Annotated in this window: 46 protein-coding genes and 1 other RNA gene (2 of these 47 only partly in view); 27 read left to right on the forward strand and 20 right to left on the reverse strand. The window is 61.8% G+C overall.

Going from position 1 to position 57671, the window contains the following annotated elements; translation table 11 throughout:
- A protein-coding gene (locus AB6O04_RS09325) for a type II toxin-antitoxin system RatA family toxin (protein ID WP_368563581.1) crosses the window boundary here: on the reverse strand, positions 1 to 132 show its start. It extends 297 nt beyond the left edge of the window; the window shows 132 of its 429 coding nt (coding positions 1–132); its start codon is at positions 130 to 132; its stop codon lies off the left edge, out of view.
- A gap of 40 nt (positions 133 to 172) precedes the next feature.
- Between AB6O04_RS09325 and smpB the strand changes: the two genes are divergently transcribed.
- Positions 173 to 661 (forward strand): SsrA-binding protein SmpB, encoded by a 489-nt coding sequence (smpB, locus tag AB6O04_RS09330; protein WP_368563582.1) that lies wholly within the window; start codon positions 173 to 175, stop codon positions 659 to 661.
- A gap of 165 nt (positions 662 to 826) precedes the next feature.
- Here the strand turns inward: smpB and AB6O04_RS09335 are convergent, their stop codons facing one another.
- Positions 827 to 3337, reverse strand: coding sequence for a S8 family serine peptidase (locus tag AB6O04_RS09335; protein ID WP_368563583.1), 2511 nt, complete (start codon positions 3335 to 3337; stop codon positions 827 to 829).
- A gap of 160 nt (positions 3338 to 3497) precedes the next feature.
- Between AB6O04_RS09335 and ssrA the strand changes: the two genes are divergently transcribed.
- Positions 3498 to 3850: a transfer-messenger RNA gene (ssrA, locus tag AB6O04_RS09340) on the forward strand.
- Positions 3851 to 4025: 175 nt separating this feature from the next.
- Here ssrA and AB6O04_RS09345 read toward each other — a convergent pair.
- Complete coding sequence (locus tag AB6O04_RS09345; protein ID WP_368563584.1) at positions 4026 to 4940, reverse strand: LysR family transcriptional regulator; 915 nt, start codon at positions 4938 to 4940, stop codon at positions 4026 to 4028.
- Positions 4941 to 5038: 98 nt separating this feature from the next.
- Here AB6O04_RS09345 and AB6O04_RS09350 point away from each other — a divergent pair, with 98 nt between their 5' ends.
- Positions 5039 to 5674 carry an NAD(P)-dependent oxidoreductase gene (locus tag AB6O04_RS09350; RefSeq protein WP_368563585.1) on the forward strand — a complete coding sequence of 212 codons (636 nt, stop codon included), beginning with the start codon at positions 5039 to 5041 and terminating at the stop codon, positions 5672 to 5674.
- Between the two features lie 49 nt (positions 5675 to 5723).
- The gene (locus tag AB6O04_RS09355) at positions 5724 to 6671 is read left to right on the forward strand and encodes an MBL fold metallo-hydrolase (RefSeq protein WP_368563586.1); all 948 of its coding nucleotides are present in this window, start codon (positions 5724 to 5726) and stop codon (positions 6669 to 6671) included.
- A gap of 174 nt (positions 6672 to 6845) precedes the next feature.
- Here AB6O04_RS09355 and AB6O04_RS09360 read toward each other — a convergent pair whose 3' ends face one another.
- The 5 genes from AB6O04_RS09360 to alr all read right to left on the reverse strand — a co-directional run bounded on the left by AB6O04_RS09360 (position 6846) and on the right by alr (position 14655).
- On the reverse strand, positions 6846 to 9227 hold the full coding sequence (locus AB6O04_RS09360; protein WP_368563587.1) for a Tex family protein: 2382 nt from the start codon (positions 9225 to 9227) through the stop codon (positions 6846 to 6848).
- A gap of 407 nt (positions 9228 to 9634) precedes the next feature.
- Positions 9635 to 10312 (reverse strand): OmpA family protein, encoded by a 678-nt coding sequence (locus AB6O04_RS09365; protein WP_368563588.1) that lies wholly within the window; start codon positions 10310 to 10312, stop codon positions 9635 to 9637.
- Positions 10313 to 10402: 90 nt separating this feature from the next.
- Entirely contained in the window at positions 10403 to 11872 is a 1470-nt protein-coding gene (locus tag AB6O04_RS09370; RefSeq protein ID WP_368563589.1) for a wax ester/triacylglycerol synthase family O-acyltransferase, read from the reverse strand.
- A gap of 59 nt (positions 11873 to 11931) precedes the next feature.
- The gene (locus AB6O04_RS09375; RefSeq protein WP_368563590.1) at positions 11932 to 13353 is read right to left on the reverse strand and encodes a deoxyribodipyrimidine photo-lyase; all 1422 of its coding nucleotides are present in this window, start codon (positions 13351 to 13353) and stop codon (positions 11932 to 11934) included.
- Between the two features lie 96 nt (positions 13354 to 13449).
- Entirely contained in the window at positions 13450 to 14655 is a 1206-nt protein-coding gene (alr, locus tag AB6O04_RS09380) for an alanine racemase (protein WP_368563591.1), read from the reverse strand.
- Positions 14656 to 14816: 161 nt separating this feature from the next.
- Here alr and AB6O04_RS09385 point away from each other — a divergent pair, with 161 nt between their 5' ends.
- Positions 14817 to 15521 carry a hypothetical protein gene (locus AB6O04_RS09385; protein ID WP_368563592.1) on the forward strand — a complete coding sequence of 235 codons (705 nt, stop codon included), beginning with the start codon at positions 14817 to 14819 and terminating at the stop codon, positions 15519 to 15521.
- Positions 15522 to 15585: 64 nt separating this feature from the next.
- Here AB6O04_RS09385 and AB6O04_RS09390 read toward each other — a convergent pair whose 3' ends face one another.
- The 6 genes from AB6O04_RS09390 to AB6O04_RS09415 form a co-directional block, all read right to left on the reverse strand.
- Positions 15586 to 16983 (reverse strand): replicative DNA helicase, encoded by a 1398-nt coding sequence (locus AB6O04_RS09390; protein WP_368563593.1) that lies wholly within the window; start codon positions 16981 to 16983, stop codon positions 15586 to 15588.
- 260 nt (positions 16984 to 17243) lie between these two features.
- Entirely contained in the window at positions 17244 to 17693 is a 450-nt protein-coding gene (gene rplI / locus AB6O04_RS09395; RefSeq protein ID WP_368563594.1) for a 50S ribosomal protein L9, read from the reverse strand.
- Between the two features lie 174 nt (positions 17694 to 17867).
- Positions 17868 to 18098, reverse strand: coding sequence for a 30S ribosomal protein S18 (rpsR, locus tag AB6O04_RS09400; protein WP_057657706.1), 231 nt, complete (start codon positions 18096 to 18098; stop codon positions 17868 to 17870).
- 25 nt (positions 18099 to 18123) lie between these two features.
- Positions 18124 to 18555 carry a 30S ribosomal protein S6 gene (gene rpsF, locus AB6O04_RS09405; RefSeq protein WP_368563595.1) on the reverse strand — a complete coding sequence of 144 codons (432 nt, stop codon included), beginning with the start codon at positions 18553 to 18555 and terminating at the stop codon, positions 18124 to 18126.
- 304 nt (positions 18556 to 18859) lie between these two features.
- Positions 18860 to 20653 (reverse strand): DUF885 family protein, encoded by a 1794-nt coding sequence (locus tag AB6O04_RS09410; protein ID WP_368563596.1) that lies wholly within the window; start codon positions 20651 to 20653, stop codon positions 18860 to 18862.
- Between the two features lie 114 nt (positions 20654 to 20767).
- Positions 20768 to 21103 carry a HesB/IscA family protein gene (locus AB6O04_RS09415; RefSeq protein ID WP_368563597.1) on the reverse strand — a complete coding sequence of 112 codons (336 nt, stop codon included), beginning with the start codon at positions 21101 to 21103 and terminating at the stop codon, positions 20768 to 20770.
- A 222-nt stretch (positions 21104 to 21325) separates the two neighbouring features.
- Between AB6O04_RS09415 and asnS the strand changes: the two genes are divergently transcribed.
- The 16 genes from asnS to AB6O04_RS09495 all read left to right on the forward strand — a co-directional run bounded on the left by asnS (position 21326) and on the right by AB6O04_RS09495 (position 35573).
- Positions 21326 to 22726: an asparagine--tRNA ligase gene (gene asnS, locus AB6O04_RS09420; RefSeq protein ID WP_368563598.1), complete on the forward strand. Its 1401-nt coding sequence runs from the start codon at positions 21326 to 21328 to the stop codon at positions 22724 to 22726.
- Positions 22727 to 22785: 59 nt separating this feature from the next.
- Positions 22786 to 23091: a hypothetical protein gene (locus AB6O04_RS09425; RefSeq protein WP_368563599.1), complete on the forward strand. Its 306-nt coding sequence runs from the start codon at positions 22786 to 22788 to the stop codon at positions 23089 to 23091.
- On the forward strand, positions 23088 to 23408 hold the full coding sequence (locus AB6O04_RS09430; RefSeq protein WP_368563600.1) for a hypothetical protein: 321 nt from the start codon (positions 23088 to 23090) through the stop codon (positions 23406 to 23408). The genes AB6O04_RS09425 and AB6O04_RS09430 overlap by 4 nt, the downstream gene beginning before the upstream one ends.
- Positions 23409 to 23414: 6 nt before the next feature.
- A complete protein-coding gene (locus AB6O04_RS09435) occupies positions 23415 to 24047 on the forward strand; it encodes an FMN-binding negative transcriptional regulator (RefSeq protein WP_368563601.1) in 633 nt (210 codons plus the stop codon).
- A gap of 94 nt (positions 24048 to 24141) precedes the next feature.
- Positions 24142 to 24930: an SDR family oxidoreductase gene (locus tag AB6O04_RS09440; RefSeq protein WP_368563602.1), complete on the forward strand. Its 789-nt coding sequence runs from the start codon at positions 24142 to 24144 to the stop codon at positions 24928 to 24930.
- A gap of 188 nt (positions 24931 to 25118) precedes the next feature.
- On the forward strand, positions 25119 to 26555 hold the full coding sequence (locus AB6O04_RS09445; protein WP_368563603.1) for an aldehyde dehydrogenase: 1437 nt from the start codon (positions 25119 to 25121) through the stop codon (positions 26553 to 26555).
- A gap of 99 nt (positions 26556 to 26654) precedes the next feature.
- Entirely contained in the window at positions 26655 to 27320 is a 666-nt protein-coding gene (gene can, locus AB6O04_RS09450; protein WP_368563605.1) for a carbonate dehydratase, read from the forward strand.
- Positions 27313 to 27744, forward strand: coding sequence for a RidA family protein (locus AB6O04_RS09455; protein WP_368563607.1), 432 nt, complete (start codon positions 27313 to 27315; stop codon positions 27742 to 27744). Before can ends, AB6O04_RS09455 begins: the two co-directional genes overlap by 8 nt.
- Position 27745: 1 nt before the next feature.
- Complete coding sequence (locus tag AB6O04_RS09460; protein ID WP_368563608.1) at positions 27746 to 28291, forward strand: 3-hydroxyanthranilate 3,4-dioxygenase; 546 nt, start codon at positions 27746 to 27748, stop codon at positions 28289 to 28291.
- A 158-nt stretch (positions 28292 to 28449) separates the two neighbouring features.
- Positions 28450 to 29460 carry an amidohydrolase family protein gene (locus AB6O04_RS09465; protein ID WP_368563609.1) on the forward strand — a complete coding sequence of 337 codons (1011 nt, stop codon included), beginning with the start codon at positions 28450 to 28452 and terminating at the stop codon, positions 29458 to 29460.
- A gap of 133 nt (positions 29461 to 29593) precedes the next feature.
- On the forward strand, positions 29594 to 30868 hold the full coding sequence (gene kynU / locus AB6O04_RS09470) for a kynureninase (protein WP_368563610.1): 1275 nt from the start codon (positions 29594 to 29596) through the stop codon (positions 30866 to 30868).
- Between the two features lie 84 nt (positions 30869 to 30952).
- On the forward strand, positions 30953 to 31246 hold the full coding sequence (locus tag AB6O04_RS09475) for a GIY-YIG nuclease family protein (RefSeq protein ID WP_368563611.1): 294 nt from the start codon (positions 30953 to 30955) through the stop codon (positions 31244 to 31246).
- 112 nt (positions 31247 to 31358) lie between these two features.
- Complete coding sequence (locus AB6O04_RS09480; RefSeq protein WP_368563612.1) at positions 31359 to 32726, forward strand: FAD-dependent oxidoreductase; 1368 nt, start codon at positions 31359 to 31361, stop codon at positions 32724 to 32726.
- The gene (gene sbcB / locus AB6O04_RS09485; RefSeq protein WP_368563613.1) at positions 32726 to 34186 is read left to right on the forward strand and encodes an exodeoxyribonuclease I; all 1461 of its coding nucleotides are present in this window, start codon (positions 32726 to 32728) and stop codon (positions 34184 to 34186) included. The genes AB6O04_RS09480 and sbcB overlap by 1 nt, the downstream gene beginning before the upstream one ends.
- Positions 34187 to 34238: 52 nt before the next feature.
- Entirely contained in the window at positions 34239 to 34925 is a 687-nt protein-coding gene (locus AB6O04_RS09490; protein ID WP_368563614.1) for a DUF2461 domain-containing protein, read from the forward strand.
- Positions 34926 to 35027: 102 nt separating this feature from the next.
- Positions 35028 to 35573: a DUF2939 domain-containing protein gene (locus tag AB6O04_RS09495; protein ID WP_368563616.1), complete on the forward strand. Its 546-nt coding sequence runs from the start codon at positions 35028 to 35030 to the stop codon at positions 35571 to 35573.
- Positions 35574 to 35627: 54 nt separating this feature from the next.
- Here AB6O04_RS09495 and AB6O04_RS09500 read toward each other — a convergent pair whose 3' ends face one another.
- From AB6O04_RS09500 to AB6O04_RS09515, 4 genes are all read right to left on the reverse strand, one after another.
- On the reverse strand, positions 35628 to 36542 hold the full coding sequence (locus tag AB6O04_RS09500) for a 5'-nucleotidase (RefSeq protein WP_368563694.1): 915 nt from the start codon (positions 36540 to 36542) through the stop codon (positions 35628 to 35630).
- A 286-nt stretch (positions 36543 to 36828) separates the two neighbouring features.
- Positions 36829 to 37326, reverse strand: coding sequence for a hypothetical protein (locus AB6O04_RS09505; RefSeq protein WP_368563617.1), 498 nt, complete (start codon positions 37324 to 37326; stop codon positions 36829 to 36831).
- Between the two features lie 151 nt (positions 37327 to 37477).
- Positions 37478 to 38248, reverse strand: a complete 771-nt coding sequence (locus tag AB6O04_RS09510) for an NAD kinase (protein WP_368563618.1) — start codon at positions 38246 to 38248, stop codon at positions 37478 to 37480.
- A 284-nt stretch (positions 38249 to 38532) separates the two neighbouring features.
- Positions 38533 to 43473: an NAD-glutamate dehydrogenase gene (locus AB6O04_RS09515; RefSeq protein ID WP_368563695.1), complete on the reverse strand. Its 4941-nt coding sequence runs from the start codon at positions 43471 to 43473 to the stop codon at positions 38533 to 38535.
- Positions 43474 to 44000: 527 nt separating this feature from the next.
- Here AB6O04_RS09515 and AB6O04_RS09520 point away from each other — a divergent pair.
- The 3 genes from AB6O04_RS09520 to AB6O04_RS09530 are packed head-to-tail and all read left to right on the forward strand — an operon-like array spanning position 44001 to position 49027.
- A complete protein-coding gene (locus tag AB6O04_RS09520) occupies positions 44001 to 44666 on the forward strand; it encodes a TetR/AcrR family transcriptional regulator (RefSeq protein WP_368563619.1) in 666 nt (221 codons plus the stop codon).
- A 35-nt stretch (positions 44667 to 44701) separates the two neighbouring features.
- Positions 44702 to 45874 (forward strand): efflux RND transporter periplasmic adaptor subunit, encoded by a 1173-nt coding sequence (locus AB6O04_RS09525; RefSeq protein ID WP_368563620.1) that lies wholly within the window; start codon positions 44702 to 44704, stop codon positions 45872 to 45874.
- A gap of 12 nt (positions 45875 to 45886) precedes the next feature.
- Entirely contained in the window at positions 45887 to 49027 is a 3141-nt protein-coding gene (locus AB6O04_RS09530; protein WP_368563621.1) for a multidrug efflux RND transporter permease subunit, read from the forward strand.
- Positions 49028 to 49317: 290 nt separating this feature from the next.
- Here the strand turns inward: AB6O04_RS09530 and AB6O04_RS09535 are convergent, their stop codons facing one another.
- Together AB6O04_RS09535 and AB6O04_RS09540 are read right to left on the reverse strand one after the other, a co-directional pair.
- Complete coding sequence (locus AB6O04_RS09535) at positions 49318 to 51192, reverse strand: DUF885 family protein (RefSeq protein WP_368563622.1); 1875 nt, start codon at positions 51190 to 51192, stop codon at positions 49318 to 49320.
- Between the two features lie 329 nt (positions 51193 to 51521).
- Positions 51522 to 52670, reverse strand: a complete 1149-nt coding sequence (locus tag AB6O04_RS09540; RefSeq protein ID WP_368563623.1) for an acyl-CoA dehydrogenase family protein — start codon at positions 52668 to 52670, stop codon at positions 51522 to 51524.
- A 123-nt stretch (positions 52671 to 52793) separates the two neighbouring features.
- Between AB6O04_RS09540 and AB6O04_RS09545 the strand changes: the two genes are divergently transcribed.
- The 3 genes from AB6O04_RS09545 to metH all read left to right on the forward strand — a co-directional run.
- On the forward strand, positions 52794 to 53723 hold the full coding sequence (locus tag AB6O04_RS09545; RefSeq protein ID WP_368563624.1) for an ArsR/SmtB family transcription factor: 930 nt from the start codon (positions 52794 to 52796) through the stop codon (positions 53721 to 53723).
- Entirely contained in the window at positions 53720 to 54862 is a 1143-nt protein-coding gene (locus tag AB6O04_RS09550) for a homocysteine S-methyltransferase family protein (protein WP_368563625.1), read from the forward strand. Before AB6O04_RS09545 ends, AB6O04_RS09550 begins: the two co-directional genes overlap by 4 nt.
- 78 nt (positions 54863 to 54940) lie before the next feature.
- Positions 54941 to 57671, forward strand: the 5' portion of a protein-coding gene (gene metH, locus AB6O04_RS09555; RefSeq protein ID WP_368563626.1) for a methionine synthase. The gene runs 5 nt beyond the window's last position; only the first 2731 of its 2736 coding nucleotides appear in the window; it begins with the start codon at positions 54941 to 54943; the stop codon falls past the right edge of the window.

The following is a 57671-nucleotide window of genomic DNA, read 5'->3' on the forward strand; positions in this document are numbered from 1 at the left end:
GTGCTCCGATTCGATCAGATCGGCACCACTGCACCAGTCGAAGCGGCGGGGATAGGCGGAAACGTCGTTGACGAGGTCGAACATGCGCGCGGCGGAGTGATCGACCAGGGCGCTGCGGCGGATGGTTTGCATTTGGCTCGCTTGTACTTCCGCCTTCGGCGACAATGGACAGATGGGCAAGAAACCGGACAAGAATAAAGCAACGGGCACGATCGCGTTGAATAAACGCGCTCGCCACGATTATCACCTCGAGGATCGCTACGAGGCGGGACTGGCGTTGCAGGGTTGGGAACTGAAGGCGATCCGCGCCGGCCGCGCCAATATCGGCGAGAGCTACGCCACGATCCGCAATGGCGAAATCTTCCTGTTCGGCTCGCAGGTCACGCCGCTGATCCAAGCGTCCAGCCATGTGGTCGCGGACGACCGCCGTACCCGCAAGCTGCTGCTGCATCGGCGAGAGATCGATACCCTCGTCGGCAAGATAGAACGCGACGGCTACACCTTGGTGCCCACGGCGCTGTATTGGAAAGGCAACAAAGTGAAGGCTGAGTTGGCTCTGGCCAAGGGCAAGCAGACCCACGACAAGCGCGCCACCAGCAAGGACCGCGACTGGGCCCGCGAAAAATCGCGCGTCATGCGCCGGCATAACCGCGACGCTTAAGCGGCTCGTCCTTGTAGGCCTGCAGGAGCAGCCGTTGCGTTTGTAGGAGCGGCGTCTGCGTTTGTAGGAGTGCCGTCTCGGCGCGAGCTCTTCGCTTCTAGCGCGATCTGACGGGAAGAGCTCGCGCCGAGACGGCGCTCCTACAGTTACAGGGCACCGCAACCGTCAGGTTGCCGCCAGCATCTGCGCCAGATTAGGAATGCCACAGCCCTGCATGTAGCGGTCGCGGCCGATGTCGACGGCGTGATGCCGGACGAGCTGTTTGACTCTGTCGGGGAAACCGATGAACTCGCGACGTGCCGACAGGAACGCCGCGACCAGACCGGAGACATGCGGCGCTGCCATGCTGGTACCACTCATTTCCACCATCCAGGTTCTTGGGTCGGCAGCTTTGAAATCGAAGTGCGCCGAGATGATTTTTTCGCCCGGCGCCACGACATCCGGCTTGATGCGGCCATCGGCGGTCGGACCGCGTGAGGAGAAGTACGACACGCCATAGCTGTGCGGATTGCTCTTGTGCACCGAACCCACCGCAATGGCTTCCTCCAGGTTAGCCGGGTCGCCGATGGTCATATCCATATTCATCGGGTACGACTCGCCATCGCTCTGCATGATCCACGCCAGCCCTTCGTTGCCCGCCGCCAACACCACGACCACGCCCTGCCGCCACAGCCTGCGCAGTTCGTTACATAGCGGTGTGAAGCCGCAGCCATAACTCTCCACATCAAAGTACCCGCCCAGGCTGAGGTTGACGCCGTGGATCACCAGTTCGCCGGCCTGGTCGTTCACCTCAGCGATCTGCTGTACGGCTTTGATGATCCAGGAATCGCGCCCGTTGCCATCGTTGTCCAGCACTTTGAATCCGTATAGCTGCGTCTCCGGTGCCATGCCTGCGAATTCCACATCAGCGTCGCCACCAGGGCCGGGCAACGCGGCGCGGCACGCGCCCGCGATGATGCCGGCGACATGGGTGCCATGACCGTTGCCGTCGAGCTTCTCGAAGGCATCGCCGTCGCCGCGCACCAGCTTGCGTGGGCTACCGCGCTCGGTGCAGTCCCACTGCGCCACCACGCGATCCTTCTTGTCCTTTTCGTAGAAATGCGGGTGCCCGGCCGCAATTCCGGTGTCCAACACCGCCCAACCGATCTTCTGCCCCAGCGCCCGGTAGGACGCTTGCGCGGCGTCGGCGTGGATGACGCTGCGCGACTGGTTCACCAACGCGCGTTTTCCGGCGTCGCGCCACAAGCGCTTGAAGCTGAGGCTGCGGTAGTCGTTGCGCAGCGTTTCTATTTCGAAACGGGTCAGCCGCGCGGAAACGAAACGCTGCAGGCTGTCTTCCAGCTCGATCGCATCGTCCAGCTTCTCGCCTTTCAATCCCGTGGTCTGCGCCGCCAATCCCCGGATGCGTTTCAGCAGCGCATCGCGCACATCGCTGCGGCTATCGCCTGCGGACAGCTTGTCGAGTTCGATGAGTATCTCGTGCCGGTATTCGGCGCCGCGCGCCTCCAACTGATCCGACAAGTCCTTGATCAGCACGGTATTGGAGACCGGTTGGTCGAAGCCCACACCCACGGCATTGCGGACTTCGGTTCGGACCTGCGGAATGGAAAGATAGCCAGAGCCGGAGTGCGGATTGTTGCGCCAGTCAGGATTGATGCGCGCCCCATCGATGTTGACGAAGCGTTGGCCAGGCTTGTCGATGTCGTCGCTAAGATCCTCGTCGAGGGCCACCGGATCGAGGCTGTCCGCCACGTTCACCCAGCGTCTCACGCAAGCAGGAAATTCCAGCTTCTTCTTCTTGGTCCAGTCACGGAACATGCTACGGACGCTGGGCAGACCCAGCGGCGAGCCGACGGTGATGAACAGCGCGATGTCGTATTGCTCGGCCTTCAGTTCGCGCAGCACGTCGTAGGCGATCATCGAACCCTGGCTATGCGCGATGACCACGAAAGGCCCACCACCCGCGTCCAGCCGCTCCTTCAAACTCTCCTTCATGGCTTTGCGTCTTGCTTCCACGAAGAAGAAATCGTGTACGTCCTGCAACAGCGCTGCCGAGATCACCTTCAACAAGGCCCGATTGATAAGTCCGCCGATGCCCTTCGCACCCGAGGTTCCTGGTGGCGGCGCTGAAGCCTCCAATTCATCCAGCATCCGGTGCAGCATCAAGCGTTCGGTTTCGCTGTCGGCCAGGGCATCGGCCAACTTGCCCACATCGCGCACGGAAGGTTCGATGCCCAATGCGCTGAGTACCCGCTGCTCAGCTTGGTTCAGGACCGGGCCTTGGTCCCTATCCTCCAACCCGCCCTCCTCCGGTGACGGGTAACGCTCCCGGTTCACCCAGTACGCCATGCGGGTGCGCTCGCCCATGCCACGGCCGAACAGAGCGTTGTCCCACTGACGGCGCAGCACTTCGGCCGGCGGCTTGTTGCCAATGCCATGGATGTAGATGACCGTCTTCGCCTCGCCTTGCGCGGTTGCGAGGAAGCCGGAACGCTGCAGCAAGGTCTTTTCGCCCGACACCGCTTTGTTGGCGACTCTTGGGTTGCCCGTGGCCGTGATCTTCTTGGTAGCTTTCCTCGCCGCTTTGGCTGGCGCTTTAACTGGTGTTTTGGGCGCCTTGACCGCCGATTTACTCGGTCTCGAGGCGGTCGCGGGGGTCTTTTTTCTGCCTGCCATGAGCGGTTCTCCTGCGTTCCTTCAGCCGGACAACGGTGCGGGTGTTCGCTGCCGGCCATTCTGCGGCAGGTGAAGCCAGGGTGACCGTGCGCCTCTTCACTCTTGTGACACCCGCCTACGATCCCTACACTGCGCCCATCAGCAGCAAGTTCTGATTCCCGGGGGTGCACTGGCTTCGACGGGGGTTGCGAAATTGCCTGGTGCATGCCGAGGGGGCAGCTTTCCTCGTTAATCCAGCGGCAAACTTTAGTTGCCAACGACGACAACTACGCTCTCGCCGCTTAAGGCGTAAGCCCCGAACCTACTTGTGCCCGTGCTCGTAGATGTAGGGTCATTATCACGGAACCGGCTGTGACGGCTGCCTGTCAGTCACGGCTTAACCAAAACAGGCTGGTTCTGCGGTGCGCTTCGCCCACCGTGCTGCTGCAGGACGAGACCCAACGGTGAGATAAGCATGTAGTACCGGGGATGGAGTACCTTCGGACGGCGGTTCGATTCCGCCCACCTCCACCATCTCAAACGAAAAAGCCGGAATCGCAAGGTTCCGGCTTTTTTTATTGTCCGTACTTCGATCTCCATGGAGCGACGAGTCGGTGGGCGCTTCGAATGACGCGCCTGTCCGGGCATCAAACTCCATTGATGGCGGCCGTTCCAAGCAGTCCCGCCGTAGGGTCGCGCAGCCCTTCCGCTACGCCAAGTCGCGATCCCAATCAGGCTCATCACCAAAGCGTTCAGCAAGAAAATCCAAGAACGAACGCACGGTCGCTGGCAGCAGGCGGCGCGTGGCATATACGCCGAATATTCCCATCGAAGGCACGTCGTAATCGGGAAGCACGCAGGTCAGCTCGCCACTGCGAAGCAATGGCGCCGCTTGATACGTTGGCAACATGGCGATACCCGCGCCAGCACGCACCGCCTGTAGCAGCACACTGGCTTCGTTCGCGCTGATGTTGCCGCCGACCGCCACCGCCATGTCGCGGCCGTCGCGACGCAGTTGCCACAGACTTTTTCCGACGAAATGATGGGTCAGGCAATTGTGGGAAGCCAAGTCCTCGGCGCGCACGGGCATTCCCCGCGCCTGAAGGTAAGCGGGCGATGCGCACAAGCGCGAGCGGCAGACCGATAGTTGGCGCGCGATCAGATTCGGATCCAGCTCGTGAGTGATGCGGATCGCCAGATCCACACGCTCTTCCACCAGGTTGACAGTGCGATCCAACAGCAGCATGTCCACACGCACATCAGGGTGACGCGCGACATAGTGCGCGACCGCCGCCGCCAACTGACTTTGCCCGAATGAGGTGCTGCAGGTGATGCGGAGTTGACCGTGCAACGGCGTGCCGTCGCGGTCCTGAATGACGGAAGCCTGTAGGTCGGCACTCAGTTCCAGCAACTTGCGGCAGCGCTCCAGCGCCAGTTCACCGCCTGCGGTCAAGCTGATCCGGCGCGTGGTCCGATGAAACAACCGTGTGCCCAGCCAGCCTTCCAACTCGGCCAGGTAGCGCGTGGCCATGGCGCGCGACATGTCCAGGACATCGGCGGCAGCGGTCAGGCTGCCCCGTTCCGCGACTTCGACGAACACCGTCATGGCGGTCATTCGATCCATTATTTGGTCGATCCATGCAACAAATTGAGTACTTATAAGCCATTTTTCGCTCGATTTCAGCGCGTTACAGTGCCTCCATTCGCCATTAGGAGTGCCGCATGAAAATCGCCCTTGTCGCCGCCACCGGAAAAATCGGTCGCCACATCGCCCAGCAAGCCATCAGCCGCGGACACGAAGTCACCGCGGTGCTCCGCCGCGACAATGATCTGCCGGCCGAACTGGACGGTGCCAGCGTCGCCATCGCCGCGCTCGACGATCCCGATGGCTTGGTCGCCGCCCTCCGCGGCCATGACGTGCTGGCCAGCGCATACGGCCCTGCCCCTGGCGACGATGCCAGCGTCAGCCCGGTCACTCAGACGTTGATTGCCGCTGCGCGTGCCGTCGGCATCCGGCGGTTGGTGGTGGTCGGCGGCGCCGGCAGCCTGGAAGTCGCGCCCGGCGTGCAACTGGTCGACACCGAAGGCTTTCCGCCGGCTTACAAATCCGTTGCGTCGGCGCACCGCGATGCGCTCAAGCTGTACCAGGCCATCGATGATCTGGACTGGACGTTCTACGCGCCCGCGGCGGTCATCGGCCCCGGCGAAAAGCAGGGCAATTTCCGCACGCAGTCCAAGACGCTGCTGGTCGACGCGCAGGGCAAGAGCACCATCAGCTACGCCGACTATGCGGACGCTTTCGTCAGCGAGATCGAACAGCCTCGCTTCGTTCGGCAGATCGCGACCGTGGCGTACTGAACGTCGTTCCGATTCATTCCTTCCATCTACCTAAGAACATGGAACCAACATGAAACAGTCCCGCTTTCCGCTTCTCTGCGTGTCCGTGCTTGCCATGGCGATAGCCGCATGCAGCCGTGAAACGCCGCCGACCACCAGCCCTGCGACGGAAGCGACTGCGTCCGCTACCCAAGCCAGCGAACCCGTCGTCCAGCCGCTGAAGACCGAGGTCTACAACCCGGGTGAGAAAGGCATCTTCGCGGTGACCTCGGTGCTGGTCAGCGGCGCGCAGGATGCCATCCTCATCGATGCGCAGTTTTCCACCGCCGATGCTCAAAAGCTGGTGGACATGATCCGCGCTTCCGGCAAACGCCTGACCACGATCTACATCAGCCACGGCGATCCTGATTTCTACTTCGGCCTGGAAACGCTCAAACAGGCGTTCCCGGAAGCAAAGGTGCTCGCCACACCGCAAACCATCGCGCATATCAAGGAAACCAGCGCAGGCAAGTTGGCACATTGGGGGCCAATACTTGGCGCCGGTGCACCGAAGCAGATCATCCTGCCGGAGCCGTTACAGGGCGACAGCCTGGATCTGGAAGGGCAGAAACTGCAGATCGTGGGGTTGGACGGCGCCGCTCCCGACCGTACTTTCGTATGGATTCCGTCGATCAAGACCGTGGCCGGTGGTATTCCAGTCATGGCTGGCCAGCATGTGTGGATGGCCGATACGCAGACACCGCAGTCGCACGCCGATTGGTTGGCGACGCTCGGCGGCGTCGAATCGCTACAACCGGCGCGGGTTATTCCAGGCCATTTCGCACCTGGCGCGCCGCAGGATCTGGACGCCGTACGTTTCACCGCCGACTACATCAAGGCCTACGATGAAGAAGCCGCCAAGGCCAAGAACTCCGGCGAACTGATTGCCGCGATGAAGCAGCGCTACCCCACGCTTGGCGCGCTGCCGTCGCTGGAGTTGAGTGCCAAGGTCAGCAAAGGAGAGATGAAATGGCCGTAGTGCACGTGGCCGACGCATGCACGAGCGCAGTGGCGCCAGGGGCATGGCCCCGACCTACGCGGATTGGCTACGGCGCTTTGTAGGAGCGCCGTCCCGCCGCGAGCTCCTCCCGTCAGATCGCGATAGAAGCGAAGAGCTCGCGCCGAGACGGCGCTCCTACAAAAGCAACACCGACTACGCGTTGCCTTTGGCCCTGGCGAATGCTGCTGCCAGCGCGTTATCCGCCGGCGGTGCGGCGGCTGGCTTATTGAAGCCGGCCTGCCCTCGCCCACCATCACGGCTATTGCCAGGGCGCTGCCCGGACGGCGGACGCGCCGCGGCACGTTCCTCGCGCGGCGCCTGCGGTGCTGGCGTGTCGTCCAAACGGCGCGTCAGTGCGATGCGTTTGCGGGGAATGTCCACTTCCAGCACGCGCACCTTGACGATGTCGCCTGCCTTCACCACTTCGCGAGGATCTTTGACATAGCGGTCGGCCAGCGCGGAAATATGAATCAGGCCGTCCTGATGCACACCGATGTCGACGAACGCACCGAAGGCCGCCACGTTGCTGACCACGCCTTCCAGAACCATGCCGACCTTCAGGTCCTTGAGTTCTTCCACCCCGTCGGCGAAACGCGCCGCCTTGAATTCAGGACGCGGATCGCGGCCTGGCTTTTCCAGTTCCTTGAGGATATCCCGCACCGTGGGCACGCCGAACTTCTCATCGGTGAACTGCTCAGGCTTCACGCTGCGTAGGAAGCTGGCATCGCCGACGATCTGTTTCACTTCGCGGCCGCAACTTTTCACGATGCGCTCGACCACCGGATAGGCTTCCGGGTGCACGGAAGAAGCATCCAACGGCTGGTCGCCGTCAGCGATGCGCAGGAAGCCGGCGCATTGTTCGAAGGTCTTCTCACCCAGGCGCGGGACCTCCATCAGCGCTTTGCGGCTGCGGAAGGGCCCGTTTTCATCGCGGAATCGCACGATGTTTTCGGCAACCGTGGAAGACAGGCCCGAAACACGCGAAAGCAACGCCGCCGAAGCGGTGTTGACGTGCACGCCGACGGCGTTCACGCAGTCCTCGACCCTGGCATCCAGCGCGCGTGCGAGACGGAACGGATCGACATCATGCTGGTACTGGCCCACGCCGATCGCCTTGGGTTCAATCTTGACCAGTTCGGCCAACGGATCCTGCAAGCGGCGAGCGATCGACACCGCACCACGGATACTCACGTCGAGATCGGGGAATTCGCGTGCGGCGAACTCCGAAGCCGAATACACCGAAGCGCCCGCTTCGCTGACCACGATCTTCTGCAGTTTCAGATCAGGCGCCAGCTTGATCAGATCGCCGGCCAACTTGTCGGTTTCGCGACTGGCGGTGCCGTTGCCAATGGCGATCAGTTCAACCTGATGCTTGGCGCAAAGCGCGCGCAACGTATGCAGCGATTGATCCCACTGCTTGCGCGGTTCGTGCGGATAGATGGTATCGGTGGCGACCAGCTTGCCGGTGCGATCCACCACGGCGACCTTGACGCCGGTGCGCAGGCCCGGGTCCAACCCCAGCACCGCGCGCGCACCCGCCGGCGCCGCCAACAGCAAGTCCTTGAGGTTGTCACCGAACACCGCGATCGCTTCCGCTTCGGCTTTCTCGCGCGCTTGACCGAACAGGTCCAGCAGCAAGTGCATGTGCAGCTTGGCGCGCCAGGTCAGGCGGCAGGCGTCCAGCAGCCACTTGTCGGCGGGACGGCCTTGGGCGGAAACGCCTGCTCGCTGTGCGACACGGCCTTCGGCGAACTGGTGGCCCGCTTCCACTTCACTACCTGGGTCCAGATCGAGGAACAGGATTTCTTCGCGGCGGGCACGGAACAGTGCGAGCAACCGATGGGAAGGAATCTTCGCAAGCGACTCGGCATGTTCGAAATAATCGCGGTACTTGGCGCCTTCGGTTTCCTTGCCTTCGGCGACGCGCGCGCGGATCACGCCGACTTCGTGCAGCCATTCACGCAGTTCGCCCACCAGTGCGGCGTCTTCGCCCCATCGCTCCATCAGGATGGCGCGCGCGCCTTCCAGGGCGGCCTTGACGTCGGCGACGCCCTTTTCCGCGTCGACGAAATGGGCAGCGAATGTTTCCGGCACCTGGGTGGGATCATTCAACAAGCCATCCGCCAGTGGCTCCAAGCCGGCCTCGCGTGCGATCTGCGCACGCGTGCGGCGCTTGGGCTTGTACGGTAAGTAGAGATCTTCCAGACGCGACTTGCTGTCGGCGGCCTCTATTTCGGCGCGCAGCTCGTCCGTCAGCTTGCCTTGCTCTTCGATGCTGGCCAGTACCGCGGCGCGACGGTCTTCCAGTTCACGCAGATAGGTCAGGCGCGTTTCCAGATTGCGCAGCTGAGTGTCGTCCAGGCCGCCGGTGACTTCCTTGCGGTAACGGGCGATGAAGGGAACAGTGGCACCTTCATCCAGCAGCGCGATAGCGGCACGCGCCTGGGCGGTCTCCGCGCCGATCTCGGCGGCGATGGTCTTGGCGATCTGCAGGGCGACGGCTTGCGCTGGGATTTTCGAATTGCTGTCTTGCATTGCTTCCGTTCGGATAGGCCCCGGTGTTCCGGGTGGGACGGCGATTGTGGCAAGCCGCGCGCCGCGGCGAAACGGGTTGACATCGGGCGCGGTACAGGCTTTGGGGTGCGAAGAGCGTTGGACGCGGATCAAAGCGGATAAGGTAATAGCGCCTGTCAGGCAAACATAGATTCGTCATCCCGGCGCAGGCCGGGACCCAGCGCCTTACGATGTAGATGGTGGAAAGTCACTAGGTCCCGGCTTGCGCCGGGATGACGATGGATTTTTATTGCTCCAGAGTAATCGCTTGGACGAAGATCCCTTTAAGCAAGTGACCCGCACTCATCCGCTTTGATCCGTATCCAACGCTCTCAAAAAAAACGGGCCGCTCACGCGGCCCGTTTCAAGCGACTGCGGAATCTATCGCCTCAGCTGCTGCGCAACGGCACCACGCGAATTTCGACGCGGCGGTTCAATGCACGACCCGACTCGGTGTCGTTGCTGGCGATGGGATAGCGCTTGCCCATGCCGACGATCTCGAAGCGCTCGCGCATCAGGCCTTGGCCGATCAGGTAGTTGCCGACCGATGAAGCACGCTGCTCGGACAAGCGCTGGTTGACCGCGTCGCTGCCGATGCTGTCGGTGTGCCCAGTGACTTCCACGATGGTCTGGTTGTATTCGCGCAGCGTGGCGGCAACGTTGTTGAGTGCCGGATAGAACTGCGGCTTCAAATCAGCCTTGTTGAAATCGAAGGTCACGCCATCGGGCAGATTGAGCTTGATGACATCGCCATCGCGGCTGACATCGATGCCGGTGCCGGCCGTCTGGCGACGCAGTTCGGCTTCCTGCCGGTCCTGGTAGGCGCCGATACCGCCGCCGGCCAAGCCACCGACGCCAGCACCCACCAGCGCGCGCTGGCGACGCTCCGTGGCATCGCCGCCGCTGAGCAGGCCGGCGACGGCGCCGATGCCGGCACCAATCAATGCTCCGGTACGGGTACGGTTGGGATCGTTGGGATCGCTGGTCTGGCCGGTATAGCTGGCGCAACCGCCCAGCAGAGTGACAGCAAGCGCTGAAAGCGCGCAGGTCTTGAACATCGTTTTCATTGGAACCTCCTTGAAGAGTCTTGCGGGACAACCTAACCGCTAAAGCTAATCACAGAGATGTTCATAAATCGCGATTGTTTCGCCATTCATTCAGGCAACATCAGGCACCAGGCTGCTAGCGGAAGAGGCATCCAGCGCACGGTCCCAGTCGCCCATCAGCGCCAGGTACAGCAGCTTTTCGAATTCCGGACCAAAACGGCGGATGACCGCATCGGGGTCTGGAATCAGCTTGGCATCGGCAATCAATCCGAAATGCACTTGGTTGTTGTAGCTGAGGATGGAGATGCCGATGCCGATAGAGCCTGTTTGCGGCACCCAGAACATCATTTCACGCATCCGGCAGCCGCCCATGTAGAGGGGTTGCTGCGGTCCCGGGACGTTGGTCGCCACGGCGGTCGCCTTGCGGCTGAAGAGCTCCAAGGCCACGCCTTGCAGAGCTGCCGGGGCCATACCTAGGGCGGCCAAAAGTCCAAATGCAACAATAGCTTGACGTGAATTCTTAAGGTTATTCATGCATTCCGCAACACGTTCCAGCCGCCGGATGGGATTTTCCTCCCCTACCGGCAAGTCCAGGAACACCAAGCCGAAGTGATTACCCAGCTTCTTGGCATGTTCCAGCGGCCGCAAGTTGACCGGCACCGTAGCGCGCAAGGTGATGCCGTCGATATCCTCGCCGCGTTCCAGCATGTAGCTGCGCAACGCGCCGGCGGCGGCGGCCATCAGCACGTCGTTGACGGTGCAGTCGCAGGCACGGCCGACGGCTTTTACTTCCTCCAGCTCCAGAGGTTCCGCCCACGCCACGCGCTTGCTGACACCAAGCTTGCCTCGCAGCATGGTCGGCGGATCATCCGATAAAGCCAACGCGGCCAACAACTCGCGACCGATTTCGCTGCCCTCCTTCGCCAGCACCGCAGCCAGCGAAGGATCGCGATACATCTCCATGCCCTTGCCGAGCATCTTGCCGCCCAGCTTGATATAGCGATCGACAGCGCCGACGCGGCGAACGACTTCCACACCATCCTTCTTCAACCATGCCGCGCGCAGTTCGCTGCTCTTGTCCGGCTTGCGGCTGGTATCGGTCAACGACAACAGCACCTGCACCAAGGCGATGCCGTCGGCATAGCTGTGATGGATGCGCGCCACGAGCGCTGATCCGGTGCCGTACTTTTCGATCAAATGAAACTGCCAAAGCGGCTTGGTCTTGTCCAACGGCGTAGAAGCCAACTGGCTGACGAAGCGTTCCAACGCTTTCTTCTCCGAACGCGGATCGGTGCGCCCAGGCAGCGCCGTAAGACGCACGTGCCAGTCCAGATCAAAGTCGGCGTCTTCCAGCCAGGATGCCCCGGCCGGCGTATCCACCGCCTTCTGCAGAAAACGCGGATACGCCAGGAAGCGCTTCTTGATGACCTGCTTCAGCCGCTCCAGCGACATCGGCTCGTCGAACATCAGTACGCCGGTGATCATCATGGGATTGGTGGGACGGCACATCCGCAGCCATGCGGTGTCGACCCGCGACATCGGTTCGCGGCGCGGCTTTCCGGGCGCTTTCTTGGTTGCCATGTTGTTCTCCTCTCCCGCCACGAGTGAACCATGTGGCGGCGAAGGGCGTCAACGCGGACTCACCGCGCGCGGCCGACTTTGCGGTAGGCCGCCAGCGCCGCATCCCGTCCGCTCATCAGATCGATCAAAGGCGTTGGTGGATAGGAAGGCGCCACGCGTGCCAGCAATTCCGGCTGCCGCCAGGGCGCGAACCGTTCCGGCAATGGAAACGCCGCCAGTTCCGGCACCCACCGCGCGATGTACTTGCCGTCGATATCGAACCGCTCTGCCTGCGTCACCGGATTGAAGATGCGAAAGTACGGGGCGGCATCCGCGCCCGTACCTGCCGCCCACTGCCAGCCCAAGGTGTTGTTAGCCAGATCCGCATCCACCAACGTGTCCCAGAACCATTGCGCGCCGTGCAGCCAGTGATGGCGCAGATGCTTGGTGAGAAAGCTGGCGACGATCATGCGCACGCGGTTGTGCATGTGACCGGTCGCCCACAGCTCACGCATGCCGGCGTCGATGATAGGCACGCCGGTCGCGCCGCGCTGCCAGGCCGCGAGCGCCACGACGTCTGGCTCGGCCCAATCGAAACGGGCGAAGCGCGGGTTGAAATCTTCCGTCGGCGTGTTCGGAAAATGGTGCAGCAAGTGATACGCGAACTCGCGCCAGCCGAGTTGACGGAGATAGGCATCGATATCGGCACCGTTCTTGGCGCTGCGGACTTGTTCCAATCTCTCCACGACTCGCCACGGCGCGATCTCGCCGAAATGCAGATGCGGCGACAGCCGCGACGTGCCTACCCGATCAGGATAGTCGCGTTCGCTGTGGTAGCCCTGCAAGGCGCCATCGATGAAGACCTCCAGCGCTTCGTATGCGCCTGCTTCGCCCGGTTGCCAGAGTTGCCAGAAATTCTTGTCCCATCCAATGCGGGGCTGCAGACGCAGCGCCTGGATGGTCTCTGCTTCGGCTGCGGCTTCCGCTGGCATCCACATCGGCGCCGTCCAGCATTCCGGCATTCGCCACTGTGCCAACGCCGCGTTCCAAAACGGCGTGAATACCTTGTACGGCCCGCCGTGGCCGGTAGTCAGCCGCCACGGTTCGAACAACAAAGTGCCGTTGAAGCTTTTTACATGCAGCCCTTGTCCGCGCAGGCGTTTCTTCAGTTCGATGTCGCGCGGCTGGGTGATGGGTTCGTACTTTCGATTCCAGTACACCGCCTGAGCACCGGTCTCGGCGATCAGCCGCGTCAACGCTGCTTGTGTGGGGCCACGCAAGACTCGCAAGCATGAGCCGCGCGTAAGCAGGTCCGCGTCCAGCGCAACCAGCGAATGGTGGCGCCACGCGTTCGATGCCGCGCCGGGTGCCCAGTCGCCCTCTTCTTCCGGTGCATGGATGTAGACGGGAATCGGGGTATAGCCTTCCTCCAACGCTGCCCGCAGCGCTGGATTGTCGTCCAGACGCAGGTCGTTGCGGAACCAGACCAGCGCATGCGGCATGAAGGACCCGGAAGGACTACGAAAGCATTACGCCATTACACCACCGACGGATGCCGCCAAACATAGCCGACGCGAATGTAGCGGCGCGGCATCGCGTTAGCCTGCCGGCTTGGTGCCGCGCTGCGCGGACGCACCGCCCAGATACTCGCGCGGGATCCGCTCGTTCAGGCCAGTGAGTATCTCGTAAGGGATGGTGCCGGCAGCCTGTGCCACCGCTTCGCACGAAATCGCCACATCGCCTTGCCGGCCGATCAGCACCACCTCGTCGCCGTTGTAGGCGGTGCCATCAGGTCCGATGTCCGCCATGAATTGGTCCATGCAGATACGGCCGATGATGGGATGGCGGTTCCCCCGCACCAACACCATGCCACGCGAGGACAGCGATCGCGGATAACCGTCGCCATAGCCGATCGGAACCGTGACGACGCGTGTGTCCCGCGCCGCGGCCCAGGTGGCGCCGTAGCTCACAGTACGGCCGACCTTCACCACCTTGAAGTACACCACCTTGGAGACCAGCGAGAGCGACGGGCGTAGATCGACCGTCGCGCGCGATGCAGGATCGGGTAGCACGCCGTATAGCGCGATGCCAGGCCGCACCATGTCCAGATGTGTCTCTGGAAAATGCAGAACGCCACCCGAATTGGCGAGATGGCGCACCGGCATTGGCGCCCCGATCCGGTCGAAGTACGCGCACGCGGCGAGAAACCGCTGCAACTGTTCGTGGGTCATCGGCGAATCGGGATCGTCGGAGCAAGCCAGGTGCGAATAGACGCCCTTGACCGTGCACCAGCGCGAGGTGACGGCGGCTTCGATGAAAGGCGCCGCATTTTCGCTGTGCACTCCGATGCGTTCCATGCCCGTGTCGAGCTTCAGGTGAATCACCGCCTTGCGGTCCATCGATTCCGCCGCCTGTTCCACTTGCCGCAGCTTGTCGATGGACGAGACCGTGACCTCCAGATCGTGGGCGATGAACTGCGTGACCTGCGGCGCATGGATGCCGCCCAGTACCAGGATCGGCACACGCAGGCCAGCCTGGCGCAACGCTATGCCTTCTTCGACAAAAGCAACGCCAAGTTGGGAAATGCCATGGCTTTGCAGGTGCTTCGCTACCGGCACCAAGCCGTGACCGTAAGCGTTGGCCTTGACTATCGCCATGACCGGTACGTCGACGTGATGCTGCAAGGCACGCAGGTTGTGAGACAACGCGTCCAGGTCGACACGGATTCGCGTAGGGCGATCGCTCGCCTCGGTGCGATACGCAGGGAGAAATTGGGAATCGGCGCGGGAAAGCGAATCGTCCATGCAGCGATTGTAGCGCCGTCGCCGTCGGCAGCCGAAAGCAACTAGTGACTTCCCGAGTGCAGCAGATGGAGCCAGGAATCGCTCCCCTCACGTGTTGCAGAGCCAGCTTTCGCTAAGGTATACCAGCACGCAGCCTGGCCGAGATGGAGGTTGAAAAGCCTATGAAACGGATCCGAACACTTGCCGTCGTGCTCATTCCGGCTCTGGTCGTCACGATCCTGTTGGGATGGTGGTTCTGGCAACGCCGCCCTGCGGACAGCTCCCGCCCAAGCTCCCCAGAAGCCGCCGCGGCAGATCCTGCTGTGGCGGACACCGGGATTTCGAACACGGCGGGTGTTGCACGTGATGCCGATGAGGACAATGACCCTGTCTCCTCCGGCGACGGGCCAGCGAACGATGTCCCGGAGCTTGCGCAGGCGATGGGGCGACCTGCGGGACTGTCGCCACTGGCAGAAGCAGGCCCGCGTCCCATGTCGCCGGATGGCCAGGCGAGGATCGATGCCGTTCTCCCACGACTGGACGGTCTGGATAAAGACGGCCAGGACTACGCATTACTCGCACGCGACGAAGCACCGGATCCGGATTGGTCACCACGGCTTGAACAGCTGCTGCAGGTAGCGATCGACCAACATGGCCGCGGTTTCACCGGCCTGGAGGTCAGTCGCCCGCGCTGCGCTCGGACAGTGTGCGTGATTACTGCGGCCGCTCGTGTCCTTGAAACGCAACACCCCAACGCCGACTGGCAGCGGCTCACTTTTCGCATAGCGAAGGAGCCCTGGTTCAAGGACGCGTTCTTCGATACCCGCACCACGGTGGCCAGCGACAAGCAAGGCGCGCTTTACGTCACCTACTTCATTCGAAAATAGCCCTGCTCGACGTCAGGTTGCACTAATGCAGCTTTGTAGCCCGGATGCAGCGCTACTGCGAGGGTTACTCGAAGCTACCCACCGAGTCGTGGGCCAGGTTGTCGAAACGAGTGTATTCGCCGAAGAACTTCAGCTTGATCGAACCGGTGGGGCCGCTACGTTGCTTGCCGATGATGACTTCGGCCAGGCCCTTGTCCGGTGAGTTTTCCTTGTTGTAGTAGTCATCGCGGTAGATGAAGACGATGACGTCGGCGTCCTGCTCGATAGCGCCGGATTCGCGCAAGTCCGCCATGACGGGGCGCTTATCGGTACGCGTTTCCAAGGAGCGGTTGAGCTGCGACAGCGCGATCACCGGCACGTTCAGTTCCTTGGCCAGCCCTTTCAGCGAGCGCGAGATCTCCGAAATTTCCGTTGCGCGGTTTTCGCTATTGCCCGGCACCGACATCAGCTGCAGGTAATCGATGACGATCAGGCCCAGGTCGTGTTCGCGCTTTAGCCGGCGCGCCTTGGAGCGCAGCACATCCGGCGACAGGCCGGGCGTATCGTCGATGAAGATCTTGGTTTCCTTCAGCATGCGGATGGCGCTGGTAACGCGGCTCCAATCCTCGTCCTCCAGCTGACCGGTACGCAGGCGAGTGGCGTTGACACGGCCATTGGATGAAATCAGTCGCAACGCCAGCTGCGCGGCCGACATTTCCATCGAGAAGATGGCCACCGCTTTCTTCGATTTGATCGCGGCGTACTCGGCCATGTTCAACGCCAGCGTGGTCTTGCCCATCGCCGGACGCGCCGCCAGGATCAGCAAATCGGTCGGCTGCAGGCCGGCGGTCATTTCGTCGAACTCGGTGTATCCGGTGGGCAGGCCGGTGACGCTGCCGCCATTCTCGAAGCGGCTTTGCAGCACTTCGAAAGCGTCCTTCAACGCATGATTCATCGCGATGAAGTCGGTGCGCCCACGCGCGCCCGCTTCCGCGATGGCGAACACCTTCTGCTCGGCCACGGCCAGCATTTCGTTGCTTTCCTTGCCCTCGGGCTGGAAAGCGTCGTTGACGATCTCGGTGCCCACGTCGATCAGCTGCCGCATCACCGCTTTGTCGCGGACAATCTCGGCATAGGCGACGATATTGGCGGCCGACGGCGTGGAGCTGGCCAGCTCAATCAGGTAAGCGCCGCCCGCGACCTGCTCCATCTGCCCTTGCGACTCGAACCATTCGCCCAGAGTCACCGCGTCGTAGGGGCGATTTCTTTCCGCCAGCTCGCAAATGGCGCGGTAGATCAGTTGATGATCGCGACGGTAGAAATCGCGCTCGGTCAGCTTGTCGTTGATGCGGTCGTAGGCCTCCGGCGCCAGCATCAACCCGCCCAGCACGGCCTGCTCGGCCTCAATGGAATGCGGCGGCACGCGCAACTGCTCGATGCGCGCGTCGTGAACGTCGTGGCGAAAACCTGGGCGTACGGGCATGGGTGCTACGGACTCCTGTAGCCGAAGGGCAGCGAAGGGAACGGGGTCAGGCATGGTAGTCGTTCCACCGCTGGACGGTTGCAGATAACCATGTGGATAACCGGTGGGCATCTCATCCGTTGCGACCAGCCCCGGTTAAACCAGACACGGTCCGACCAACGGTTGCGTTTTATCTTGGTCGTTCGCCCCCCACCGACTCACCCATAAAAAAAACGGGCGCCTCGCGGCGCCCGTCCTTATTGCTTGGCCTGGATGGCGACTCAGGCTTCCGGCTCGACGATGACCTTGATGGTGGTCTCGACGTCGGCGTGCAGCTTGGCGATCACTTCGAACTCGCCGATGTTGCGGATGGCGCCTTCGCCCATCACCACTTCGCTCTTTTCCAGCGGCATACCGGCAGCCGTGAACGCATCGGCGATATCGCGGGGGCCAACCGAACCGAACAGCTTGCCTTCGGTAGAGGCGTTGGCCTTGACGGTGACGCTGGCGCCTTCCAGCTTGGCGCGGCGGCTTTCGGCCTCGCCATGCACGGACTTGGCCTTGGCTTCGTACTCAGCACGCTTGGCTTCGAACTCGGCAACGTTGGCGGCGGTTGCCGGCACGGCCTTGCCCTGCGGTACCAGGTAATTGCGGCCGTAGCCCGGCTTCACGTTGACCTTGTCGCCCAGGACGCCGAGGTTGGTGACTTTTTGCAGAAGAATCAGTTCCATGGTGTTGCTCCGTATTCGTTAGCGGGAATCCTCCCGCAGCGGTGGGCTGTCCGAATGACAGTGGGTAATTAGTGAAGAGTGAAGTCGTCCGCTGCGCGGGCTGCGAATGGTAAAGAGCATGACTCTTTACTTTTGGCAGGCGACACAAGCCGCCGACTTCACTCTTTACCGCAATCAGACGTCGTGGTTATCCGTGTACGGAATCAGCGCCAGGAAACGTGCGCGCTTGACGGCCGTGGACAGCTGACGCTGGTAACGCGACTTGGTGCCGGTGACACGGCTCGGCACGATCTTGCCGGTCTCGGTCAGGTACTGGCGCAGGGTGTTGAGATCCTTGTAGTCGATCTCTTTCACGCCTTCGGCGGTGAATTTGCAGAACTTACGGCGGCGGAAGAACTTGGACATGAGTGTGTGCTCCTAAAGGGCGCGCTTAAGCGGCTTCGACGGTGTCGGAATCAGGTTCGGCCGAAGCTTCAACAACTTCGCCTTCGTCATCGTCACGACGGCGACGCTCGCCGCGCTCCGGCTTGTCGCCCTTCTCGTCCTTGCTCTTCATGATGATCGACATCTCGGTGTCGGCGTCATCACGCTTCATGATCAGGTGGCGCAGCACCGCATCGTTGAAGCGGAAGCTTTCAGTCAGTTCGGCCAGCACGCCCTGCTCGACTTCGATATTGAGCAGTACGTAATGGGCCTTGACCAGGTTCTGGATGGGATAGGCCAGTTGACGGCGACCCCAATCTTCCAGACGGTGGATCTTGCCATTGCCGGCTTCGATCAGCGACTTGTAGCGCTCGATCATGGCAGGCACTTGTTCGCTCTGGTCGGGATGGACCAGGAACACGACTTCATAGTGACGCATCGTTATTTACCTTTCGGATGTGGGCCGGTTTCACGCGGGAAACCGGTCGGACAGCTCCCCGACCGCCCGGAATGGACGCGGTGGAGCAAGGGCCCAAGCAGCAACAGCCGCCGCTGGGAGCCAGAAATTATGGCAGGTCAGGTACTTAGGGGCAAGCCGGGTCAGGGGTCAGAGGCCGAAATGCTCCGCGTTGCCTCCCCTTCGAAGGGGGATTGAGGGGATTTAGCTGTTGCTCTATTGAACACAACATCAGAAGCAAGCCCCCCTCGCCCGCTGGACACCGCCACCGCTTCTCAGGGGCTACCTACCTATTGCTTCCCGGTACGGCGCCCGCTTCGCCACTTCCTGTCTGTTCGCTCTCAATCCAGGCATCGATATGCCTCTCCAACGCCTCCAGCGGCACGGAACCGGTCTCCAGCACGGCATCGTTGAACGCACGCAGGTCGAACTTGGGGCCTAATTCCCGGACAGCCTTGGCGCGGAGTGCCGAAATCCTCATCTGGCCGATCTTGTACGCCAGCGCCTGGCCGGGGGTGCCGATGTACCGATCGATCTCGTTCACGATGTCCTGGCGGGTCTTGGGCGCGTTGTCGGTGAAATATTCGATAGCCCGTTCGCGGCTCCAGCCCTGGCTGTGCATGCCGGTGTCCACCACCAGCCGCACCGCGCGCCACATCTCGTAGGCCAGCTGCCCCATCCTGTCGTAGGGGTCGGTGTACAGGCCCATTTCGTACCCCAGCTGCTCGGCGTAGAGCCCCCAACCTTCCCCATAGGCCACGAAGTAGGCGGTGCGACGGAACATGGGGGCGTCCGGCATCTCCAGTCCGCGTGCGAACTGGAAGTGGTGGCCCGGCACCGCCTCATGCAGCGAGAGCGGCATCATTTCCCAGGTTGGCCGGACCTCGGGCTTGTACAGGTTGACGTAGTAGTAGCCAGGACGGGTGCCGTCGCTGGCACCGGGTTGGTAGTAGGCGGTGGTGGTATCCGGGGCGATGTTGTCGGGGATTGGGCGTACGCCGTAGGGCATGCGCGGAATGGTCTTGAATACCTTCACCAGTTCCGGGTCGATTCGCTTGGAGAGAGCGCGGTAGGCAGTCAGCAGCGCATCGGGCGTCTTGTGGAAGAACTGGGGATCGGTACGGAGATAAGTGAAGAACTCAGTCAGTGAACCCTTGAAGCCAGTCTCTGTTTTGATCTTCTCCATTTCCGCGCGGATGCGTGCCACCTCTTCCAATCCGATTTTGTGGATCTGTTCGGCATTCAAGTCGGTAGTGGTGTAGTAGCCGGCAAGGAAGTCGTAGTAAGCGCGGCCATTCGGCAAGTCGGTTACGGCGATGCCGTCGCGGGTCTTGGGCAGATACTGGCTTTCGAAGAATTCGCCCAATTTGCGGTACGCAGGTACGACCCGCGCCAGGATGATCTGCTTGGCTTGCTCCTGCAGGCCTGCGCGTTCAGTTGTGGGGATGCTGTCGGCGAAGCGGATGAACGGCCGATAGAACGGACTTTTGGTCGGATCATTGATCACCTGCGCGGCGATCTGTGCGGGCACTCGCTGCATCAGCACGCGCGGCGGAACGTTGCCGGCCTTTACTCCTTCTCCCAGCAATGTGATGGTCTGGTCGATGACGGTCGGCAAGGCCTCCAACCGCTTCAGCCAATCACGGTAATCCTTGATCGACGCAAACGGCAGCACTTCTGCCAACCCATCGGCGGTCTGCGGACCACCCTGGTGACCGATCGGCTGGAGGTATTCGCGGAATCCTTGGCGTGCCACCGTCCGCTGCAGCTGCCATTCGAAGGTGTCGTAGTTCATCTGGTCAGCCGGCGACAAGGCGGCGCGGTCGATGGTGCGCAGCTTGTCCAGCGCGGCTTTATCGGCGGCTTCGCGCCGGGCGATCGCTTCAAGGCTGAGATCGGTCCAGCGGTCGTTATAGCGATTGTCGCCCTGGTAACTGGCGTTCTCCGGGATCTCGCGCAGGCCTCGCTCCCATTCTTCCGCGAAAAGAGCATGCAGTTGGGAATTGCGCGCGGCGTGCTGGGCGCGCGCCGACTCGGCGCCAACAAGTGCCACGGCAGCCAGAAGAAAGAAACGAAGCATGGGCAAACCCCGGACACGACGATGCCGCAGCTTAAAGCTGGGGGACCAGTCCGGAACAGTGCTTATGCGTTTATCGCCGCTACGGTGCGGAGCAGACGCGAGGACCGCTGGTGATTACGCCGCGTCGGCCTGCGTGGTGAAGCTTTCGCCGCAGCCACATTCGGCTGTGGCATTCGGGTTGCGGAACATGAAGGTTTCGCTGAGACCCTGCTTGCCGAAGTCGATTTCGGTGCCATCGACCAAAGCCAGGCTATCGGCGTCGATATAGATCCTCACGCCGTCTTGTTCAAATACAGTATCGCCTTCGCGCTGCTCGTGGGCCAGATCGGCCACGTGGCCCCAGCCGGAACAGCCGGTCCGGGTCACACCGAAACGCAAACCCAATGCGCCCGTCTCGGCAACAAAACGCTGCACACGCTGAAAGGCGACTGGGGTCAGGGTGACGGCCATATGAATCTCAATCAATGAAAGGTGATTATAAGAGGTTATAAAGACATCGGGTGAATGCCCGCATGCCTTCCATCGCGTGACGTCGCTGACTTCAGGTAGACCGGCCCGGCCCATCCTTGGCCGGGCGTTCGCCGGCGGGCGAGGCAATGCCTCGCAAGCATGCCAGCTCACCCGGTAAACTGCGTGTTCCCTACATGGTCCCATTACGGAAGGATTCAAGTCATGACGGTGGTAAGCGTCGAACAAGCGCTGGCGGGCAAGCTTCCCGCGGGCGGCGAGGTCACAGTGCGCGGCTGGGTGCGCACGCGGCGCGACTCCAAAGCGGGCCTGTCCTTCGTCAATGTCAGCGACGGCTCCTGTTTCGCACCCATCCAGGTGGTGGCGCCGAGTACGCTGTCAAACTACGAGTCCGAAGTAAAACACCTGACCGCTGGCTGTGCGGTGATCGCCACCGGCACGCTGGTGCCGTCCCAGGGACAGGGACAGAGCTTCGAAATCCAGGCCGAGAGCCTGGAAGTGGTGGGCTGGGTGGAAGACCCGGAAACCTACCCTATCCAGCCCAAGCCGCATTCGCTGGAATTCCTGCGCGAAGTCGCGCACCTGCGCCCGCGCACCAACCTGTTTGGTGCAGTGACCCGCATCCGCCACTGCCTGGCCCAGGCCGTGCACCGCTTCTTCCACGAACACGGCTATTACTGGATCAGCACGCCCATCATCACCACATCCGACGCCGAAGGCGCCGGCCAGATGTTCCGCGTGTCCACGCTGGATCTCGCCAACCTGCCGCGCGACAGCAAGGGTGAAGTGGATTTCAGTCGCGATTTCTTTGGCAAGGAAACCTTCCTGACCGTCTCGGGCCAGCTCAACGTGGAGGCGTACTGCCTGTCCTTGAGCAAGGTCTACACGTTCGGACCGACGTTCCGCGCCGAGAACAGCAACACTACTCGCCACTTGGCCGAGTTCTGGATGGTCGAGCCGGAAATCGCCTTCGCCGACCTGATGGAGAATGCGCAGGTCGCGGAAGACTTCCTGAAGTATCTGTTCCGCGCGGTGCTGGATGAGCGTGGCGACGACATGGCTTTCATCGCCGAGCGCGTGCAAGCCGATGCGCTTACGCGGCTGGAAAGCTTCGTCAATGCGCCGTTCGAACGCATCGACTACACCGATGCCATCGGCCTGCTGCAGAAATCGGGCAAGAAGTTCGATTTCCCCGTGGAATGGGGCCTGGATCTGCAGACCGAACACGAGCGCTGGCTGACCGAAGAGCATATCGGGCGTCCGGTGGTGGTACTGAATTATCCCGAACACATCAAAGCCTTCTACATGCGGCTGAACGACGACGGAAAGACCGTTGCGGCGATGGACGTATTGGCGCCGGGCATCGGCGAGATCATCGGCGGCGCGCAGCGTGAGGAACGCCTTGACGTGTTGGATTCGCGCATGGCGCAGTTCGGGCTGGATACAGCGCATTACGGCTGGTACCGCGACTTCCGCCGCTACGGCACGGTCCCGCATGCCGGCTTCGGCCTGGGCTTCGAACGGCTGGTGGTCTACGTCTGCGGCTTGAGCAACATCCGCGATGCGATCCCCTACCCGCGCGCACCGGGCAACGCGGAATTCTGATTTTTGCGTTCGTCCCGGCGCTAGCCGGGACGCCGCACGGTTATCGAGGTGTCATCGTAGTGATCTTGTTTTTCGCCCTGTGTTTCGTCGGTGTCGCCATCGCCGGTTTCTGCGCCTTCGTGATCTTCTGGCCGCTGACGCTGGTACACGTCCGCGATCGCCACGCCGACCTGTCCGCACAGTGGGGACCGGGCGCATTCCTGAAGCTGGAGGCCCTGCGCTGGCTGATGTCCGGCCAGTACCGCGCAAGCCGTGATACCTCCCTGAGCGGGCTGGCCACGCCCGCCCGCGTTGCCATGCTGGTCATTCTTGTTGCGCTGGTGATGGCGGGATTGTTGTGGCTATGGTCGGTGGCATTGGCATGAACGAAAACAACACTCCTGACGTTTCCGAAAGCTGGTTCCTGGCATCCCTGGGCCGTACCCTGATCTGGGCGCGGATGCGCGTGCTCGAGGGCGGCACCGCCGTAGTGTTGGATAGCGACGGCAATAACCTCGCCTACGACAGTGAAGACACCGCCCGCGCGGCGTTGTTCGATGCCGAGTTCGTGGCGTTCGACGGGCTGGACGAAGAAGACGCGCTGGCTCGCGGCTTTTTGCTTCACGAGGTATCGCCGCCACGTGCGGATAACGACGAAGCGCTGCGTGGCTTGATGGTCCAGAAACTGGGCGGACGGGCCTGATTCCGCATGTACACGCCGCGCGCCTTCGCCGAAACCGACCTCGTCGAACTCGACCGGCTGGTGGCGCGCGACGCCTTTGTCACGCTGGTGACCACGGACGCCGGAGTCCCCCTCGTCAGCCATTTGCCCGTGCTGTACGCAAGAGATGGCGAGCAAGTGGTCATCGAAGGCCACTGGGCCAGGCCAAACCCACAGGCCCGCCACATCGGCAGCGCGCTGATGATCGTGCAAGGACCACATGCCTATATTTCGCCGGGCTGGTACCCGGACAAAGAAGAAGCCGCGCGCGTACCGACATGGAATTACGCGGTGGCGCACCTGTATGGCCAATTGGAAGTCACTGACGACGTGGCAATGCTGGCCAGCATCGTGGACCGGCTGAGCATCGCCAACGAAGCGCGAGTGGGCAGTGATTGGCGGTTCGAGCACAACCGACCGGATCACGTCAGCCAGTTGCGCGGCATCATTGGTTTTTGCTTTACTCCGGCGAAGATCGAACTGAAGTTCAAGTTCAGCCAGAACCATCCGCCCGCCAACGTGGAGGCCGCCGCCGATGGCCTGCGCAGGATTGGAGATCCTCAGGCCAGCGAAGTCGCGGATATCATGCTGGAGCGCTTGGCGCGGCACAGTTCCATGTAGAGCGGAGCTTGCTCCGCTGCTCTTCAACCGAACTGCAAAAAACATAAAGCAACGGAGCAAGCTCCGCTCTACATAGCGATCGAGGACCCCACGCATGGACCTGAACCTATCTGGCAAACACGCGTTGGTCTGCGGTGCATCCGAAGGCATTGGCCGCGCCACCGCGCACGAACTGGCGCTGCTTGGCGCCGACGTGACGGTGCTGTCGCGGCGAGCTGATGTACTGCAAGACGTCGCGGCGTCATTGCCAAAGATTTCCGCCGCGCAACGACACGATTGGATTGCCGCCGATGTTTCGCAACACGAGGTTCTACGCGAACGGCTGCAAGCGCTAGTCGCCGAACGGGCGGTGCACATCCTGATCAACAACACCGGCGGACCCGCCAGCGGCCGCGCCATCGACGCAGACGCTTCCGCTTATTTGGATGCTTTCCATCGGCACTTGCTCGCCAATCAGACGCTGGTGCAAGCGCTGCTGCCGGGCATGCAGCAGGTGCAGTGGGGCCGTATCGTCAACGTGGTTTCGACTTCGGTGAAGGAACCTGTCGCCAACCTGGGCGTATCCAACACCATTCGCGGCGCGGTGGCCAGCTGGGCCAAGACGCTGTCGCGCGAACTGGCATCGGATGGCATCACCGTCAACAACGTCCTGCCCGGCTATACGCGTACGCAGCGGCTGGACCAGATTCTGCGCGACCGTGCGGCTAGTAGCGGCAAGACCGAAGAGGCCGTCGCGGCAACCATGACCGCCAGTGTCCCAGCAGGACGTTTCGCCGACGCCAGCGAAGTGGCGAATGCCATCGCCTTTCTCGCCAGCCCTGCCGCCGCCTACATCAACGGCGTTAGCCTGGCGGTGGATGGCGGACGGATGCAGTCGATCTAAGACGGCCCGAACAACTTGCTTTGTTCGTCATCCCGCGAAGGAGGGAACCCAGCGACTTCAGCACCCTGAAAACAAAGGCACTGGGTTCCCGCCTTCGCGGGAATGACGATCTGGTTAGCCCTTAACCATGTCCTCCTTGGAGCAAGCCGATCGAAGAACCCGACGGCAAAGCAGTTAAGCTATCGCCCATGAAGTCCCTGCCCCACTGGATAGATAGCCAGGCGCGTCCGGCGTCGAGCGGTCGCTGGCTGGAGGTGTTCGATCCTTCATCCGGCGAAGCCTTCGCCCAGGTCGCTGCCGGTGATGCAACCGACGTAGACATGGCGGTCGCCGCTGCCGCCAAAGCTTTTCCAGCGTGGTCATCACTGCGCAACTCTGAACGTGCCGCCTGGCTGGAGAAACTGGCCTCGGCGCTGGAAGCACGCCTTGAGGATTTCGCCCGCGCCGAATCGTTGGATGGAGGCAAGCCCTACTCACTGGCTCGCGATGCCGAGATTCCACGCGCCGTTTCCAATCTGCGCTTCTTCGCCCACGCCGCGACGCAGTTCGCCAGTGAGTCGCACCATGGCGAAGCCGGCCTGAATTACACGCTGCGCGCGCCATTGGGCGTGGTGGCGACCATTTCGCCATGGAATCTGCCGCTCTACCTGTTCACCTGGAAGATCGCGCCGGCGCTGGCGGCTGGCAATACGGTCGTCGCCAAGCCGTCGGAAGTGACCCCATTGACCGCCACTTTGCTAGGCGAACTGGCGGCGGAAATCGGATTGCCGGCTGGCGTGCTGAACATCGTGCACGGCACTGGCGCCGAGGCTGGCGAAGCGTTGGTGATGCACCCCGACATCAAGGCAATCTCTTTCACCGGCAGCACCGTCGTAGGTCGCCGCATCGCCGCTTTGGCGACACCGCACCTGAAGAAGGTCTCGTTGGAACTGGGCGGCAAAAATCCCACGCTGGTGTTCGCCGACAGCGATTGGCGTGTTCAACTGGACACCTTGGTGCGTTCGGCCTTTCAGAACTCCGGACAGATATGCCTGTGTGGTTCGCGCGTATTGGTGGAACGGAGTATCTACGAGGAATTCCGCGATGCTTTCGTTGAACGTGTCGCCACTTTGCGCCTAGGCGACCCGAGCGATGAAAACACGCAACTCGGCCCGTTGGTGTCGCAGGCTCACTTCGACAAAGTGAAGACCTGCCTGGACCGTGCGCGCAGCGAAGGCGGCCGCTTCCTGGTTGGAGGCCACGCATTGGATCGCGCGGGCTGGTTTATCTCGCCCGCCGTCGTCGAGGGCTTGGGTCCGGACACCGCGAGCAACCGCGAGGAGATCTTCGGACCGGTCGCCACGCTGCAGGCGTTCGATAGCGAACAAGAAGCGCTGGCGCTGGCCAACGCTTCCGAATACGGCTTGGCCGCCATGCTATGGACGCGCGATCTCGACCGCGCCCACCGCCTGTCCGCGCAACTGCGCGCCGGCATCATCTGGGTCAATACGTGGTTGATGCGCGACCTACGCACCCCATTTGGCGGCATGGCCGCTTCCGGACTCGGCCGCGAAGGCGGTACCGAAGCCATGCGCTTCTTCACCGAAGCCAAGAACGTTTGCCTCGCCTTGGATAAACCACCGTGACAACGACCACCGCGGCCCTGCGGGACCGGATCGCTCCGACCGATTGTTTGGCCGCATTCGCCTCCCTATCGCTTGCTTCTACGTCTTTCGAGCTTACGCATGACCGATCTTGATAACCTGCTGCGCAACAACCGGGAATGGGCCGAACGAATCAAGCGGGAGGACCCCGGCTTCTTCAAGCGCCTGTCCCAGCAACAGTCCCCGCGATACCTGTGGATCGGATGCTCGGATTCGCGCGTACCGGCCAACCAGATCCTCGGCTTGGACCCGGGCGAAGTGTTCGTTCACCGCAACATCGCCAACGTGATGTCCCATAGCGATCTCAACTGTCTGTCGGTCATCCAGTTCGCTATCGATATCCTGAAAGTCGAGCACATCCTGCTGGTAGGCCATTACGGCTGCGGCGGTGTGCACGCGGCAATGACGGGGCTGCGCGTCGGTCTGGCCGACAACTGGCTGCGCCACGTCGCCGATGTGGCGATGAAGCATGCTCCGCTGCTGGAACAGGTCGATACGGAGTCGCTGCGCCACGCCCGCCTCTGTGAACTCAACGTCATCGAACAAGTGTTCAACGTCTGCCAGACCACCGTCGTGCAGGATGCTTGGACACGCGGACAGCCGCTGGCGGTGCACGGCTGGGTTTACAGCCTGTTCGATGGGCGGGTGCGCGAGCTCGGTATGAACGTGGAATCGGGCGACCAGTTGATGCCGGCCTACCAGAAGGCCGTGGCCGCCGTTTCGCCCGACGCGACCCGCCATGAGTGAATCCGTCCGCACTTCGGCAGCGCCGGCGCCTGTAGGCGCCTACCCGCACGCGCGCCGGGTTGGAGACCTGTTGTTCCTGTCCGGCATCGGTCCACGCGATCCCGTAACTAATGAGATTCCCGGCAACGAGTATTTCGCAGACGGTCGCGTGCACAAATACGACATCGAAGCACAGACCCGCGCGGTGTTCGCCAACGTCCGCGCCGTGCTGGAAGCCAGCGGCGTACGCTGGGAAGACCTAGCCGACGTCACTGTCTACCTCACCGACATGGCGCGTGACTTCGCCGCCTACAACCGGATCTGGGCTGAGTATTTCCCAGACCCAGCCAGCGCCCCTTGCCGCACCACGCTGGGCATCGACGCTTTGCCCACGCCGATCGCGATAGAACTCAAGTGTATCGCTGCTTTGAAAGAGGCCCGCTGAGATGCTGCCTTCGCCGATTAATCTGCACGCCTGGATCGAAGAACACCGCCATCTGCTCAAACCGCCGGTGGGCAACAAGGTCATCTATTCCGGCGATTTCATCGTCATGGTGGTCGGCGGCCCCAACCAGCGCACCGATTATCACTGGGACGAAGGCGCGGAGTGGTTCTATCAGCTGGAAGGCGAGATGGTGCTACGCGTCCAGGAACCTACAGAAGAAGGTGCGGAAGTTGTGCGCGATATCCCCATTCGCGCGGGCGAGACCTTCTTGCTGCCACCGCGCGTACCGCATTCACCACAGCGCATGCCTGACTCCATTGGTCTGGTGATCGAACGAAAGCGCCTGCCGCACGAACAGGACGGCTTGCTGTGGTACTGCGAAAACTGCAACCACAAGCTTTACGAGGAATTCTTTCCACTGAAGAACATCGAAACCGACTTCCCCGCCGTATTCGATCGCTTCTATTCCTCGCGCGAGCTTCGTACCTGTAAAGCTTGCGGCCATCTGAATCCGGCACCGGCGAAGTACGCGAAAATCGAACGCTGAGCTGCGCGGTTTTATGTAGAGCGGAGCTTGCTCCGCTGCTCTTGCTCGGCTTTACGAGAAACGCTTTGGCTATTCCCTATCGCCTGCCGTTGCGACGGCCCAATTACTACTGACTCGTTGCTGTCGCGGGGCGCACCCGGCTCGGCTAAACTGCGGCCATGCTCAAAATCGACACCCACGCGCACTTTCTGCCCCGGGATTGGCCCGACTTGGCCAGCAAGTACGGTGATACACGGTTTCCGGTGATCCACCACGGCGACGATGGCCGCCACCGCATCTACAAGGACGGCAAATTCTTCCGCGAAATCCTGCCCAAGACCTGGGATACCCAGGTCCGCATCCAGGACTACGCCCGCTTCGGCGTGCAGGTGCAGGTGATCAGCACGGTGCCGGTGATGTTCAGCTACTGGGCCAAGCCGAATCAGGCGCTGGAACTGCACCAGGCACTCAATGACCACACCGCCGCTGCCTGCCGCGATTACCCACGCCACTACGCTGGCATCGGCACTGTGCCGTTGCAATCGCCGCGCCTGGCCGTGCAGGAATTGGAGCGCTGCATGGATCAATTGGGCCTGCAGGGCGTGCAGATCGGGTCGCATGTCAACGACTGGAATCTCGACGCACCGGAACTTTTCGAATTTTTCCAGGCCGCCAGCGAGTTGGGCGCGGCCATTCTGGTGCACCCGTGGGACATGATGGGCGCGGCGTCAATGTCCAAATACTGGCTACCGTGGCTGGTAGGCATGCCGGCGGAGCAATCGCGCGCTGCGTGCTCCCTGATTTTCGGCGGCGTACTGGAGCGCTTGCCCGAACTGAAGATCTGTTTCGCTCATGGCGGTGGCAGTTTCCCTTACACCATCGGCCGCATCGAACATGGTTTCAACATGCGTCCGGACCTGGTTGCGACCGACAACTACCGCAATCCGCGCGAGTATCTTGGCCGTGTGTACTTCGATTCATGGGTGGCCGACCCGCGGGCCCTGCGCTATCTGCTGGATACCGTGGGCTACGAGCGGGTGATGCTGGGCACCGACTATCCGTTCCCGCTGGGTGAACAAGAACCGGGTGCCGGTATCGCCGCATTGGGACTGGAAGAAACCCAGCAGGCTCGTCTGTATCACGGCACGGCGCTGGAATGGCTGGGCCTATCGGCCGCGAGGTTCGTTTGAGCACACGTAATCCTCTCCTGTGGGAGCGACGTGAGTCGCGACGAAGCTTCACTAGGAAAGCCCATCGCGACTCGCCGGTGCCGGCATGCCGGTACCACTCCCACAGTTCGACTCCTCCTTCCATTGAAACTCCATGACCGACTCGCTTTCCCGCACTCATGCCATCGCGCTCGATGCTGCCGATCCGCTGCGCCCATTGCGCAACGAATTCCTGATTCCCAAGCATCAGCACAACGAGCAGCTTTATTTCTGCGGCAACTCACTGGGCCTGCAACCGCGCACAGCGCGCGCCCAGGTCAATGAGGTATTGGACAAGTGGGCGATGGAAGCCGTCGAAGGCCATTTCACCGGTCACGCTCAATGGATGACCTACCACGAGTTAATGCGCGAGCCGCTGGCACGCGTGGTGGGTGCGCAACCGTCGGAAGTGGTGGCGATGAACTCGCTGACCATCAACTTGCACTTGATGATGGTCAGCTTCTACCGCCCCACCAACGAACGCCCAGCGATCCTGATCGAGGCCGGTGCATTCCCGTCCGACCGGCACGCGGTGGAATCGCAGATCCGCTTCCATGGTTTCGATCCGGCCGAAGCGTTGATCGAAGTGGAACCGGATCAAGCCGACGGCACGCTGTCGATGCAGGCCATAGAACGTGCGATCTCCGAACACGGCCCACGTTTGGCGCTGGTGCTATGGCCCGGGATCCAGTACCGCACGGGCCAGGCGTTCGACCTGGCGGAAATCGTCCGGTTGGGACGCGCGCAAGGCGCGGCGGTAGGCTTCGACCTGGCGCACGCCGCGGGCAATCTTCCGCTTCAACTGCACGACAGCAATGTCGACTTCGCGGTGTGGTGCCACTACAAATACATGAACGCCGGCCCCGGGGCAGTCGCCGGTTGCTTTGTGCACGATCGCCACGCGCGCTCCGACCGGCCGCGGTTCGCCGGCTGGTGGGGTCATGAAAAAGAAAGCCGCTTCCGCATGGGTCCCGAATTTCTACCCACGCCTGGCGCTGAGGGCTGGCAGCTCAGCAATCCGCCCATCCTGGCGCTGGCGCCGTTGCGTGCATCGCTGGATCTGTTCGACCAGGCCGGCGGCATGGTGGCGCTGCGGAACAAGTCGCTGAAGCTGACCGGCTTTCTGGAATCGTTGATCCATGCACGACTATCCGACGTACTGCAGATCGTTACCCCCAGCGACCCGCAGCAACGCGGCGCGCAACTATCGCTGCGCGTGATCGGTGGGCGCGAACGCGGGCGCGAGTTGTTCGACTACCTGGTGTCGGTGGGTACCCTTGGCGACTGGCGCGAACCCGACGTCATCCGGATATCGCCGGCACCGTTGTACAACCGTTTCATGGACGTATACCGGTTTGTGGAGGAGGTGGAAACATGGCGGGGGTTCTAGTGAGATCGCCATGCCCGCCCACGCGCTGTCCGTCATCCCCGCGTAGGCGGGGACCCAGCGCCTTTGGAGCTCAAACAGAAGCTTATGGAAAAGCAACCTGTAGTTTATCTATTGGCCAGCGGACGCAATGGAACGCTTTACGTCGGCGTCACCAGCGACTTGATCTGTCGCATCTGGCAACACCGCAATCATGTAGTACCTGGCTTTACTCGGCGCCATGGTGTAACTCAACTGGTCTGGTACGAGTTACATGGAACGATGGAAGCGGCAATTACACGAGAAAAGCAGCTCAAGAAATGGAACAGAGCATGGAAGGTACGGCTGATCGAGGAATCCAATCCTTATTGGCGCGACCTTTGGTTCACGATCATGGGTTAGGGCCAAGGCACTGGGTCCCCGCCTACGCGGGGATGACGAATATCGCTCGCGGGAATGACCGGCCCCAAATTTGCAGCGGATGGCGAAGCGGATGGCGAAGCGGAGCATCGCATTGACCACTGAACGCCAGCACTCCATCACCATCATCGGCGCAGGCCTCGCCGGCGCGCTGCTGGGGACGCTGTTGGCGCGCGAAGGCTGGCAGGTGGAGATATACGAAAAGCGCGGCGACCCGCGACTCAAGGGCTATGAAGGCGGCCGGTCGATCAATCTCGCCCTGGCCGAACGCGGACGCCATGCGCTGCGGCAAGCCGATGCCGACGATGCAGTGATGCGGCAGGCGGTGATGATGCGTGGGCGCATGGTGCACTCGCTGGATGGCCGCCTGCAGTTGCAACGCTATGGGCGCGACGACACGGAAGTGATCTGGTCGATCCACCGGGGTGATCTCAACATCACGCTGCTCGACTTGGCCGAACAGGCCGGCGCTCATCTGCATTTCCATTGCCGATTGGAAAGCGTGGACTTTGATGCCGCCCTTGCCCGCTTCGTCGACGACCGCGACGGCCAGTACCGCGACATCGCTTTCGATTCGCTGGTCGGCGCGGATGGTGCCGGCTCTTCGCTACGCGCGGCGATGAAGCAAAGGGCGGAGCTCGGAGAACGTACCGACTTCCTGGACCATTCGTACAAAGAGCTGGAAATCCCGCCTGCCGCGGATGGCAATTTCCGGATGGAGCCGAACGCGCTGCATATCTGGCCACGTGGCCGCTATATGTGCATCGCACTGCCGAACGACGAAAAAACCTTCACCGTCACCTTGTTCCTGCCCAACCAGGGCGACCCCAGCTTCGCCACCATCCGAAGTGGAGCGGAGGCACGTGCACTGTTCCAACGCGATTTCCCTGATGCCCTACCCTTGATTCCCACCTTGGAAGAAGACTGGGAACACAACCCGCCTGGGCTGCTGGCCACGCTCTACCTCGAACGCTGGCATATCGAGGGACGTGCGGTACTGCTGGGCGATGCCGCGCACGCGATGGTGCCTTTTCATGGCCAGGGCATGAACTGCGCTTTTGAGGACTGCGTGGCGTTGGCCCGACACCTTCTCTCTCACGACGATCGTGCCGCCGCCTTCACTGCCTTCGAGGCCGAACGGCATCCCAACGCGTTGGCAATCCAGAAGATGGCACTGGAAAACTACCTGGAAATGCGCGACAAGGTGGACAACACCGACTTCCTATTGCAACGCGAACTTGAGCTGACGCTGCAGGAACGCCATCCAGGCCGCTTCGTGCCGCATTACGCCATGGTCACTTTCATGTTGATTCCTTACGCGATGGCATTGGAGCGCAGCGAAGTCCAGCGCGATATCCTTACCGACGCCACGCGCGGACTGAGTACGCTGGCGCAGGTTGACTGGGAGACGGTGGATGCCGCGGTACTGGCACGTCTGTCGCCGCTGGTGGACGCACCGTAGTGGCCACCAGTTTTCTGTTCTACGATTTGGAAACCTTCGGCGCCGACCCGCGCCGAACACGTGTTGCCCAGTTCGCCGCCATACGTACGGATGCGCAGCTTCAGGTCATTGAGGAGCCGATCAGTTTTTTTGTACGGCCCGCTGACGACCTGCTGCCCTCGCCCATTGCCACGCTGATCACTGGCATCGCACCGCAGAGGGCGCTGCGCGAAGGCGTGACCGAAGCCGAAGCGTTCGGCCGAATCCACGACGAAATGTCACGGCCCGAGACTTGCACGCTGGGCTACAACTCGCTGCGCTTCGACGACGAGTTCGTCCGCCATGGCCTGTTCCGGAATTTCTACGAGCCCTATGAACGCGAGTGGCGCGGCGGCAATTCGCGGTGGGACCTGCTGGACGCACTCCGGCTAATGCACGCCTTGCGGCCTGACGGTATCGCCTGGCCCCAACGCGAAGACGGAAGTACCTCATTCAAGCTGGAACAACTAGCGCTAGCCAACGACGTTCGCCAAGGCGATGCACACGAAGCGCTTTCGGACGTATACGCCACCATCGGCATGGCGCGATTGATGCGCCAGAGCCAGCCGCGTCTCTGGGACTACGCCCTGCAATTGCGCGACAAACGCTTCGCTGCGAACTTGCTGGACACCATCGCGATGACGCCAGTGCTGCATATCTCGCAGCGGTACCCGGCCAGCCGGCTGTGTGCGGCGCCAGTGCTGCCGATCACCCGCCATCCCCGCTTCGATAATCGGGTCCTGGTATTCGATCTCGATGGCGACACGGAAGCTCTGCTGAGATTGGATGCCGCACAGATCGCCGACCGCCTGTACACGCCCTACGCCGACCTGCCTGAGGGCGAAGTGCGCATCCCTCTGAAGGAAGTGCATCTCAACAAGGCGCCCGTGCTGGTGGCCTGGCCGCATCTGCGTGCCGCCGACCTGGACCGGCTTCAGATCGATCCTGTCCGCGTCGAAGCTGCCGCGCAGGTACTACGCGCGGCAGGCCCTGCCCTGGCCGAAAAAGTTCGCCGTGTCTTTGCCGACGAACGCGCCTACGGCGTATCCGATCCGGACGCCTCGCTCTACGACGGTTTTCTGGCCGATGCCGACAAACGCCGCTTCCTGCAGGTACGGGCGACACCGCCTGCGCAGCTGGGTCAGCGTGATTTCGGCTTCCAGGACGCGCGCCTGCCGGAGTTGTTGTTCCGCTATCGCGCCCGCAACTGGCCCGAGACGTTGACCCTGGACGAACGCGAACGCTGGGACGATTACCGCCGCCGCCGGCTTTGCGAGGACAGCGGTCTATCCGAATACACGTTCGAAAATTTTGCCAGCGAAGTTGCAACGTTGCGTGTCCAGCACATCGATGGCGGCACCCAGCAAGCACTGCTGGATCAACTGCAGGCCTGGGCGGGAGAACTGCGGTCGCAGCTGCAGAATCCGGTAGGTGCGATGTGAGTCGCGGCCCCGGCAATAACATCACCTTCCCTCACTCGTTCGATCCTTTGGCATGAGCACCTATTTCTCCGAAGCCAGCTTCAAGTTCTTGCGCGGCCTGGGCCGCAACAACGACAAGGTCTGGTTCAACGCGCACAAGCAGCAATACGAGGATCACGTTCGGCAGCCATTTCTGCGTTTGCTGACCGACTTACAGCCGGATCTGGCACAAATCAGCGGGCATTTTCGTTCCGACCCCAAGACAGTGGGCGGATCCCTGTTCCGGATCTATCGCGACGCGCGCTTTTCCACCGACAAGTCGCCCTACAAGAACTGGCAAGGCGCCCGGCTTTATCACGAGCGCCGCAAGCAGGTTCCCGCGCCGTCGTTCTATGTGCATCTGCAGCCGAACGAAAGCTTCGTCGGTGCCGGTTTGTGGCATCCCGAACCGGATACTCAGCGTCGCGTCCGTCAGTTCATCTTCGAAAACCCAGGTAGCTGGAAGGCAGCGGCGCATGCGCCCAAGTTCCGCAAACGCTTCGATTTCGAGGAAAGCGAAGTGCTGGTGCGGCCGCCGCGTGGCTTCCCGGCCGATTTCGAGTTCATCGACGACCTCAAGCACAAGAACTTCGTCTTCTGGCGATCATTGGATAACGCCACCATGACCGGCCCTCGGCTGCGGCAGTCGGTGGCGGCGGACCTGGCGGCGCTGGCTCCGTTCGTGGACTATCTGTGCGCCGCGTTGGATCTGGAGTTTTAGGGGCTACTGTTACCGTCATCACGGCGCAGGTCGGGCCCAGCGATTTTCCGCTACTCGATCCAATTGATGCCTGAATTCCCAGTTTTTTCACAGGAGCCCATCATGAAGAAATGGATCGCACTGGCCATCGTTCTTTTACTTGCTCTGGGCGGCTACATGGCGGCGGGTCCGTATCTGGCGATCAATGGCATCCGCCAAGCCCTGGCCGAGCAGGACACCGCCAAACTGGAAAGGCACGTCGACTTTCCGGCGCTGCGCGTCAATCTGCGCGCGCAGATGGAGGACTACCTGGCGCGCCGGGCCGGGCCCGACATGTCTTCCAACTTGTTTGGCGCCTTCGCGCTTTCGGCGGCGAACCAGATGCTCGGCAGCGCGGTGGACACCATGGTCACTCCACTTGGAATTGGCGCTCTGTTGCAAGGACGCTCGATGTGGAAGAAGGCGATCGGCGAAACCGTGGGCGGCGACACCTATGCACCGCCTGTGCCGGCCGATCCGCTGAAGAACGCCCAGCATCGCTATGAATCGCTGTCCCGCTTCACCGCGACGGTGCAGGATGACAATGGCGAGCCAATGACGTTCGTGTTCACCAGGCAAGGGCTGCGCTGGCGACTGACCGATATACGCCTGCCGTTGACGTTACCGTAGGAACGCTTCCGGGTGCGATGTAGGAGCGCCCTCCCGGCGCTCCTACAAGAGCGTCTATCTTTCGGGGTTTGCGACGCCATGCGGCACGTGGCCGGCGGCGACGTGCAGGACGGCGCTGTCGATGTTGTGCTGCGAGTCATCGAAGAAGATGTCGGCGCCGAACGCATCCAGGAATGGTCCCTTGTGGCGCCCGCCGAGGAAAAGTGCTTCATCCAGGCGTACACCCCATTCGCGCAGCGTCCGGATCACGCGTTCATGCGCGGGCGCCGAACGCGCGGTGACCAACGCGGTGCGTATCGGTGAGCGCTCGTCCGCCGGAAATACTTGCTGCAGTTCGTGCAGCGCTGACAGAAAACCTTTGAACGGTCCGCCGGACAATGGCTCCCGTGCACGCGCACGCTCGTGCTGGCTGAAGGCTTCCACGCCCTGCTCGCGCGATATCCTCTCGCTTTCGTCGCTGAAGATCACGGCATCGCCATCGAATGCGATGCGAAGCTGATGCTCGTGGCGTTGCTGGTGCGCTTGCGCCGGCAGGATGGTGGCGGCCGCGATGCCGTGCTCCAGCGAGCGCCGTACCGATTCGGGATTGGCCGACAGGAACAGATCCGCACTGAAAGGACGGATGTAGGGCCAGGTCGGTTCGCCCGAGGTGAACACCGCCCGCACGATGTCGAGACCATGATGTTGTATGGAATTGAAGATGCGCAGCCCGGTATCGGCGGAATTGCGCGACAGCAGGATCACTTCCACCCGTGGCGTATCCGGTGGCGTGCCGATATTGAGGGCCAGGAGCTTGCGCACCACGGAAAATGCAATCCCGGGCGTCAACACGTCGTCTTCGTGGGCGCGCTGATAGGCACTGTAGGCTTCCACGCCTTCGCCCTCGAACAGCCGATGGCTTTCTTCCAGGTCGAATAAGGCGCGCGAAGTGACGGCAACGGTGAGCAGACGGGGCGTGTTATCGGACATGCGGATAGTATCGGGCATGCCGGTCGCGACCGGGGAGACTGCGTTCGCATCGGAGCCTTTGCGTGATGGTGGCTCGGCGTTGAAACAGTTCGTATCGACTACTTGCTCGAATCGATAACTTCATCGTCATCCCGGCGAAGGCCGGGACCCAGTGCCTTACGCTCCAACTGGCAGGATTCAACCACCGAATGGCTGGTTAAGTCGCTGTATCCGACGTACGCCGGAAGCGTTCCACAACAGCCAAATGGCTGGTCATGACCAATTCTGTTTTGGTTTGGGCTAACCGCTATTGGCCCGGTGCGGCATCCAGCACGAAACGCGTGGGTGGGCCAAGCCGGTGGTCCTGCGTCACTGCACGGACCTCCACCTCCAAGCGGATCGGCTGCTGCTCGGCGGGCGGTCCGTCCTGCCACATAAATAAGAATTCGGCCTGCCGCCCTTCCACCTTGCCGGCAAGTGCTCCTTCGGGAAAGAGCGCATAGGCGGTTTCGCCGGAAACCACTCGGAACTGGAAACCCAAGTCGCGCACCTTGTAGTCGGTTCCCCGCGGCCACTCCACCTGCAAGGTCAGCAGGCCGGTATCGTCACAGGAGGCATGGCGAGTGCCGACGCCTCGGGTCACGCTGATGACCCGCACTTCGGGTGGTTTCAATTCTTCCGGCGCGGATTCGACGGCGGCGGTGGAACTGACTGGAAACGGACTCACGCCGCTGGACAGCTTGCAGGCGTACGCGTTCGAAACGGCCAGGCAGGCGCCCAGCATCACAATGGACTTCAACAGCATCGTCACCCTCCCCGGTCAGATGCAGGCTTATCCCAACTTGCCTATCCCAGTTGTTTATCCCACTCGTTCTGTCCCAGCCTGATCGAGGGATCGGCGAGGCAGTGGAAGTAATACGCCGCGACCATACCCGTTTCCGTGCCAGGCGTCTCAATCAAACCATGAACTGCTCGCTGAGGATGCGTTCTTCCAGGTTGTGCTCCGGGTCGAACAACATTGTCACGGTGTGATCGCGGGACTCACGGATGGTGACTTCCACCACATCCCGCACTTCGTGCGAATCCGCGGTGGCACTGACCGGGCGTTTGTACGGGTCCAGGATGCGGAAGCGGACTTCCGTATCGGCCTTGAGGATGGCGCCACGCCAGCGGCGTGGCCGGAAAGGCGCGATAGGCGTCAACGCGATGGTGTGCGAGCCCAGCGGAAGGATCGGGCCATGCGCGGAAAAGTTGTAGGCGGTGCTTCCAGCCGGTGTGGCTGTCAGTACACCGTCGCAGATCAGTTCATCCAGACGCGTCTCGCCGTTGAGGTCAATCTGGATATGCGCGGCCTGGCGGGTCTGGCGCAGCAGCGACACCTCGTTGTAAGCCAATGAACCCGTGCTGGCACCGGATTCCGTCAACGCCAGCATTTCCAGCGGCCGCAACTTGGCGGGCTCGGCCGCGGCAATGCGCTCCAGCAATCCGTCGGGGCGAAAGTGATTCATCAGGAATCCCACGGTGCCCAGCTTCATACCGAACACCGGCTTGTTGAGGCCGCCATGCCGATGCAGCGTCTGCAGCATGAAGCCATCCCCGCCCAGCGCGCACAGCACATCGGCTTCGGCCGGCGGATGGGAACCGTGCTGAGCGGTCAGCGTTGCGAGCGCCTGCTGTGCTTCGTCGGTGGGACTGGCGAGAAAAGCGATGCGTGGGGTCTGACTCATCCGCGTCTTCCAAGGGTCCGCTGCAGAGAATAGCGGGAGTTGCGGTGCCGTGGGGTGTTCAAACACGTTCCTTGTGGGAGCGACGTGAGTCGCGACCGGAACAAAGAGCCTTAGACACAGATCAATGCAGATGAACGCGGATCAAAGGCATCCGATGTGCTTATCCGTGGCGATCTGCATTGATCCGTGTTCAAAACGCTCTTCCGGCGTCCAGTCGGGACTCACGTCGCTCCCACAAGGAGAGGTTGCAGCAGGTCGGGAGCACTCCCAGCCTGCTGCAGGCATCAACCCTGCACAGCCAGCTGTGCCAGTCGCTGCACAGCGACCGAGACCGTCGGATAGTCCAGCGTCTTTTGCGCGGCCAGTTCGTTGAGCATCGCCAGAGTGAAGCGCAGGCCGGCATCGTCGCGTTGCAGCCAATGGCGGACTTTTTCGCCGGCGTTCGGGCCTGACAGCGACAGTACCTGGCCGGTCAGCGTGCGCTGATGATTGGCCAGTTCGTCCCGCAATACGCCGCGTGCGACGGCATGCCAACGCCCATCGACTTTCAAGCCATCGATCTGATCCAGCAGCCACGGCAAATGCAGTGCCTCGCCCAGGCGGTAATGCACCTTGGATACTTCCACCGGCTTCAGCCTGCGCTCGCGCGCCAGCTCGATGATGTCGCAGGACGGCTCCAGGTAAGGCAGCGCGGCGAGCTGTCCCGCCAGTTCCGCGGGCAGGCCCTTTTCCTTCCATTCAAGCAGGCTGGCTTCGTACGCCGGGCGTAGCGAATCGGGAAGCACGCCTTCGGCCGCCCGGATTTCATCGAACCCATCGTGGTAGCGGTCCACCGCGGTGGCGATGGCAGGAATCGGTCCCTTCCGAGTCAGCAACCAGCGGGTGAAGGTGCGCTGCGCCGACCAGATCACCTGCAAGGCGTCGATCTGCACCGACTCGGGCACCTTGCCGTCCAGCGCGTCGATCTGGTTCCACAACGCGCGCGCATCCAGCGTTTCGCGGGTGATGGTGAACGCCTTGGCTACTTCCGCCGAGGTGCGGCCGGTGTCTTCCTGCATGCGCAGCAGGAAGGTGGCGCCCATGCGGTTGATCGTGGTGTTGGTCACCGCGGTGGCGATGATCTCGCGCTTCAGGCGGTGCCTCTCCATCTCCGCGGCATACTTCTTTTGCAGGGGCTGCGGGAAATAGCGCTGCAGCTCCTTGGACAGGTACGGGTCTTCCGGAATGTCCGATTCGAGCAGCTGTTGGAACGCCACCAGCTTGGAGTACGACAGCAGCACCGACAGTTCCGGGCGGGTCAGACCTTGGCCTCGCGCTTTGCGTTCGGCCAGTTCGGCGTCGGACGGCAGGAACTCGATCTGCCGGTCCAACAAGCCCTGGGATTCCAACGTCTGGATGAAGTGCTGTTTGGAACCCAGGCGCGAGACGCTCATCCGCTCCATCAGGCTGAGCGCCTGGTTCTGCCGGTAGTTGTCCCACAGCACCAGCCCGGCCACTTCGTCCGTCATCTGCGCCAACAGTTTGTTGCGGGCGTCCATCGTGAGCTTCTTGGCCTGGACCACGCCATTCAACAGGATCTTGATATTGACTTCGTGGTCGGAGGTGTCGACGCCGGCGGAGTTGTCTATGAAGTCGGTGTTGAGCAACACGCCATGCTGTGCCGCTTCCACGCGGCCCAGCTGGGTAACCCCCAGGTTGCCGCCCTCACCTATCACTTTGCAGCGCAGCTCGCGGCCGTCCACACGCAGGCCGTTGTTGGCACGGTCGCCTACATCGGCATGGGTTTCGCCGCTGGCCTTCACGTAAGTGCCGATGCCGCCATTCCAAAGCAGATCGACCGGCGCCTTTAAGATGGCGCTCATCAACTCATTGGGCGACATCGATTTGACGCCTTCCGGCAGATCGAGTGCCTCACGCACCTGAGGCGTAATATCGATCGACTTGGCGGTACGCGGATGGATGCCGCCGCCCTTCGAGATCACCGCAGCATCGTAATCCGCCCAACTGGAACGCGGCAGCGCGAACAGACGCTGACGCTCCTGGAACGAAACCGCCGCGTCCGGACCAGGGTCCAGGAAGATGTGGCGATGGTCGAATGCGGCCAACAAGCGGATGTGCGGGGACAGCAGCATGCCGTTGCCGAACACGTCACCGGACATGTCGCCGATACCAACGCAACTGAAGTCCTGCGACTGCGTGTCGCGGCCCATCGCCCGGAAGTGGCGCCGGACCGATTCCCATGCGCCTCGCGCGGTGATGCCCATGCCCTTGTGGTCGTAGCCCACTGAACCGCCGGAAGCGAACGCGTCACCCAGCCAGAAGTTGTGCGCAATGGCCAGACCATTGGCGATGTCGGAGAAGGTGGCCGTGCCCTTGTCGGCGGCCACCACCAGGTAGGGATCGTCCTGATCATGGCGCACCACATCCATCGGCGGCACGATCTTGCCGCCTCCGCGGCTGTCGACGACGATGTTGTCCGTGATGTCCAGCAGGCCCTGGATGAACATCTTGTAGCAGGCGATGCCTTCGGCCAGAACGGCATCGCGGTCGCCACCCGTCGGGGAACGCTTCACGAAGAACCCGCCCTTCGCGCCTACCGGCACGATAACGGTGTTCTTCACCATCTGCGCCTTCACCAGGCCCAGCACTTCGGTACGGAAATCCTCGCGGCGGTCCGACCAGCGCAAGCCACCGCGAGCGACCGGACCGAAACGCAGGTGCACGCCTTCCACGCGCGGGCCGTAGACAAAGATCTCGCGGTAGGGACGCGGCTTGGGCAGGTCCGGTACCTTGGCAGAATCGAATTTGAAGCTGATGACGTGCGCGGGTTGGCCGTCCGGGCCCTTCTGGTAGTAACTCGTGCGCAGGGTGGCTTCGATGGTCCCCATGAAGCCGCGCAGGATGCGGTCTTCGTCCAGGCTGGAAACCCGGTCCATCAGTTTCACCAAGGTCTTGTGGGTCGCCTCCATCTGCCGCCCGCGGCTCTCGTTGCGCGCGTCGATAACGTATTGCAACGCAGCGAGCGTGGCTTCATCGTCCTGCGCCAATGCGCGCAGCTGTTCGGCGAACCGGTCCTGGCCCTGTTTGATCTGCGCCTTGCTTTCCTGACCAGTCGCCGGATCGAAGCGCGCTTCGAACAACTCCACCAGCAGGCGCGCCAGCAGCGGATAACGATTCAGCGTTTCCTCGACGTAGCTCTGCGAGAACGGCACACCCGTTTGCAGCAGGTATTTGCAGTAGCCGCGCAGCACCGCGATCTGCCGCCAGCTGAGCCCGGCACCCAGCACAAGCTTATTGAAACCGTCGTTTTCGGCATCGCCGCGCCAGACCCGGGCGAAAGTCTCTTCGAAAGGCGCATTCAGTCGTTCGACGTCTATCTCACCGCTGACGGGTTCGACCTCGAACTCCTGGACGTAGGCTGGCGTACCGCCGACTTCCAAGCGAAACGGATGCTCGGAGATCACCCGCAGGCCCATGTTCTCCATCAGCGGCAACGCGTCGGACAACGGAATGTCGTTGAACTGCCGGTACAGATTCAGACGCAGACGGCCTTCCCCCGCCGGTACATGGCGCGAGCGATGGAGGCTCAGGCGCAGGTCCTCCGGCCCTTTCAACGCAGCCAGATGCTCCACGTCATTGGCGGCGATCTGCGGCGAAACGTTTTCGATATAGCCGGCCGGCAGCGCGCGGCCGTAGCCGCTGGCCAGCTTCAAGCCTTCGGATTCGCCATGGCGCGCGATCAGCGTTTCGCGCAGATCGTCCTGCCAATTGCGCAGCAGGTGCGCCAGATTCTCTTCAAGCGCAGCCGTGTCGACATCGACGCGTTCGCCCACTTTGGGACGCACGGTCAAATGCAGCTGCGCCAGCGGTGACTCGCCCAGTTGCACGCTGGTGTCCACGTACTCGCCGCGCAGTGCTTCCTTCAACAGCGCTTCGATGCGCAGGCGCACATCGGTATTGAAGCGCTCGCGCGGGATATAGACGAGCGCGGAAAAGAACCGGCCGTAGCGGTCACGGCGCAGGAACAGGCGGCTGCGCACGCGTTCCTGCAGACCCAGGATGCCCATCGCGGTCCGTGCCAGTTCCTCTTCGGTGGACTGGAACAGCTCCTCACGCGGCAAGGATTCCAGGATGTGGCGCAGCGCCTTGCCGCTGTGGCTGTTGGGGGAAAGGCCGGATTGGCGCATCACGTGTTCGTAGCGCTCGCGCACCAGCGGGATTTCCCAGGGGCGGCGGTTGTAGGCGCTGGAGGTGTACAAACCGATGAAACGCTGCTCGGCGATCGGTGTGCCCTTGGCGTCGAATTCTAGCACGCCGATGTAGTCCATGTTGCCCGGCCGGTGCACGTTGGAGCGCCGGTTGGTCTTGGTCAGGATCAACGCATCCACCGAGCCGGATTGCGGCATGTAGTGCGCCGCCAGCGACTTGACGGTACGCGGCGTGGAAGTGTCCTTGCCACGCAGCAGACCCAGGCCACTGCCTTCCACCGCTTTCAGGATGCCGTCGCCATTGCCTTTTTCGACGCGATATTCGCGATAACCGAAGAAGGTGAAGTGATCGTTGGCCGCCCACCGCAGGAATTCCTGCGCCTCATGGCGCCCGGCATCGCTGATCGGAAGACGCCGCGTGGCCAGATCGTCGGCCAGGGCCACCATCTTTTCGCGCATGGTGCCCCAATCGCGCACGATGGAACGCACTTCATCCAACACGCCGCGGATGCGCTTCTCGATACCGGCCATGTCGCTGGCGGGCTGGCGATCGATCTCCAGCAGCATGAGCGACTCAGGCTTGCCCTCGCCCACCGCGGTGACCTTGCCCGCCTTGTCGCGCGTGAAGCGCACCAGCGGGTGTCCCAGCACGTGCACGCCAACGCCCATTTCCGCCAACGCCATGCTGACCGAATCCACCAGGAACGGCATATCGTCGTTGACGATCTGCAACACCGTATGCGAAGACTCCCAGCCATGGGCTTTCATGCTGGCGTTGAACACGCGCACGTTAGCGGTACCCGGCTTGCGCACGCGGGCGAATTCCAACATGTCGCAGGCGATCGCGGCCCAGCTTTCGGCGCTGTGATTCGGATATTCGTCCGCTTCCATGCGCTTGTAGAACGCCTCGGCAAATGCTTTGGCTTCGGCCTGTCGCGACGATGGGGTGCGCTTACGGATGGCGGCGAAGACCGGCTCCAACGAGAACTCCGGTGCAGAACCGCCCGTTACCGGCATCACCAGCGATGCCGCGGTCGCATCCAGAACGCGCTTCACAGCAGCGGTCTTGGCCGTAGCGACAGGCGCCTTGGCCGTCTTCGCCGCTTTGTTGGCGGCAGCCTTCTTGGCGGATGCGGCTTGAGTGGCGGTTTTCTTTGATTCCGGTTTAGGTTTTTTATTCGGCGTTTTTTTCGGGGTACGAACAGCGTTCATGCGGGCCGTGGCTCGACAGTGGTATGCGATTGGATATTGTAGCCCTGCACTCAATGACAACACTTGTTGCGAGGCGTCAAAAGAAGCGCTTGCAAATTCGTGCGCGATTGATTACCTCCGGATGCGCGGTAGCCGGACCATTCAAGCGTTTGGGTTTGTTCCGGCTACTGGCTACCAATGTGCGCCCGCTTGAAAGTCGAAAGCAGTGCTCTGGGATTCGCTGAGTCATCGTCACGCGCTTTTTACGGCCAGCCTTTGGTTTGGACTGGTCAGACTTTTCGACACCGGACAAGCTGTTCAAATTCTAAACTGGACGGTATAGTCCAACCCGCATGTCCGCCTCCCCCAACTTCTCCGTCAGCGAGCAACGGCGCCAACGTGTGCACGATGCCGTGCGCGCTCTGCTGGCCGAACAAGGCTTCCGCATCAGCATGGAGGCCGTGGCGCTGCGCGCCGGCTGCTCCAAACAGACGCTCTATGCGCAATTCGGCAATAAGCAAGGGCTGATACGCAGTGTCATCAGCGAGCACATGGATCTGGCCACCGCGCACTTGGCTGAACGTTATGACGATCCGCGCACCACATTGGTTGCCTTTGCCGTCCAGCATCTGGAGCACTTGTGCGATCCCGCCATTCTCGCCACAAGCCAGTTGATAGCCGCGGAAGCCCACCAGTTCCCCGAAGAGGCACAGGCGCTTTACCGTGATGCCTGCGATACTTTGGTGCAACGCTTGGCCTCCTGGCTGAAGACCGCCATGAAGCGGGGCCAGCTGAGGCATGACGAACCGCACTACGCTGCGGAGCTTCTATTGAGCATGATCGTCGGCATGGACTTCGATAGGCAGCGTTTCGGCATGCCGCACCGCGACACCGACAAGATGCGCAAACACTGGGCCGAGTTCGCCGTCGATGCTTTTCTTCGCGCGTTCTCACCCACTGCGATAGCACCGGTAGACCCTGTCGCGCGACCCGCTGCCCGGCTTAGATCGACCCGATAACCAAAACAACCAAAACCTGATACGGAGCTTCATCCATGACCGCCCCCGTCCGTTCGCTCGCCCTCAGCTGCGCCCTTCTGCTGGTGCTGGCCGCCTGCAAAGAACAGGAACAGCCCGCACCTCCACCGCCGGAAGTCGGCGTCATCAAGGCCACACCGCAATCGGTGCCATTGCAGCGTGATCTGGTGGGACGGTTGGCTCCGTTCCGCAGCTCCGATGTGCGCGCCCGTGTTCCCGGCGTATTGGTGAAGCGCGTCTACCAGGAAGGCAGCGACGTGAAGGAAGGCCAGGTGCTGTTCCAGATTGATCCTGCGCCGTTGCAGGCATCGCTCAGCGGTGCCCAGGCGAACCTGGCATCGGCGCAGGCGACCTATGCCAATGCCAAGATCGCCGCCGACCGCGCCCGCCAATTGGCGCCGCAGAAGTTCGTTTCCCAATCCGATCTGGACAACGCCCAGGCGGCCGAACGCAATGCCGCCGCCGCCGTGCAGCAGGCGCAGGCCAGCGTGTCTTCCGCCCGCATCAACCTGAGCTACACCAATGTCACTGCACCGATCTCTGGCCGCGCCGGCAAGCAGCAGGTAACCGAAGGCGCGCTGGTCGGCCAGACCGATGCCACCCTGCTGACCACGGTGGATCAGATCGATCCGCTGTACGTCAACTTCTCGCTGGGCGTGAGCGAACTGGAAGCACTGCGCCGCGCGCAAAGCAAAGGCGGCGTGGAGCTGACCGGCACAGGTGATGCCAAGGTGCAGGTGGTGCTGTCCGATGGCACCCCATACGACCAATTGGGCACACTGGACTTCTCCGGCGTGGTGGCGGATCCGGCCACTGGCGCGATTTCGCTGCGCGCCAGTGTTCCCAATCCGAATCAGGAGCTTCTGCCGGGTATGTTCGTGACCCTCAAAGCGACCCTGGGTGAGCGCAAGAATGCGTTCATGATTCCCCAGGATGCCGTCCTGCGCGATGCCGCGGGCGCCTACGTGTACGTGGTGGGTGCCGACGGCAAGGTGGCACGCAAGACCGTCACCGCCGAGAACCCGAGCAATGGCAATTGGGTGGTCACCAGCGGCTTGGCCGCCAACGATCAGGTGATCGTGTCCGGCGTGCAGAAGGTGCAAGCTGGCGCCCCCGCCAAGCCCACTCCATGGAAGCCTGCGGCCGCGGGCAACAGCCAGCCGGCTGCCCCCGCCGCCCCGCAGAAGTAAGGGATTCCCCCAATGCCCAAGTTCTTCATCGAAAAACCGATCTTCGCCTGGGTGGTGGCGATCCTGATCTCGCTGGGTGGCGTGATCGCGATCTTCAGCCTTGGCGTCGAGTCCTATCCCAACATCGCGCCACCACAGGTGGTAGTCCAAGCCACTTACCCTGGTGCGAGCGCGGAAACTGCCGAGCAGGCCGTCACCCAGGTCATCGAACAGCAACTGACCGGTATCGACAACCTGCTGTACTTCAGCTCGTCGTCCAGCGCCAGCGGCGGCTCCAGCATCACGCTGACCTTTCAGACCGGCACCGATCCGGACATCGCCCAGGTGCAGGTACAGAACAAGGTGGCGCTGGCCGAGCCGCGGCTACCCACCGAGGTGGTGCAGCAAGGCGTGGTGGTGGCCAAGGCTAACGCCGGCTTCCTGATGGTGGCGGCGTTGCGTTCGGAAAATCCGGCGGTGGGTCGCGAACAGTTGAACGACCTTGTCGGTTCGCGCGTGCTGGATCAAATATCGCGTATTCCCGGCGTCGGCAGCACCCAGCAGTTCGGTAGCGAATACGCCATGCGTATCTGGCTGGATCCGAACAAGCTGCAGGGCTTCGGCATGTCCACCAGTGAAGTGCTGGCGGCCATCCGCGGCCAGAACGTGCAGTTCGCCGCCGGCTCCATCGGTACCGACCCGGCACCGGAAGGCCAGGGCTTCACCGCCACGGTGACCACCGAAGGCCGCTTCAACTCGCCCGAACAGTTCGAAAACATCATCCTGCGCGCCAACAGCGACGGCACCACCGTACGTTTGAAGGATGTGGCCCGCGTGGCCATCGGCGCTACCGCGTATGGTTTCGAGACGCAGTGGAACGGCGCGCCCACCGCCGCTTTCGCGGTCCAATTGCTGCCCGGTGCGAACGCGTTGAACGTGGCCGCCGCCGTGCGCGCCAAGATGGACGAACTGCAGCCCAGCTTCCCGCAGGGCGTGGCGTGGTTCTCGCCGTACGACAGCACCACCTTCGTCCGCATCTCCATCGAAGAAGTGGTGAAGACGCTGATCGAAGCGGTGATATTGGTGTTCCTGGTGATGCTGATATTCCTGCAGAACATCCGCGCCACCATCATCCCCACGCTGGTCATCCCGGTCGCGCTGCTGGGCACCTTCCTGGGCATGACGATCATCGGCTTCACCATCAACCAGCTGACGCTGTTCGGCATGGTGTTGGCGATCGGCATCGTGGTGGACGACGCGATCGTGGTGATCGAAAACGTCGAACGCATCATGACCGAGGAGGGTCTGCCGCCCAAGGAAGCGACCCGCAAGGCGATGGACCAGATTACCGGTGCGGTGATCGCCATTACCGTGGTGCTGTCCGCGGTGTTCATTCCCAGCGCGTTGCAAGGCGGCAGCGCCGGCGAAATCTACAAGCAGTTCGCGCTGACGATCGCGTTGGCAATGGTGTTCTCGGCGTTCCTGGCGCTGGGCTTCACCCCCGCCCTGTGCGCCACGCTGCTGAAGCCGACGCAGCACCACAAATCCAACTTCGTGTTCCGTACGTTCAACAAGTACTACGACAAGATCAGCCACACCTACGTAGGCCACATCGGCAGCGCGGTGAAACATGCGCCGCGCTGGATGATCGTCTTCGCAGGCCTGACCCTGTTGTGCGGCTTCTTGTTCACCCGCATGCCCGGCAGCTTCCTTCCCGAGGAAGACCAAGGCTATGCGCTGGCGATCGTGCAGTTGCCGCCGGGTGCTTCCATGGAGCGGACCAGCAAGGTCTTTACGCAGATCCGCAGCACGCTGGAGAAGATGGAAGGCTATGACGGCATGATGGAAGTGACCGGCTTCAGCTTTGTCGGTCAGGGCGAGAACGTCGGCATGGCGTTCATCAAGCTCAAGGACTGGAGCGAGCGCAAAGTCGATGCGGCCACCTTCATCCAGCAAGCCAACGGAGCGCTGTTCGGCATCAAGGAGGCCGGCATCTTCGTGGTCAACCTGCCCACGGTGAACGGACTGGGCCAGTTCGGCGGTTTCGACATGTACCTGCAGGACCGCACCGGCCAGGGCCAGGCGGCATTGACCGAGGCGCGCAACATCCTGCTGGGTAAGGCCGGCCAGAATCCCAACCTGACCGGCGTGCGTCCCAACAGCCTGGAAGATGCGCCACAGCTGAAGCTCAACGTGGATCGCGTACAGGCGCAGACGATGGGGCTGTCGGTCAACGACATTTACAACGCCATCGGCCTGATGCTGGCGCCGGTCTATGTCAACGACTTCTTCTACGAAGGCCGTATCAAACGCGTGACCATGCAGGCCGACGCACCGTTCCGTATGAGTCCCGACTCGTTGTCGAACTTCTACACGCCCAGCAGCCTGCAGAACGGCGAAATGATACCGCTGACCAACGTCGTAAGGTCGGAATGGATCACCAACTCGCCTTCGCTGACGCGCTATAACGGCTACGCGTCGATCAATATCGTCGGCGCTCAAGCACCCGGAAAGAGCTCGGGCGAAGCGATGAAGGCGATGGAAGACATCGTCAACAACGACCTGCCACCCGGCTTCGGCTTCGATTGGACCGGCTTGTCGTACCAGGAAATCCTGGCCGGCAACACCGCCACGTTGCTGCTGGTGTTGTCGATCGTAGTGGTGTTCCTGTGCTTGGCGGCGCTGTATGAAAGCTGGTCGGTGCCGGTATCGGTGCTGCTGGTGGTGCCGCTGGGCGTGCTGGGCGCCATCGTGTTCGCCATGTTGCGCGGCTTGCCGAACGACATCTTCTTCAAGATCGGCCTGATCACCATCATCGGCCTGGCGGCGAAGAACGCGATCCTGATCGTGGAGTTCGCGGTGGAACTGCGCCGCGAAGGCAAGACCTTGCGTGACTCAGTGGTGGAAGCGGCGCGGCTGCGTTTCCGCCCCATCCTGATGACGTCGTTCGCCTTCATCATGGGCGTGCTGCCCATGGCGATCTCCTCCGGCGCCGGCGCCAACGCCCGTCACGCCATCGGCACCGGCGTAATCGGCGGCATGTTGTTCGCCACATTCCTGGGCCTGCTGCTGATCCCGGTGTTCTTCGTCGCGGTGCGGCGCATGCTGGGCGACAAGCTGGACGAGCCCTCCCGGGAATACCTGGAAGAGCACAACAAGCCGCCGGCGCGTTGATCGCGGCACGTGTGCGTAAAGCAAAAGCCCCGGCATTGCCGGGGCTTTTTTTTGGCTTCGTTTGGGCTGCACTGATAGGTGGGCGAAGTTGCAAACTCGCTCGAGGTGCCCTCCCCTCGCAGAGCGGAGCTTGCTCCGCTGCCTTTGATGTCGTGGACTCAAGACCAGCGGAGCAAGCTCCGCTCTACGTCAAAGCCACAGTTGGCAGTTCGGTCAGCCTTAAAACAAAGAACCCCGGCCAAAGCCGAGGTTCTTTTTTTACACTGCAACGATTGCTGGCGTACTTGCGCTTATGCCTGCTTCGCTTTCTGACCGGCGATCCACTGGTCCACGCGTCGCTCCAACAAGGTCAACGGCAACGCACCGCCACCGAGCACCGTATCGTGGAAACCCTTGATGTCGAACTTGTCGCCCAGTTCGGTTTCCGCCTTCTTACGCAGTTCCTGGATACGGATCATGCCGACTTTGTAGGCGGTGGCCTGTCCCGGCATGATCAGGTAACGCTGCACCTCGGAACGAATTGCAGTGATCGGCACCGCACTGTTGGCGTCGAAGTACTCCACTGCCTGTTCTTCGGTCCAACCCTTCGCATGCAGGCCGGTATCCACCACCAGGCGGATAGCTCGCCACATCTCAGAGCTCAAGCGGCCGAACTCCGAATACGGGTCCTGATAAGTGTTGGGCATTTCCTTGGCCAACCATTCCGAATACAGGCCCCAGCCTTCCGCGTAAGCGGTGAATCCGGCCTGGGTGCGGAACTTCGGCACCCCGGTGAGTTCCTGGGCGATGGCGATCTGCATGTGGTGGCCCGGCAAACCCTCGTGGTAAGCGATGACTTCCAGCTCCGGCTTGGGCATCGCGTTCATGTCGGACAAGTGCGCGTAGTAGACGCCCGGACGCGAGCCATCCGGCGTACCGGGGAAGTAATGCTGGGCGGCGCCGTCCTGCTCACGGAATGCTTCCACCCGCTTGACCACCAGATCCGCCTTGGGCAACAGACCGAAATAGTTCGGCAGTTCCTTCTTGATGTTGTCGATCCTTAGCGTCGCTTCGTCGATATAGGCTTGGCGGCCGGCATCGGTATTCGGGAAGACGAACTGCGGATCCTTGTCGATGAACTCGAAGAAGGCATCCAGGTCGCCCTTGAAACCCACCTTGTCCTTCAACGCGGTCATGTCGCCACGGATGCGCGCTACTTCCTTCAAGCCCAGCGCGTGGATTTCCTCCGCCGTCATGCCGGTGGTGGTCATCTGGCGCAACTGGTACTCGTAGTACGGCTTGCCGTTGGACTGGGTCACGCCAACGCCGCTCGCGTTCTCCAGCGCATTCGGCGTGTCTTCTTCACACCAGGCGATTATCCGCTCATAGGCCGGCTTGAGCTGTTCCAGTAGCGCAACACGCGTTTCTTCCTTCAATGCGGCAGCGCGTTCGGCGGTGATCTTGCCGGCCTTGACCAACGCATCGAGCTTGGCCTGCGCGTCCACCCAGATCGCCGAGTCCTTGCCCGCGGAGAACGGGGCACCGGTGATGACTTTGCGCGACTGATCGATGACCCCTTCATAGGCGAATTTCGGCGGGCGGATGCCCTGCCCGGCCGATTTGCGGGCCCGTTCCAGCAATTGGTCGAAGCCGCGGGCCGTCTCCTTGAGACGTGCCACATAAGCAACGTAGTCCGACTCTTCGTCGACCTTATGGAAACTGATCAGTATGGTCGGCAGGAAGCTCTGTGCACCGTTCATCTGGTCGAAAGCGTAGCCGTTGGAAAGAAAGGGCACGCCATCGCGCGCGTTTTCGTACTGCAGCTTCCACAGGTCGTAGGAGAATTTACCCTCGTCGCTGAGCTTTGCGTAATCGAAGGTCTTTTCCATCTCCTCGACACTGGCCTTCTGCCACGCGATCTGGTCCAGCTGGGCCTTTTCCGAGAAGTCATCCAGCTGGTCGTACAGGTCCTTGCGGCCCTGGAACGTCAGCTGCAGCGGACTGAAGCGCAGCTGCTCTTCGTACTTCTTCTCGAACCACTGGTTGAGCCGTTCGGTTTCCGCGGCGATGTCGGCCTGCGACACGGCGGTCGCAGGCGTTGCCGCGGTACCGGATTCCGGCGAAGCGGCGCGATCGCACGCGGCCAGGGCCAGCGCAATGGCGCAGACGATAAGGGTTTTACGCATCAGGTTCTCCGGTTGGATACGGGAGGCAGACCCCCGCATCAGAGAACTCTAGCGGAACCTTTATGGATACGTCCCATGACTAAAGATGGGGGCCCGCGATAACCCCACGGCGCCCACCACCACAAACGCGCCGCAGCGCGTCCGGATGGCGACCACCGGCAACCACCTTTCCGCCTCAATTCGCCCCGAGTTGGCCGTTTCTTCCGGCCGCGGTCATAAGCCAAAGCTCTGGAACGGATCAACGCGGATAAACACGAATGATGCATTCAATATGCTTATCCGCTCTTTTTTGCCTTGTCCGCGTCAATCCGTGTCCAAACAGCCTTCCCTCAGCGCAAACCGGTCTCGTTGCGTGCAATCACCAGGCGCTGGATTTCGCTGGTGCCTTCGTAGATCTCAGTGATCTTGGCATCTCGGAAGTAGCGCTCCAGCGGCATTTCCTTCGAATAGCCCATGCCGCCATGGATCTGCACCGCCTGGTGCGCAATCCACATGGCCGCTTCGGACGCCGTGAGCTTGGCGATGGCGGCTTCGTTGGTGAAACGTTGGCCCTGCCCTTTTACCCACGCCGCGCGCAACGTCAGCAACAGCGACGCATCCAGTTTGCACTTCATGTCGGCGATCTTCGCCTGGGTCATTTGGAAGGTACCGATCGGCGCACCGAAGGCCTTGCGCTCCTTCACGTATTCCACGGTCTTCTCGTAAGCCGCACGCGCGATGCCGATGGCCTGCGAAGCAATGCCGATACGGCCGGCATCCAGCACACCCATGGCAATCTTGAAGCCTTCGCCCTCGGTGCCCAACACCTCATCAGCGTCCACCACGTAGTCGGTGAACTCGATCTCGCAGGTGGCGGAGGCGCGAATACCCAGCTTGGGCTCGGTCTTGCCGCGGTGGAAGCCCGCCTTGGTGGTATCGACCAGGAACGCGGTGATCCCGCGAGCGCCTTTGTCTGGTTCGCTCATGGCAAACAGCACGATGTACTTGGCGACCGGGCCGGAGGTGATCCAGCTCTTCTTACCGTTGATGACGAAGCTGCCATCGGCCTGTTTCATAGCGCGGCAACGCATGGCGGTGGCATCGGATCCCGACTGCGGTTCGGTCAATGCGAAAGCGCCGATCTCGGCGCCTTCGGCAATCGCGCGGACGTATTTCTGTTTCTGCGCTTCGGTGCCGTATTTCAGGATGCCGTTGCAGAACAGCGAATTGTTGACGGACATGATGGTGGAATGCGCCGCATCGCCAGCGGCGATTTCCACCATGGCCAGCACGTAGGCAATGGGGTCCATGCCGGCACCGCCGTACTCGGCAGGCACTTCGATGCCCATCAGCCCGTTCTCGCCCAGCAGGCGGATGTTGTCCAGCGGGAATTCACCGCTCTTGTCGAAATGTTCCGCGCTGGGCGCGATTTTCTCCTGGGCGATCCTGCGCGCCACGTCCTGGATCATCAACTGCTCTTCGGTGAATGCGAAATCCACAAGCCAATCCCTCTCAAATTTGAATACCAATTGTAACCCAGCACCATGCGCGGCCGTATGCCGCTCTTGACCGCGAGTCACGGCAGCAGGACAATATCTTTATATCGCGATAGGAAGATATTTATGGATCTGGAAGCCTGGTCGACCCGGCTGAAAGTCTTTGCCGACGCGACCCGCGTACGTCTGCTGGCGCTGCTGGCACGCGAGGAGCTGACCGTAGCCGAGCTCTCGGCCATCACCCAACTGGCGCAGCCGCGCGTCTCCACCCATCTGGCCAAACTGAAGGAAGCCGGCCTGGTCCGCGATCGTCGCGCCGGGGTGTCGGCCTATTACCGGTTCGACGAAGACAATCTGGATGCTGCCCAGCGCGAACTGTGGCGCAGCCTGAAGGAAGGCAGCGACGATCCGTTGTTGCGCCAGGATGCCGAACGCGTGCCTGCGGTACTGGCGAGCCGCGCGGCCGATCAGAACTGGGCCGATTCGGTGGCCGGCGACATGGAACGCCACTATTCACCCGGGCGTACTTGGGAAGCGCTGGCGCGAACCGCCCTGCCCCTGCTGGAAACCGGCGACGTGCTGGATATCGCTTCCGGGGACGGCGTGCTAGCCGAGTTGCTGTCGCCGCACGCCAAGCGCTATGTCTGCGTCGACACCAGCGCCCGCGTGGTGGCGGCCGCCGGGCAGCGTTTGCAACGTTTCCCGAACGTGGAAGTACGCGAAGGCGACATGCATGCGCTGCCGTTCAAGGACAACAGCTTCGACCTGGTGGTGCTGATGCATGCACTGACCTATGCAGCCAAGCCAGCCCAGGCGGTGGCTGAAGCCGCCCGCGTGCTTCGCCGTGGCGGCCGATTGCTGCTGAGCAGTTTGGGCAAGCACGAACATAAAGCCGTGGTGGAGTCGTACGGCCACGTCAATCTCGGCTTTACCGACAAAGAGCTACGCAAGTTCGCTGAGAAAGCCGGGCTGGACATCGCCAACGCGGAAACCGTGACGCGCGAGCGCCGCCCGCCCCATTTCGAAGTCATCTCACTGACCGCGGTGAAACCATGAAAAAGTATGCGAATCCCTCGCAAGAGCCCGCACATCCTTGTGCGGACTTCTCAATAAAAACTTGGCTAAAACCCGAGCGCGCCGAGGCACTGATCAAGGCGCTGGACGAACGCATCCTGATCATCGATGGCGCCATGGGCACCATGATCCAGCGCCACCGGCTGGAAGAAGCCGATTATCGCGGCGAGCGTTTCGCTGAAGGCTACGACAGCATGCATGCCGATACACACATCCATGGCGCGCAATGCGGCCACGATCTCAAGGGCAACAACGATCTGCTGCTGCTGAGCAAACCGGAAGTGATCGCCGACGTGCACACGCAATATCTGGAAGCGGGTGCGGATCTGGTGGAAACCAACACCTTCAACGCGACTTCGGTCAGTCAGGCTGACTACCACTTGGAACATCTCGTCTATGAGTTGAACAAGGAAGGCGCACGTGTCGCGCGTGCCTGCTGCGATGCAGTGGAAGCCAAGACACCGGAGAAACCACGCTTCGTCATCGGCGTACTGGGGCCAACCAGCAGGACGGCCTCCATCAGCCCGGATGTCAACGACCCTGGCTTTCGCAACACGAGTTTCGACGAACTGCGCACCACCTATCGCGAAGCGATAGAAGGCCTCATTGATGGTGGCGCGGATACCTTGATGGTCGAAACCATCTTCGACACCCTCAACGCAAAAGCTGCCTTGTACGCCATCGAGGAAGTCTTCGACGAGCGCGGCGGCCGCCTGCCGGTGATGATTTCCGGCACCATCACCGACGCATCCGGACGCACATTGTCGGGCCAGACAGCTGAAGCTTTCTACGCATCCGTGTCGCACGGCAAGCCGCTCTCGGTCGGGTTGAACTGCGCGCTGGGCGCGAAGGATCTGCGCGAGCACGTGGAGACACTGGCCAACGTCGCCGACGGCTACGTCAGTGCGCACCCCAACGCAGGCCTGCCCAACGCATTCGGCGAATACGACGAAACGCCGGAAGAGATGGCAGCCACGCTGAAGGAATTTGCCCAGTCTGGCCTGCTGAACCTGGTCGGCGGTTGCTGTGGCACCACACCAGACCACATCCGCGCGATCGCAGAGGCGGTGCGTGGTATTGCGCCTAGACAGTTGCGGCAACCACTCGCGGTAGCAGCATGATTTTTACGCGAATCAGGTTCGATAAAGACGGATGAGGTTTTCAAGCTTACTTTTATCCGTATTGATTCGATCTTATCCGTGTCAAAAAAGCTTTCGAGAAACAACCATGATCCAAGGCCTCCACGCATGACGCGCTACACCCGATTGTCCGGCCTCGAGCCGCTGGTCATTACGCCCGACTTGTTGTTCGTCAATATCGGCGAACGTACGAACGTCACCGGCAGCGCCCAGTTCCGCAAGCTGATCAAGGAAGAACGCTACGAGGAAGCGGTGGAAGTGGCACGCCAGCAGGTAGCCAATGGCGCCCAGATCCTCGACGTCAACATGGACGAGGGGTTGATCGATTCCGAGAAGGCGATGACCCGCTTCCTCAATCTGATCATGTCCGAGCCTGACATCGCGCGCATTCCGGTGATGGTGGATTCGTCCAAGTGGAGCGTCATCGAGGCCGGCCTGAAATGCCTGCAGGGCAAGAGCGTGGTCAACTCGATTTCGCTGAAGGAAGGCGAAGAGGCGTTTATCGAGCACGCCCGCAAGGTGCTGCGCTACGGTGCCGCTGCCGTCGTAATGGCCTTCGATGAAGATGGCCAGGCCGACACGTGCGCGCGCAAGGTCGAGATCTGCACCCGTGCGTACAAGGTGCTAACCGAGAAAGTGGGCTTTCCGCCGGAAGACATCATCTTCGACCCGAATATCTTCGCGGTCGCCACCGGCATCGAGGAACACGACAACTACGCGGTGGACTTCATCGAAGCGACCCGTATCCTCAAGCAGACGCTGCCGCATTGCCACATTTCCGGCGGTGTATCGAACGTCTCGTTCTCCTTCCGCGGCAACGAGCCAGTGCGCCAGGCGATCCATTCGGTGTTCCTGTACCACGCCATCAAAGCCGGCATGGACATGGGCATCGTCAACGCCGGCGCGATGCCGATCTACGACGATCTGGACCCTGAGCTGCGCGAACGCGTGGAGGACGTGATCCTCAACCGCCGCAAGGATTCCACCGAGCGCCTGCTGGAGACCGCCGAACGCTACAAGGGCAAGAAAGGCGAAGCGCAGGTCGAGAATCTGGCTTGGCGCGACAAGCCGGTGCGTGAACGCCTGGCGCATGCGCTGGTGCACGGCATCGATGCCTTCGTGGACCAGGACACCGAGGAAGCGCGCCAGCTATCCACGCGGCCTTTGGATGTCATCGAAGGCCCTTTGATGGATGGCATGAACGTGGTCGGCGACCTGTTCGGCGCTGGCAAGATGTTCCTGCCGCAAGTCGTCAAATCGGCACGGGTCATGAAAAAGGCGGTGGCCTACCTGCTGCCGTACATCGCGGCCGAGAAGCTCCGCACGGGCGATGTAGGCAAATCCAACGGCAAGATCGTCATGGCCACGGTCAAGGGTGACGTGCATGACATCGGCAAGAACATCGTCGGCGTGGTGTTGGCCTGCAATAACTTCGACGTGGTCGACCTGGGTGTGATGGTACCCACACAGAAAATCCTGGACACGGCGCGTGCAGAGAATGCCGACCTGATCGGCCTGTCCGGGCTGATCACCCCTTCGTTGGAAGAAATGACCCACGTGGCGCGCGAGATGCAGCGCCAGGGCTTTTCCCTGCCGCTGCTGATCGGTGGCGCTACCACCTCGCGTGCGCATACGGCGTTGAAAATAGATCCGCACTACGACGCACCCACCGTGTGGGTGAAAGATGCGTCGCGCGCGGTCGGCGTGGCGCAGTCGTTGATCTCCCGGGATCTGCGCGCCAACTTTGTCGCCGCCAACGACGCGGACTACGCGGAAATCCGCCAGCGCCACCTCAACCGCGGCGATGCCAAGCGGTTGGTGTCACTGGAAAAGGCGCGCGGACAGAAGTTCGATGGCGGTTGGAACGCCTATGCGCCGCCGGCGCCCAAACAACCCGGCGTTACTGTGTTCGACGACTATCCACTGTCGGAACTACTGGACTACATCGACTGGACGCCGTTCTTCCAGGCGTGGGAACTGGCAGGTAAATATCCGGCCATCCTGACCGACGAAGTGGTCGGCAAGCAGGCCAGCGAGCTGTACCGCGACGCGCGGGCGATGCTGGACAAGATCGTCGCTGAGAAATGGCTAACGGCCAAGGCGGTATTTGGGCTGTGGCCGGCGAACAGCGTGGGCGACGATGTGGTGCTGTCGCTGTTACCTGAGGGAGAAGGAACGGCGACGCTCCACTTCCTCCGCCAACAAGTCGATAAACCGGCTGACCGTCCCGACTTCTGCCTGGCCGACTTCATTGCACCGAAAAATTCCGGAAAGCAGGATTGGATCGGTGCTTTCGCAGTGACCACCGGCATCGGCATCGACGAACATGTGGCGCGTTTCGAAGCCGAGTACGACGATTACAACGCCATTCTGCTGAAGGCGCTCGCGGACCGTCTGGCAGAGGCATTGGCCGAGCGACTGCACCAGCGCGTGCGCAAGGAATTCTGGGGCTTCGAGGCGGACGAAACCTTGGACAACGAAGCACTCATCGCGGAAAAATATCGCGGCATCCGCCCGGCTCCCGGCTATCCGGCATGCCCGGAACATAGCGAGAAAGCAACGTTGTTCCGTTTGTTGGATGCCGAGCGCAACGCCAGTATGCAGCTGACCGAAAGCTTCGCCATGCTGCCTACGGCCGCGGTGTCCGGTTACTACTTCAGCCATCCGAAAAGCCAATATTTTGTCGTCGGCCGCGTGTCCAAAGAGCAAGCCGCCGACTACGCGAAGCGCAAGGGCGTGGACCTTGTGCAGGCGGAGCGTTGGCTGGCTTCAAACCTGGACTACGATCCGG

This window comes from Pseudoxanthomonas sp. UTMC 1351 (assembly GCF_040948865.1).
GTDB lineage: Bacteria > Pseudomonadota > Gammaproteobacteria > Xanthomonadales > Xanthomonadaceae > Pseudoxanthomonas_A.

Excerpts from the sequence above, each read along its gene's own strand:
- smpB (WP_368563582.1), top strand. The coding sequence starts at position 173 with ATGGGCAAGAAACCGGACAAGAATAAAGCAACGGGCACGATCGCGTTG.
- AB6O04_RS09335 (WP_368563583.1), bottom strand. The coding sequence starts at position 3,337 with ATGGCAGGCAGAAAAAAGACCCCCGCGACCGCCTCGAGACCGAGTAAA.
- AB6O04_RS09345 (WP_368563584.1), bottom strand. The coding sequence starts at position 4,940 with ATGGATCGAATGACCGCCATGACGGTGTTCGTCGAAGTCGCGGAACGG.
- AB6O04_RS09350 (WP_368563585.1), top strand. The coding sequence starts at position 5,039 with ATGAAAATCGCCCTTGTCGCCGCCACCGGAAAAATCGGTCGCCACATC.
- AB6O04_RS09355 (WP_368563586.1), top strand. The coding sequence starts at position 5,724 with ATGAAACAGTCCCGCTTTCCGCTTCTCTGCGTGTCCGTGCTTGCCATG.
- AB6O04_RS09360 (WP_368563587.1), bottom strand. The coding sequence starts at position 9,227 with ATGCAAGACAGCAATTCGAAAATCCCAGCGCAAGCCGTCGCCCTGCAG.
- AB6O04_RS09365 (WP_368563588.1), bottom strand. The coding sequence starts at position 10,312 with ATGAAAACGATGTTCAAGACCTGCGCGCTTTCAGCGCTTGCTGTCACT.
- AB6O04_RS09370 (WP_368563589.1), bottom strand. The coding sequence starts at position 11,872 with ATGGCAACCAAGAAAGCGCCCGGAAAGCCGCGCCGCGAACCGATGTCG.
- AB6O04_RS09375 (WP_368563590.1), bottom strand. The coding sequence starts at position 13,353 with ATGCCGCATGCGCTGGTCTGGTTCCGCAACGACCTGCGTCTGGACGAC.
- alr (WP_368563591.1), bottom strand. The coding sequence starts at position 14,655 with ATGGACGATTCGCTTTCCCGCGCCGATTCCCAATTTCTCCCTGCGTAT.
- AB6O04_RS09385 (WP_368563592.1), top strand. The coding sequence starts at position 14,817 with ATGAAACGGATCCGAACACTTGCCGTCGTGCTCATTCCGGCTCTGGTC.
- AB6O04_RS09390 (WP_368563593.1), bottom strand. The coding sequence starts at position 16,983 with ATGCCCGTACGCCCAGGTTTTCGCCACGACGTTCACGACGCGCGCATC.
- rplI (WP_368563594.1), bottom strand. The coding sequence starts at position 17,693 with ATGGAACTGATTCTTCTGCAAAAAGTCACCAACCTCGGCGTCCTGGGC.
- rpsR (WP_057657706.1), bottom strand. The coding sequence starts at position 18,098 with ATGTCCAAGTTCTTCCGCCGCCGTAAGTTCTGCAAATTCACCGCCGAA.
- rpsF (WP_368563595.1), bottom strand. The coding sequence starts at position 18,555 with ATGCGTCACTATGAAGTCGTGTTCCTGGTCCATCCCGACCAGAGCGAA.
- AB6O04_RS09410 (WP_368563596.1), bottom strand. The coding sequence starts at position 20,653 with ATGCTTCGTTTCTTTCTTCTGGCTGCCGTGGCACTTGTTGGCGCCGAG.
- AB6O04_RS09415 (WP_368563597.1), bottom strand. The coding sequence starts at position 21,103 with ATGGCCGTCACCCTGACCCCAGTCGCCTTTCAGCGTGTGCAGCGTTTT.
- asnS (WP_368563598.1), top strand. The coding sequence starts at position 21,326 with ATGACGGTGGTAAGCGTCGAACAAGCGCTGGCGGGCAAGCTTCCCGCG.
- AB6O04_RS09430 (WP_368563600.1), top strand. The coding sequence starts at position 23,088 with ATGAACGAAAACAACACTCCTGACGTTTCCGAAAGCTGGTTCCTGGCA.
- AB6O04_RS09435 (WP_368563601.1), top strand. The coding sequence starts at position 23,415 with ATGTACACGCCGCGCGCCTTCGCCGAAACCGACCTCGTCGAACTCGAC.
- AB6O04_RS09440 (WP_368563602.1), top strand. The coding sequence starts at position 24,142 with ATGGACCTGAACCTATCTGGCAAACACGCGTTGGTCTGCGGTGCATCC.
- AB6O04_RS09445 (WP_368563603.1), top strand. The coding sequence starts at position 25,119 with ATGAAGTCCCTGCCCCACTGGATAGATAGCCAGGCGCGTCCGGCGTCG.
- can (WP_368563605.1), top strand. The coding sequence starts at position 26,655 with ATGACCGATCTTGATAACCTGCTGCGCAACAACCGGGAATGGGCCGAA.
- AB6O04_RS09455 (WP_368563607.1), top strand. The coding sequence starts at position 27,313 with ATGAGTGAATCCGTCCGCACTTCGGCAGCGCCGGCGCCTGTAGGCGCC.
- AB6O04_RS09460 (WP_368563608.1), top strand. The coding sequence starts at position 27,746 with ATGCTGCCTTCGCCGATTAATCTGCACGCCTGGATCGAAGAACACCGC.
- AB6O04_RS09465 (WP_368563609.1), top strand. The coding sequence starts at position 28,450 with ATGCTCAAAATCGACACCCACGCGCACTTTCTGCCCCGGGATTGGCCC.
- kynU (WP_368563610.1), top strand. The coding sequence starts at position 29,594 with ATGACCGACTCGCTTTCCCGCACTCATGCCATCGCGCTCGATGCTGCC.
- AB6O04_RS09475 (WP_368563611.1), top strand. The coding sequence starts at position 30,953 with ATGGAAAAGCAACCTGTAGTTTATCTATTGGCCAGCGGACGCAATGGA.
- AB6O04_RS09490 (WP_368563614.1), top strand. The coding sequence starts at position 34,239 with ATGAGCACCTATTTCTCCGAAGCCAGCTTCAAGTTCTTGCGCGGCCTG.
- AB6O04_RS09495 (WP_368563616.1), top strand. The coding sequence starts at position 35,028 with ATGAAGAAATGGATCGCACTGGCCATCGTTCTTTTACTTGCTCTGGGC.
- AB6O04_RS09500 (WP_368563694.1), bottom strand. The coding sequence starts at position 36,542 with ATGTCCGATAACACGCCCCGTCTGCTCACCGTTGCCGTCACTTCGCGC.
- AB6O04_RS09505 (WP_368563617.1), bottom strand. The coding sequence starts at position 37,326 with ATGCTGTTGAAGTCCATTGTGATGCTGGGCGCCTGCCTGGCCGTTTCG.
- AB6O04_RS09510 (WP_368563618.1), bottom strand. The coding sequence starts at position 38,248 with ATGAGTCAGACCCCACGCATCGCTTTTCTCGCCAGTCCCACCGACGAA.
- AB6O04_RS09515 (WP_368563695.1), bottom strand. The coding sequence starts at position 43,473 with ATGCCGGTAACGGGCGGTTCTGCACCGGAGTTCTCGTTGGAGCCGGTC.
- AB6O04_RS09520 (WP_368563619.1), top strand. The coding sequence starts at position 44,001 with ATGTCCGCCTCCCCCAACTTCTCCGTCAGCGAGCAACGGCGCCAACGT.
- AB6O04_RS09525 (WP_368563620.1), top strand. The coding sequence starts at position 44,702 with ATGACCGCCCCCGTCCGTTCGCTCGCCCTCAGCTGCGCCCTTCTGCTG.
- AB6O04_RS09530 (WP_368563621.1), top strand. The coding sequence starts at position 45,887 with ATGCCCAAGTTCTTCATCGAAAAACCGATCTTCGCCTGGGTGGTGGCG.
- AB6O04_RS09535 (WP_368563622.1), bottom strand. The coding sequence starts at position 51,192 with ATGCGTAAAACCCTTATCGTCTGCGCCATTGCGCTGGCCCTGGCCGCG.
- AB6O04_RS09545 (WP_368563624.1), top strand. The coding sequence starts at position 52,794 with ATGGATCTGGAAGCCTGGTCGACCCGGCTGAAAGTCTTTGCCGACGCG.
- AB6O04_RS09550 (WP_368563625.1), top strand. The coding sequence starts at position 53,720 with ATGAAAAAGTATGCGAATCCCTCGCAAGAGCCCGCACATCCTTGTGCG.